Annotated in this window: 31 protein-coding genes; 8 read left to right on the forward strand and 23 right to left on the reverse strand. The window is 70.4% G+C overall.

Annotation, left to right across the window (positions count from 1 at the left end):
• Positions 1-91: 91 nt before the first annotated feature.
• The 14 genes from ABZ348_RS23960 to ABZ348_RS24025 form a co-directional block, all read right to left on the reverse strand.
• A complete protein-coding gene (locus ABZ348_RS23960; protein WP_358936248.1) occupies positions 92-907 on the reverse strand; it encodes an alpha/beta hydrolase in 816 nt (271 codons plus the stop codon).
• Positions 904-5,508 carry an amino acid adenylation domain-containing protein gene (locus ABZ348_RS23965; RefSeq protein WP_358936250.1) on the reverse strand — a complete coding sequence of 1,535 codons (4,605 nt, stop codon included), beginning with the start codon at positions 5,506-5,508 and terminating at the stop codon, positions 904-906. Before ABZ348_RS23965 ends, ABZ348_RS23960 begins: the two co-directional genes overlap by 4 nt.
• A 97-nt stretch (positions 5,509-5,605) precedes the next feature.
• Entirely contained in the window at positions 5,606-5,830 is a 225-nt protein-coding gene (locus tag ABZ348_RS23970) for an MbtH family protein (RefSeq protein ID WP_358936251.1), read from the reverse strand.
• A 68-nt stretch (positions 5,831-5,898) separates the two neighbouring features.
• Positions 5,899-7,635 carry an ABC transporter ATP-binding protein gene (locus ABZ348_RS23975; protein WP_358936253.1) on the reverse strand — a complete coding sequence of 579 codons (1,737 nt, stop codon included), beginning with the start codon at positions 7,633-7,635 and terminating at the stop codon, positions 5,899-5,901.
• Positions 7,632-9,593 (reverse strand): ABC transporter ATP-binding protein, encoded by a 1,962-nt coding sequence (locus tag ABZ348_RS23980; protein ID WP_358936255.1) that lies wholly within the window; start codon positions 9,591-9,593, stop codon positions 7,632-7,634. Before ABZ348_RS23980 ends, ABZ348_RS23975 begins: the two co-directional genes overlap by 4 nt.
• The gene (locus ABZ348_RS23985) at positions 9,590-10,813 is read right to left on the reverse strand and encodes an MFS transporter (RefSeq protein WP_358936257.1); all 1,224 of its coding nucleotides are present in this window, start codon (positions 10,811-10,813) and stop codon (positions 9,590-9,592) included. The genes ABZ348_RS23980 and ABZ348_RS23985 overlap by 4 nt, the downstream gene beginning before the upstream one ends.
• Before the next feature lie 139 nt (positions 10,814-10,952).
• The gene (locus ABZ348_RS23990) at positions 10,953-11,972 is read right to left on the reverse strand and encodes an ABC transporter substrate-binding protein (protein WP_358936259.1); all 1,020 of its coding nucleotides are present in this window, start codon (positions 11,970-11,972) and stop codon (positions 10,953-10,955) included.
• A 34-nt stretch (positions 11,973-12,006) separates the two neighbouring features.
• Positions 12,007-12,843, reverse strand: coding sequence for an SDR family oxidoreductase (locus ABZ348_RS23995; RefSeq protein WP_358936260.1), 837 nt, complete (start codon positions 12,841-12,843; stop codon positions 12,007-12,009).
• Positions 12,830-18,817, reverse strand: coding sequence for an amino acid adenylation domain-containing protein (locus ABZ348_RS24000; protein WP_358936262.1), 5,988 nt, complete (start codon positions 18,815-18,817; stop codon positions 12,830-12,832). Before ABZ348_RS24000 ends, ABZ348_RS23995 begins: the two co-directional genes overlap by 14 nt.
• Positions 18,818-18,860: 43 nt before the next feature.
• Positions 18,861-20,033: an acyl-CoA dehydrogenase family protein gene (locus ABZ348_RS24005; protein WP_358936264.1), complete on the reverse strand. Its 1,173-nt coding sequence runs from the start codon at positions 20,031-20,033 to the stop codon at positions 18,861-18,863.
• On the reverse strand, positions 20,026-26,301 hold the full coding sequence (locus tag ABZ348_RS24010; RefSeq protein ID WP_358936265.1) for a beta-ketoacyl synthase N-terminal-like domain-containing protein: 6,276 nt from the start codon (positions 26,299-26,301) through the stop codon (positions 20,026-20,028). The genes ABZ348_RS24005 and ABZ348_RS24010 overlap by 8 nt, the downstream gene beginning before the upstream one ends.
• A complete protein-coding gene (locus ABZ348_RS24015; protein ID WP_358936266.1) occupies positions 26,298-27,704 on the reverse strand; it encodes a SidA/IucD/PvdA family monooxygenase in 1,407 nt (468 codons plus the stop codon). Before ABZ348_RS24015 ends, ABZ348_RS24010 begins: the two co-directional genes overlap by 4 nt.
• Positions 27,705-27,817: 113 nt before the next feature.
• The gene (locus ABZ348_RS24020; protein ID WP_358936417.1) at positions 27,818-34,474 is read right to left on the reverse strand and encodes an amino acid adenylation domain-containing protein; all 6,657 of its coding nucleotides are present in this window, start codon (positions 34,472-34,474) and stop codon (positions 27,818-27,820) included.
• A 241-nt stretch (positions 34,475-34,715) separates the two neighbouring features.
• A complete protein-coding gene (locus ABZ348_RS24025; RefSeq protein WP_358936268.1) occupies positions 34,716-35,588 on the reverse strand; it encodes an aspartyl/asparaginyl beta-hydroxylase domain-containing protein in 873 nt (290 codons plus the stop codon).
• A 618-nt stretch (positions 35,589-36,206) separates the two neighbouring features.
• Between ABZ348_RS24025 and ABZ348_RS24030 the strand changes: the two genes are divergently transcribed.
• Complete coding sequence (locus ABZ348_RS24030) at positions 36,207-36,842, forward strand: GNAT family N-acetyltransferase (RefSeq protein WP_358936270.1); 636 nt, start codon at positions 36,207-36,209, stop codon at positions 36,840-36,842.
• 232 nt (positions 36,843-37,074) lie between these two features.
• On the opposite strand, the gene ABZ348_RS24035 is transcribed toward ABZ348_RS24030, so the two are convergent.
• The gene (locus tag ABZ348_RS24035; protein WP_358936272.1) at positions 37,075-37,761 is read right to left on the reverse strand and encodes a cellulose binding domain-containing protein; all 687 of its coding nucleotides are present in this window, start codon (positions 37,759-37,761) and stop codon (positions 37,075-37,077) included.
• Between the two features lie 488 nt (positions 37,762-38,249).
• On the opposite strand from ABZ348_RS24035, the gene ABZ348_RS24040 reads away from it, so the two are divergent.
• Both ABZ348_RS24040 and ABZ348_RS24045 read left to right on the forward strand, forming a co-directional pair.
• Positions 38,250-40,028, forward strand: coding sequence for a bifunctional serine/threonine-protein kinase/glutamate ABC transporter substrate-binding protein (locus tag ABZ348_RS24040; protein ID WP_358936419.1), 1,779 nt, complete (start codon positions 38,250-38,252; stop codon positions 40,026-40,028).
• Positions 40,029-40,197: 169 nt separating this feature from the next.
• Entirely contained in the window at positions 40,198-40,974 is a 777-nt protein-coding gene (locus ABZ348_RS24045; RefSeq protein WP_358936274.1) for an alpha/beta fold hydrolase, read from the forward strand.
• A gap of 106 nt (positions 40,975-41,080) precedes the next feature.
• Here ABZ348_RS24045 and ABZ348_RS24050 read toward each other — a convergent pair whose 3' ends face one another.
• From ABZ348_RS24050 to ligA, 4 genes are all read right to left on the reverse strand, one after another.
• Positions 41,081-41,437 (reverse strand): STAS domain-containing protein, encoded by a 357-nt coding sequence (locus ABZ348_RS24050; protein ID WP_358936276.1) that lies wholly within the window; start codon positions 41,435-41,437, stop codon positions 41,081-41,083.
• Positions 41,434-42,696, reverse strand: a complete 1,263-nt coding sequence (locus ABZ348_RS24055) for a SpoIIE family protein phosphatase (protein WP_358936278.1) — start codon at positions 42,694-42,696, stop codon at positions 41,434-41,436. The genes ABZ348_RS24050 and ABZ348_RS24055 overlap by 4 nt, the downstream gene beginning before the upstream one ends.
• Positions 42,696-43,505, reverse strand: coding sequence for an alpha/beta hydrolase (locus ABZ348_RS24060; RefSeq protein ID WP_358936280.1), 810 nt, complete (start codon positions 43,503-43,505; stop codon positions 42,696-42,698). Before ABZ348_RS24060 ends, ABZ348_RS24055 begins: the two co-directional genes overlap by 1 nt.
• A gap of 132 nt (positions 43,506-43,637) precedes the next feature.
• Positions 43,638-45,710: an NAD-dependent DNA ligase LigA gene (gene ligA, locus ABZ348_RS24065; RefSeq protein WP_358936282.1), complete on the reverse strand. Its 2,073-nt coding sequence runs from the start codon at positions 45,708-45,710 to the stop codon at positions 43,638-43,640.
• Positions 45,711-45,956: 246 nt separating this feature from the next.
• Here ligA and ABZ348_RS24070 point away from each other — a divergent pair, with 246 nt between their 5' ends.
• The 4 genes from ABZ348_RS24070 to ABZ348_RS24085 all read left to right on the forward strand — a co-directional run bounded on the left by ABZ348_RS24070 (position 45,957) and on the right by ABZ348_RS24085 (position 52,561).
• Positions 45,957-46,754 (forward strand): SAM-dependent methyltransferase, encoded by a 798-nt coding sequence (locus ABZ348_RS24070; RefSeq protein WP_358936421.1) that lies wholly within the window; start codon positions 45,957-45,959, stop codon positions 46,752-46,754.
• Between the two features lie 272 nt (positions 46,755-47,026).
• Positions 47,027-48,202 carry a DUF418 domain-containing protein gene (locus tag ABZ348_RS24075; protein WP_358936284.1) on the forward strand — a complete coding sequence of 392 codons (1,176 nt, stop codon included), beginning with the start codon at positions 47,027-47,029 and terminating at the stop codon, positions 48,200-48,202.
• 381 nt (positions 48,203-48,583) lie between these two features.
• Positions 48,584-50,713 (forward strand): peptidoglycan-binding protein, encoded by a 2,130-nt coding sequence (locus ABZ348_RS24080; protein ID WP_358936286.1) that lies wholly within the window; start codon positions 48,584-48,586, stop codon positions 50,711-50,713.
• Complete coding sequence (locus ABZ348_RS24085) at positions 50,714-52,561, forward strand: alkaline phosphatase PhoX (RefSeq protein ID WP_358936288.1); 1,848 nt, start codon at positions 50,714-50,716, stop codon at positions 52,559-52,561.
• A 78-nt stretch (positions 52,562-52,639) separates the two neighbouring features.
• On the opposite strand, the gene ABZ348_RS24090 is transcribed toward ABZ348_RS24085, so the two are convergent.
• Positions 52,640-52,969, reverse strand: coding sequence for a DUF427 domain-containing protein (locus tag ABZ348_RS24090; protein WP_358936423.1), 330 nt, complete (start codon positions 52,967-52,969; stop codon positions 52,640-52,642).
• A 367-nt stretch (positions 52,970-53,336) separates the two neighbouring features.
• Between ABZ348_RS24090 and ABZ348_RS24095 the strand changes: the two genes are divergently transcribed.
• Complete coding sequence (locus ABZ348_RS24095; protein WP_358936290.1) at positions 53,337-54,215, forward strand: haloalkane dehalogenase; 879 nt, start codon at positions 53,337-53,339, stop codon at positions 54,213-54,215.
• Positions 54,216-54,235: 20 nt separating this feature from the next.
• Here ABZ348_RS24095 and ABZ348_RS24100 read toward each other — a convergent pair whose 3' ends face one another.
• The 3 genes from ABZ348_RS24100 to ABZ348_RS24110 are packed head-to-tail and all read right to left on the reverse strand — an operon-like array spanning position 54,236 to position 57,401.
• Positions 54,236-55,111 (reverse strand): hypothetical protein, encoded by an 876-nt coding sequence (locus ABZ348_RS24100; RefSeq protein WP_358936292.1) that lies wholly within the window; start codon positions 55,109-55,111, stop codon positions 54,236-54,238.
• Complete coding sequence (locus ABZ348_RS24105; RefSeq protein WP_358936294.1) at positions 55,108-56,958, reverse strand: GMC family oxidoreductase; 1,851 nt, start codon at positions 56,956-56,958, stop codon at positions 55,108-55,110. Before ABZ348_RS24105 ends, ABZ348_RS24100 begins: the two co-directional genes overlap by 4 nt.
• Complete coding sequence (locus ABZ348_RS24110) at positions 56,955-57,401, reverse strand: hypothetical protein (protein ID WP_358936296.1); 447 nt, start codon at positions 57,399-57,401, stop codon at positions 56,955-56,957. The genes ABZ348_RS24105 and ABZ348_RS24110 overlap by 4 nt, the downstream gene beginning before the upstream one ends.
• Positions 57,402-57,671 lie beyond the last annotated feature (270 nt).

Here is a 57,671-nt window from a genome sequence, read left to right on the forward strand (position 1 = left end):
GCGGGCCCGACTCCGTGAACTCGTCGACCGGGCGGCCCAGGGACTGCTTCCTGCCCGAACGGTCTCCCCCAAGCGACCGCAGCCGCAGTTCTCACGGCCCCGTCAAGAATTCCACCAGCAGCCTGTTCACCTCCGCCGGGCGTTCCAGGTAGCCGAAGTGCCCGGTGTCGGCGACCACCTCCAACCGGGCGCCGGGAATGGCCTGCGCCATCTCCTCGCCCAGATGCGGCGGGGACAGCCGATCGTCCGCGAACGAGACCACCAGGGTCGGCGCGGTGATCGCGGCGAACGCGGACACGCTCGGCGGGAACCCCGTGAGCGCCGCGGCGAACTGTGCCCGGACCCCTGCCGAGGGCGTCGCCGGGGCCATGCCCAAGATGGCGAGCCAGTCCTCCGCCTCGATCTCCTCCCGCAGACTCGCCGGTGACAGGTTCGCCAGCGCACCGAGTGCAGCCCGCACCTCCTCGGGCAGGACGACTCCGTGGTCGTGCAGGGCGATCTGGGCGTGCGAGAACGCCGAAAGGGCCGCGTCCGTACGTCCGCGGGTCGCCAGTACGGCCAGCCGCCTGACGAGATCGGGTCGGGTCAGCGCCAGGTGCTGGGACACCCGTGCACCGAGGGAGGTCCCCACCACATGCGCCGGGCCTCCGGCCACCTTCTCCACCAGGCCCGCGAGGTCGTCGGTGAGGTCATCCAGGGTGAAACCCCCGGGGCAGGGCGAGCTGCCGCCCACACCCCGGGCATCGAAGATGATCACCCGCAGTCCCGCGGCGACCAGCGCGGGCACCTGATGCGCGCGCCACACCCGCCCCGGCGACCCCGCCCCCATGACCAGCACGACGGGTTCCCCGCTGCCGAACTCCTCGTACGCCAGGGTGGTTCCACCGAGGTCGATGGTCTGCGTCATGCGCCCGTCCTCTCGTTCTCCGTGACCGCTGCGGCGAGCGCGGTGAGCGCCCCCCGCCACAGGGCGGCCAGATCATGGATGTCCCCCGCGTCACAGATGCCGGGGTCGTACCGCCACAACGCCTCCACCACCGGACCGTCCGGCCCGGGATGGATCGCGCAGATGACCTCCAGCGGATACGGCTGGGCCGCGTCCGGCTCGCTGTCCTGCGGGAAGACCTCCCGCAGTGCATCGTCGACCACCAGCGTCCACGGCCGGTCGTCATCGACGGCCACGACCTGGTCCAACCGGCCCAGATAGCTGAAGAACACCTCGGCCTCCACGGCGACCGCAGCACCTAGCAGACCGTGGTCGAACCCGCCGTGCGGCACGGCCGCCAACTCTCCCGCTACCTTCCGCAACAGCAGCAGTGCGGCCCCACCGTCGGCCTGCGCACCCTCGGAGGTCAGCCGCTGGTTCGCCCCCGCATCCAGGACCACGGGGTGGAACACATTGAACCAACCCACGGTCCGTGAGGTGTCGACGGTGCCGTCGACGAAGGGGCCGACCAGGTCGTCCCGTCGTCCGTGCCCCTCCCGCACCACGGTCAGTCCGCTGTCCACCGGATGCCCGTGGCGCTCCCGCCAACTGGCTTCGGCGAGCGCCACCGCCGTGAGCAGCGCACCTTCGGGAGTGGTGAGCGCCGAACGCAACAGTGCCGCCGTGGTGGTCGCGTCCACCGTCACCCGGTGGGACACCAACCGGCCCCGCGTGTGCACGGATGGATCGGCGGCCCGACGCGCGAGCCTCGGTGCCCGCCCGTGCTCCCGCACCACGCCTTCCCAGTACGCCGACTGGTCGCGCAGTTCGGCTCCGCCGGACCGGGCGGCCAGTGCCCGGGACCACTCCACCATGGAGGTGTGTTCCCGGAGCAGCGGGGCATCGGGGGAGCCGTGGCAGGCCGCGAGGTCCTCCAGCAGGACGTGCCAGGACACGATGTCCACCACCGCATGGTGAACCGCGAGGAACAGGCGCCCCACCCCGGTGTCCGTCTCCCGCAGGAAGGCGCCCACCATCATGGCGCCGCCGTCCGGATCGAGCCGCTCCCACACCCGTTCCGCGCTCTCCAGCACGATCTGCGGCGTCAACTGCCGATGTTCCTCCACCGCCAGTACGGCGGGCACGGCATCCGGCGCGCTGGCGACCAGCGCGAGTCTGCCGTCCGGGTCGTGCACCGTACGCGCCGACAGTTGCGGATGCGCGGTACGCAGACGCTCCAGCACCCGGCTGACCTCGTCCGCGGTGATCCCCGTGGGCAGGGAGATCAGCTGAGACTGGGCGAACCGCCGGTAGGAGCCGAGTCGCTGCATCCAGTCCAGCGCCGGAGTGCGCACCAGCGCGGGCTCGGAGCCCCCGTCGACCGCCGCACTCGCGTCCGCGGCCTGGGCGGTGCTCACGGCCCGTGCGAGTTCGGCGGCGGTGCGGTGCACCGCGATCTGGCGGGGGGTGCAGTGCAATCCGGCCCGTCGCAGTTCGCCCACGAGCGTGATGGTGGCGATGCTGTCCATCCCGCGGTGGAACATGTCGTCGTCGACGCCCAGATGCGGCTCGTCGAGGAGGGCGCGCGCCGCATCGAGCACGGTGCGCTCGGCCTCGGTCGACGGTGCTCGGGAGACGTCCGGGGACTCCCCGCCCCCGCTCGGTCGCGGCAGGGCCCGCAGGTCCACCTTGCTGTTGACCGTCAGCGGGAAGGCGTCCAACTCCACCCAACGGGCCGGCACCATGTAGTGCGGAATGCGCCGGGCGAGATCCTCCCGCAACTCCACGTGATCCAGCCGTACACCAGTGGCCCGGACCTCCTCGGTCGCGACGACATACGCGACCAGGACGCGACCCTGTGCTCCCGACTGCGCCACGACGACTGCCCGGGCCACATCGGGCCGGGTCTCCAAGGCGGCCACGATCTCGGCGAGTTCGATCCGATAGCCGCGGATCTTCACCTGGTCGTCCGCCCGCCCCAGGAACACCAGTCGACCCGCCGCGTTGCGCCGGACCACATCGCCGGTGCGGTAGAGCCGCTCCCCGGTGACCGGGTCCGGTACGAACCGTTCCGCGGTGAGCCCCGGACGGGCCTGGTAGCCGCGCGCCACCTGGAGTCCGCCGAGGTACAACTCACCGCGCACCCCGATCGGAACCGGCCGCAGGTCCGGGCCGAGCACCTGGGCCGACGAGCCCGGTGCGGCGCTGCCGATCTGGGGTTCCTCACCCGCTACGACGCGTGCGTTGACGGCTTCCACGGTGATCTCGGTCGGGCCGTAGAAGTTGTGCACCCGGGTGCCCTTGAGCCCGGCCAACACGTCCCAGACGCTCCGGGGAATGTCCTCGCCGCCCAGGGCCAGGATGGCCAGGGGGCAACGGTCGCCCTCGATCAGTCCCGCCTCCGCCAACCGCCCGAGCATCGAGGGCGAGGTGTCCAGCATGTCCACCCGGTGTTCGCGGATCTTGCCCACCAGCCGATGTGGATCGCGCTGGTCCTCCTCGTCGAGCAGGACCACGGTGTGTCCGCTGAGCAGGGCGAGTTGTGGTTGCCAGCTCGCGTCGAAGGCGAACGACCAGCCGTGCCCGACCCGCAGGATCCGCCCGGTGTCGCCGACGGCCGGTCCGTAGATCTCCTCCCGGTGGGCCTCCAACAGTGCCAACAGCCCCCGGTGGGTGGCGATGACGCCCTTCGGCTCACCCGTGGAACCCGAGGTGAACACGGTGTGCACCGCCTGGTCGGCGGCCGTGGTGCCGGTGAGCCGTTCGGTGCCCGCCGCATCGTCGGCGGGGGCTTCCCGCCCCGTCGAACAGCGCTCGCCCTGCCACCACTCCGCTTCGCCGGGCTCGGCGATGAGCACCCGGGCCCCCGCCAGTTCGACGATGGTGGCATTGCGGTCCTGCGGTGCCGAGAGGTCGAGCGGTACGAGGGTGCCCCCGGCCTTGAGCACACCGAGGAGGGCCACGAAGAACTCCTTGGTCCGCGGCAGCGCCACCGCGACCCGACCCTCCGGCCCGATGCCCAGCGCGCGCAGCCTGTGTGCGACGGCGTTGGACCAGCGGTCCAGCGTTGCGTAGTCGATTTCCCCCGTGGTGTCGATGACGGCCGTACGGCGAGGGTGCCGATCGGCGACCCGTTCGAAGGCGCGGTGCACTCCGTGGTCGGCCGATCGATCCTGCCGGGGTGGTGCGGTGATCCCGCCGGCGAGTGCCCTGAGCTCGGACGCCTCGTGCGGCAGCAGTACGTCCAACTCGCGGTGCGTGCGCCCGGGATGGTGGGCGATCTCCTGCACCAGGTGCAGGAACCGTTCCGCGAGCCGTCCGGCGTCCAGCCCGCCGAGGAGGGCGTCGACGTGGTCGACGTTGACGTACAGACGTCCGTCGAGGAGGAAGGGGACCACCGTCAGCGGATAGTGCGTGTAGCTGTCCATCAGGACCGGTGCCATCTTCACCCCCTCGCCGAGGTCGAGGGTATCCCGCGCCGTTCCCTTCGGTGTGTTGTGGAAGATCATCATGGTGTCGAAGAGATCACCCGCGCCGGCCTCGCGCTGGATCTCGCTCAACCCCACATAGCCGTGCGCCCGCTGTTCCGCGGCGTCCCGCTGAACGCGTCGGCACAGTGCGTCGAGCGGCTCGTCGGGCCGGAGCGAGATCCGTGCCGGGACCGTGTTGATGAAGAGTCCGATGGACGACTCGATGCCCGCGACCTCTTCGGGCCGGCCCGAGACCGTCACACCGAAGGTCGTGTCCTGTCTGCCGGTCAGCCGGTGCAGCAACACCGCCCAGGCCACCTGGGCGACCGTGTTGACCGTGAGGTTGAGCGAGCGCACCCGGGCGAGCAGCGCATCGAGCGCAGGCCCCTCCAGGGAGCGCATGGTCAGCTTCGGCAGCGGAGCCACTCCCGGTGGTGCCGTGCTCGCGACCACCGTCGGTTCGTCCACCCCGGCGAGCATCTCCCGCCATCGACGCAACGAACCCTGCCGGTCCTGCCGTTGCAACCAGCCGATGTACTCGGGGTACGCGGGGGAGGGCACGACGGGCTCACGACCGTCCTCCTCGTACCGGTCCGCGAGCTCCCGCCAGAACAGCGGTACGGACCAGCCGTCGAGCACGATGTGGTGGAAGACGACCAACAGCCGGTGGTGGTCGGGACCGAGCCGGGCCAGGGTGGCCCGCAGTGGCGGCCCCTCCGCCAGGTCGAACGGCTCGTACTGAGCGGTGTGGACATGGGCCTGGAACTCCTGGGCGGTCATCTCCACCTCCCGCCACGGGTAGTCCACGACCCGGGGGACCAGTTGCACCGGATGCGGCAGCCCCTCGTCCCAGAACCGTGCGAGCAGATGCGGATGACGGGCCAGCACTGCGGTGAGGGCGCGCCTCAGCCGTGCGGTGTCCAACGGGCCGTGGAAGTCGGTCAGTACGGCGATGGCGTAGATGTCCGCCGCACCGCCGGTGCCCGGACCCCCGGCGTCGCCGGGAGGCCGCGCCGGTGCGTTGTGGAGCATCCTGTTGAGTGAGTACAGCCCCCGTTGGAGGGGACCGAGTGCCAGGACGTGGACGATGTCCTGCTTGCCGCTGGGGGCCACCGGGTGTTCCTCACCTCTCGCTGACGATCTGTCGTTCATGGTTGGGCGCGTTCAGGGTGAGGGCCGGCCGCGATCCCGTCGCGGCCGGCCCGACACATCAGTGCGCGGCGTCGGCTGCCATGGCCTCACGCAGGCTCAGCGGACGCATGTCGGTCCAGTTCTCCTCGATGTACTGGAGCACCTCCGCGCGTGACGCCTCGCCGAACACCGTCCGCCAGCCGGGCGGCACTTCGCGGAACACGGGCCACAGGGCGTACTGCTCCTCGTCGTTGACCACCGCGAGGAATCGGCCGTTCTCGTCGTCGAAGGGGTTCGTGGACATGGTGGGTTCTCCCTGGGGTGAGTGGTGGAGCGGCGGGCCCTGCCGGGCCACCGCGCGGTGTGACCGGGTCAGTGGGGCGTGAGCTTCCAGGCATCAGCCTGTTCGCGCAGTTCCACGAAGCGACGGTAGGTGCCGTCGTGTGCGAGGAGTTCGGTGTGGGTGCCCGACTCGATGACGCGTCCCTCGTCGAGGACGATGATGTGGTCGGCGCTGCGGACCGTCTGGAGCCGGTGGGCGACCACCAGGACCGTACGGTCCTCGGCGAGTTGGGTGATGGCCTGCTGCACCAGCCGCTCGTTCTCCGCGTCGAGGGAGGAGGTCACCTCGTCGAGGAGGACGACCGGCGCGTCCTTGAGGAGGGCACGGGCGATGGACACCCGCTGCTTCTCGCCCCCGGACAGGGTGGATCCGCCCTCGCCGACCCGGGTCCGCCAGCCGTCGGGCAACCGCTCGACGATCTCGTCGACCCGCGCGAGCCGCGCCACCCGCTCCAACGCGTCCCGGGTCGCACCGGGCTTCGCCAGCAGGATGTTGTTCTCGATGGTGTCCTCGAACAGATAGGGGTCCTGGGACACCAGGGACAGTTGGCGCATCAACGCCTCGGTGCCCAGTTCCCGGATGTCCCGACCGCCCACGAGCACCGTACCGGCACCGGGGTCGAGGTCGTAGAACCGGGCGATCAGGGTGAGGACGGTGGACTTGCCGGCCCCGGAGGGCCCCACCAGGGCGGTCAGTGTGCCCGGAGCGGCGCTGAACGACAGCGAACGCAGGACCGGCCGCTCGGGCTCGTAACCGAAGGTCACCTTACGGAACTCGACCGTCGGCGCGCCCGCCGGAGCGGGGTCCTGCGGCTCGGGCAACGGCTCCAGGGCCAGCACCTCCTGGAACCTGCGCATTCCGACCGCAGCGATCCGCAGTCCGCCCGCGACCTCGGCCACGGCGGTGAGCGGCTCCACGAACCGTACGGCGAGGACCATCACCGCCAACAGGACCGCGATGTCCCCGCCTCCCGTGAGGGCCAGATGCACCACGAGGGCCAGGACGACCGTCAACACGGTCTGGAGGGCGAGGAACAGGGGTGCGCTCGCCGCCGAATTGCCGAGGACCATCCGGCGGGCCTGGGCGTCCTGTTCGGCGAAGGCGGCGCCGAGGGGGCTGCCCTCGTCCAGCGTACGGCCGTAGGCGCGCAGCACCGGCTGCTGCGTGGCGTACTCCAGGACGTGCGCCGAGGCACGGTTGGTGCCCGCTTCCCAATCGTTCTCGACCCGCTCGATCACCCGCAGGTACAGCCGGTACGCGAGGAGGGGCAAGGGTGCACCGAGCAGCAGGGCGAGACCGATCTCCCACCGGATGACGAGGGTGACCGCGATGATCGTCGCCGGAGTGACGAACGCCGTGATGACGGGGGCGATCAGATGCGCGGGTGCGGTGGCCACGTCGATGGCGGTCTTGGTGACGAGCCGGTTGACGCTCGCCGAGCGACCGTTGCCGAACCAGCCGAGGGGAATGGCGGTCAGGGTCTCGCCCAACCGGGTGTGGAGGAGCCGCAGCAGCCGGCTCGACAACTCGCCCGAGCGCAGGTGGTTGCTCAGGATTAGCAGGTGGTGGGTGACGACGAGGGCGGCGAGCACCCCCGTCCAGGTCCAGGTGCTGTCCCAGTCCTCGGTGAACACGGCGCTCAGCAGGGGGATGAGGGTGGCCCCGGCGAGCCCTTGGAGGACGGCCGCAGCGGTGATCCGCACCAGTAGGGCGCGCAGTTGGCGCTGGCCGGCGTCGTCGAGCAGGGAGTGGAGATCACGGATCATCGCGCTGTGGGTCCTTCCCGGCGGTCGCTGCGGTCGTCATGGCCGGTGCTCGGGTCGGTCGCTGTGGACGCGGACTCCTCCGTTGTGCCCGTTGCATCCGTTGCATCCGATGTGTCCGACCCGCTGGGTTCGCCCCCGCTGTGGGCGGCCCACAGCGCCGGGTAGAGGCCGCCGCCCGCCAACAGTTCGTCATGGGTTCCCCGAGCGGCGATCCGACCGCCGTCGAGGACGACGATCGAGTCGGCGTGGCGGATCGTGTGCAACCGGTGCGCCACCACCAACACCGTCTTGTCGGCGGCGAGCGCGTTCAGTGCCTGCTGGATGCTGGCCTCGCTGTCGGGGTCGACGGCGGAGGTCGCCTCGTCGAGGATGAGGACGGGCCGGTCGGCCAGGATCGCCCGGGCGATCGCGATGCGCTGGCACTCGCCGCCCGACAGGGTGGCGTCGGTGCCGACGACGGAGTCCAGCCCCTTGGGCAGCCGTTCGATGACATCGGCGATATGCGCCGAGCGGGCCGCGCGCATCACCTCCTCGTCACTCGCGTCGGGGCGGGCGAGCCGGATGTTGTCCCGCAGGGACACCCGCAGCGGTGTGGTGTCCTGGAAGACGAAACCGACGTGTCCGTACAGGTCGGCGAAGGGCAGCCGGCGCAGGTCGGTGCCGTCGATGGTGACCCGGCCGGCCGCCGGGTCGTGGAAGCGCGCCAGCAGCTTCGCCAGCGTCGACTTGCCGGAGCCGGACGGGCCGACCAGCGCCGTCATCGTGCCGGGTGCGAGCGTGAGGTCGATGTCGCGCAGCGCGGAGGTCTCGCCGTACGAGAAGTCCACCGACTCGAAGTGGACGGTGGAGCCGCCCGCAGGCAGACGCGGACCGTGCGGCACCGAGGGCAACTCCGGTTCGGCCAGGATCTGTCGCACCCGGTCGGCGGCGCCACGGGCGGCCAGCAGTGCGTGGTAGTTGAAGCCCACGGCCAGGACGGGGGCGGGGATCGCCAACCCCAGCACGATGAACGGCAGCAACTCCAACGGACCGTCGAGCCAACCGGCACGCAACAGTGCGGCGCCGGCCGCCGTGGTGGTCAGCAGCAGGGTCATCGGAGAGAGGGCGATCTCCATGAAGGTCGCCCCGGCCGAACTCGACTTCATCCACGCGTAGTGCCTGCCGTCGAAGTCGTCCGCGGCCTCCCGGTACGCCTCGTGGGCCCGCCCGATCGTGCCGAACGACTTCACCTCGGTGATGCCATCGACGAAGCCCACGGTCACCGAGCCCAGCCGGCCCAGCGACCCCGCGTACTCCACCATCTTCTCGGTGGTGCCACGGGTGGCGATCTTCAGCCCGAGCATTCCCGCGGCCACCGGCAGCAGGGTGACGACCGTCATCAGCGGGTCACTCAGCAGCAGGTAGCCGAGGATGGTGGCGGGCACGACGACGGCCGTGGTCAGTTCGGTGACCGAGTGCGCCACCAGGTGGTGGAGCGCCCCGACGTCGTCCTGCACGGCCTTCTTCACCAGACCCGAGTTGCGCTCGGTGAACCAACCCAGCGGCACCCGCCCGAGCCGGCGCACCACCGCCCGGCGCACCGAGGAGCCCAGGCGTACGTCCGCGAGGTGGGAGACGGTCGATGCGGCGAGCATCAGCACCAGACGCAGGGCGAGCGCACCCGCCGCGATCCATGCAGCGGTCCAGGCCGCACCCTCGTCCACGGTGCCGCCGGTCACCTTGGGCAGCAGTACACCGGCCAGTTCCACCAGACAGATCAGCGGTACGACGCCGGCGAAGGCGGCGACGGCCGCGAAGGCCGCGCTGACGCCCAACTGGGTGCGCACTGGGCGCAGCAGCGCCCCCAGGGTCGCGGGGGCGTCGCTGGGCGCGGTGGGGGTAGGTGGATCCTCCGTCACGGGGGCCGTGGAGTCGGGGGCATCGACGGGGGCGTCGACGTCCGTGGTCGTCGGGTTCACTGAGGTGCTCCTTGCTGGTGGTCGGCGCCACGGGGTACGGCGGTGGGGGACGGCTGCCGGAAGGCGAGGGTGATCAGTCCCAGCGCCAGGACGGAGGTCACGGCCGTCGCCACGGGCAGCCAGCCGGCGCCGACCCGGGAGACGATGACCCCGCCGAGCGCCCCGCCGAGGGCGATGCCGAGGTAGCCGAAGCTGGTGTTGAAGGCCAGGGCCTGGGCGGTGAGGTCACCGGCCACCTGGTGCAGTCGGGTCTGGACGGCGGGCGAGCTGAGGTAGGCCAGGGCGCCCCACAGGGCGACCAGGGGCAGGAAGACGACCAGTGAGACCGGTCGGATCCACCACAGCGCGGCCAGGGCGAGCACCACGGCGATGAACAGCCCGAGGCCGAGCCGGATGGTCCTGTCCGCGCCGAGCCGGTCGGTCGCGTATCCGCCGGCGAACACCCCCACCGTGCCGGCGATCCCGAGAACGGAGAAGACCAGGCTCCGCACTCCGTCACCGGCGGTGAGCACCCCTTGGAGATAGGGGACCAGATAGGTCAGCAGCATGATCGAGCCCATGATGGCCAGCCCACCGCCGGTGAGGGCGAGCAGGATCGGGCGGGCGGACAGCGCACGCAACTGCTGCCGCAGCGGCAACGGGACCGACGGCTCGGTGGCGGGCAGGAAGAAGGCGACGAGCAGCAGGCTCACGGCGCCGAGAGCCGCCATCGTTCCGAACGTGGCCTGCCAGTTAAAGGTGGTGCCGATCCAACTGCCCAACGGGACGCCGAAGGCGATGGAGCCGGTGACACCGATCGCCAGGACCGACAGATACCGGCCGCGGCGCTCCGGGGGAGCCAACTCGGCGGTACTGGCGAAGATCAGCGGAGTCGCCCCCGCGGCGGCGAGGGCCGCGACGATCCGCAGCGCCACCATCACCGCGTAGGAGTCGATCGCGGTCGCGACCAGATTGGCGGCGGTGAACACGGCCAGGGAAGTCAGCACGACCGCGCGCCGCGCGACATGGGACAGCAACAGTCCGGCCAGGGGTGTGACGAGTGCGATCGTCAGCGAGAACACCGTGACGAGCTGACCGGCGACGGCCTCGGAGACCGAGAGCCCCGCTGCCAGCTCGGGAAGTATTCCCGCGATGACGTGGTCGTCCGTGTAGAACGTGAATATCGACAGGAACAACGCGATGAGCCACAACGGCGCCGCGGTTCCTTTCCCCTCTGCCACCACTTCTCCTGACCGGTACGGATGTTGTCGGAACAATGTCTGAACAAATGTCGGAACGGTTGTCGGAAACTGTTGTTGGAACTGCCGGGGTGGATCGTGGTGCCCCGGCCCCACGCCGGGGCACCACGAGGAACGGGATCTACTTCTTGGTCTCCGACAGGTACGTCTGCCAGACCTTCTGGACGTTCGCCTGCGAGGTGAGCTCACCCTGTCCGGAGGCGAGGTTGTTCAGGTCGTACGCCGAGGCGTAGAAGGCGAATCCGGACATGCCGTACCAGATGTCGGCGTCCGGGATGACGACCTTCCCCTTGAGCTTGGCGAAGGTCGGCTTCTTCTGGAGCGCCGCCGGGTCGTAGTAGGCGCCCTTGGGGATCACGATCAGTTCGGCGTCCTGCTCGGGCAGGAACTCCGACGACAGCGGCACCGAGTAGCCCTTGACCTCGCGCTGCTGGAAGGTCGGCCGGGTGAAGCCGGCTTCCGCGATGAGGGTGGAGATGGGGACGTGCGGAGGCATGGTGAAGTCGTTCTGCCCGAAGGAGTTGCCGAGCAGGGAGAGGGTCTCGTCACCCGCGGCGGCCTTGTTGGCGTCCGCCGGCTTCTTGAGCAGCGCCTCGGTCGCGGCGACCTGCTTCTTCCCGACTTCCTCCTGACCGAAGTAGCCCGCGGTCTTGGTGACGATGTCGCGCCAGGTGCCCTCGATGGGGAGGACAACCGTGGGCGCCAGCTTGATGAGCTTCTGGTAGCCGACACCCGTAGGCCCGGCCGCACCGGTGCCCACGAGCAGGTCAGGGGCGTCCGCGGCGAGCTTCTCGACGGAAGGAACGGTTCCCACCGTCACATCACGCAGTTCGACGCCCTCGGCCTTGAGGATCTCCTGGGCACGGGGCTGGGCGCTCGCCTTGTAGACGATCTTGGGCTTGATGCCGAGGGAGACCAGGGTGAGCCCGGCGACCTCGTCCAGTGCGACGACGGACTTCGGCGCGGTGGGCACGGCCAGGGTGCCGACCGCGTGGGTGATGGTGCGGGTCTTCTTCTCAGCGGCGGCCGTGGTACCGCCCTTGTTGCCTTCCTTGCCGTCCTTCTCCGATGACGTTCCGCAGCCGCCGAGGAGCAGCGGTGCCACCAGGGCCGCTGCGACAAGGACACGACGCTTTCTCATGGTTCTTCTTCTTTCGCTGTTTCTTCTTCTTGTCCTACGCTCGCGCGCCGGCGTTTCCGAGCATTCGGTTCACCTGCTGCGCGAGCGCCCTCGGCAACCGGGACACCGCGGCGATGAACACCTTGTTGCGGAACCCGGGAAGCGAGAACGTCCTTCCCCTCGCGATGTCCGCGAGGCAGCGGTCGACCACGTCGTGCGGCTCCAGCCACCACCCGTCGCCGACCGTGTGCACGTCGATGCCCGCCCGTGCGTGGAACTCGGTGCGGACGAACCCCGGGGCGAGGACCACGACCCGGGTGTTCGTCCCCCGCAGGGCATGACTCAAGCCCTGCGAGAAGTACAGGACCCACGCCTTGGAGGCGGCGTAGGTCGATCCCCGACCCGGCACCAGGCCGGTGATGGAGGACAGGTTGACGACCGTTCCACCGTTGCGCTCCAGCATCACGGCGACGGCGGCGTGGGTGAATTCCTGTGTGCTAGAGACGTTGACCGCGAGTTGGTCACCCAACTCGGATCGGTCCACGGACCAGAAGGCACCCGAGAGCCCGAATCCGGCGGCGTTGACCAGGAAGTCCACACCTTCTTCGATGCGTTCGGCGACGGCCCGGCGGTCGACGGCGGACGACAGGTCCGAGGGCAGCACCTCGCAACGGGTGCCGTACCGAGCGGTCACACCGTCGGCGACCGCGGCCAGCCGGTCCTTGTCCCGGGCGACCAGGACGAGGGAGTACCCCCGCCGGGCGAGCCGGTCAGCGAAGGCGGCGCCCAGACCGGAACTCGCCCCGGTGATCAGGGCGCACCGCTCGGTTGCCCCTCCGGTGACCCGCACGTACGGTCCCCGAGCCGGGGCGGGCGGTTCACTGTTCGTCATCGCCCTCGCCCTCCAGATAGGCGTTCAGTTCGTCATCGCTCAATGCGGCGACCTCCCGGTACAGACCGGCGATCTCCTCCAGGCGTTCGCCGTCCGCCTCGGCGCCGCGCAGCAGGGCCGCGAACTCGCCCGCACTGCGGGTGGAGAACACGCCTCCCGGTCTGATCCGGGCACCGGGCAGGATCTCCCTCAGGTCCAGCACCACGCGCGAGACGATCAGCGAGTCGCCGCCGAGGAGGAAGAAGTTGTCGTGCGGCCCGACCTGGTCCACTTCCAGCTGGCGGGCCCATACATCGCACACCAGCCACTCCAGCGCACTGGTGGGTTGGGGAACGGCCTCGTCCGCCCGTTGTGCGAGGTCGCCGTCCGCACCCGCCGAGTGTTCGCTCTCGTACGCACGCAACAGCGCGGCCCGGTCCACCTTGCCGTTGCGGCTGGTGGGCAGGGTGTCGACCACGATCAACCGCTGGGGGCGCAGTGCCGGTGCGAGTCCGTTCAGGGACCGCTCCCGTACGGTGTGCGGATCGATGCCCTCGTCGAGCACCACGAAGGCGACGAGAGCGCGGAAGGTGCCCGGTACGGTTCCCGGGACCGGGAGGACCGCCGAGCGCCGCACTCCGGGAACGCCGTTGAGGAAGGCGGTCACCTCGCCCGGCTCCACCCGGTGCCCGCGGATCTGCACCTGGTCGTCGGCGCGCCCGATGAACTCGATCAGCCCGTCACGGAACCGCCCGAGGTCACCGGTGCGGAAGTACACCTCACCGGTGTCCGGATCGGTGTGGTGGCGCTCCCGGGAGATGCCCGCCGCGGTGAGATAACCCGGGGTGACTCCCACTCCGGCGACGACCAACTCCCCGCTCGCCCAGGCCGGTCGGTCCCGGAAGTCGCCGTCCACCACGCGGTAGTAGGTCCGGGGGATCGGCCTGCCGTAGGGGACCGTCGACCAGGCGGTGCCGACGGAGTCCGGGCCGTCCACCACATGGGCGATGTTCCAGCCGGTGGTTTCCGTGGGTCCGCCGATGCTCACCGGCCGCACCGCGGGAGCGGCCTGCCGCAACCGGTCCAGCAGGGGCAGCGGCACCCAGTCGCCGCCGGTCAAGACCCACCGCAGCGACGGCAGCCCCGAAGCACCGGCGCCGCCGACCCCGTCGAGCAGCATCTCCACCACCGCCGGCGCGGCACACAGCGCGGTGACCGCGTGCCGCTCGACCGTACGGGCCCACTCCTGGGCGTCGGCGGCACAACCGCGTCCGGCCAGGACGACGGTCCCGCCGGCCCCGAGCACCACGAACAGGTCGAACAGCGAGAGGTCGTGGTGGAGGGATGCCACTGCGAGCGAGGTGTCGCCCGCGGTGAGTCCGAAGTGGTCGATGGTGTGTTCCACACAGTTGGCGAGGCCGTCGAGGGTGATCGGCACGCCCTTGGGCTCACCGGTGGAACCCGAGGTGAACAACACGTACGCCCAGGACGAGCCGTCCCGGTCCTGCGGTGCACCGGGCCACGGCTCCCGCCAGGGCAGTCCGGCCGCACCCGGCACGAGCGGCGAGACGTCCACGCAGGTCACGCCGGGCCAGCCGCCTTCCGGAGCGAGCGTGCGGGTGTGCGAGTCCGTCACCACCACCCGTACCGCCGCCTGCCGCAACACGGTGGCGATCCGCTCGGGCGGCAACTCGGCGTCGATCGGCAGGTATGCCCGGCCGGCTTCCAGCACACCGAGGCAGGACGCGTACTGTCGCCAGCCGCGCTCCACCAGGACCGCCACCGGTTCATCGGTGGTCCTCGTGCTGTCGGCGAGCGCGTCGGCCACGGCCAGCGCCACCGTACGCCCGGCAGCCGCCAGCTCACCGCGGGTCAGGGCGGTGTCGCCGTCGACCATCGCGGGGGCGTCGGCGTCGCGCAGGGCGTGGTCCCGGATCACCGCGTGCGGCCAGATCCCCCGTGCGGTGCGTGCGGGGCCCTCGCCCCGCTCCCGGGCCACGGTCTCGGTGACCGCGGCCACCGGGGCATCGGTCCAGGAGGCCGCGGAGTCGCCGAGGGCCTCCAACTGGGCCACCAACACCCGGAACACCCCGTTCACCACGGCCGGCGGGAACAACTCCTCCACCACGTCCCAGTTGAGGACCAGGGCCCCGTCCCGTTCGCGCAGCAGCAGGTCCATCCACACCTGTGGGGTCTGGCTGAGCGCGTACGTCTCCCGCAGCCGACCGTCGAAGATCGCGTCCACACCGTCGCCGACACCGAGTTCGCTCGTCATCACCACGGGCGCGAGGGCCTCCGTGACACCGCCGTTGCGGCGGATGAGCTCACGGGTGACGTCCATCCCGCTGAAGTGGCGGTGCTCCAGATCACTGAGCAAACGCCGCTGGACGCGCGCAGCCAACGCGTCGAAGGTGTCGACCGCGCCCGTGTCGACCTCCAGCAGGGTGAAGGACGCGCACTCCCCGACGACGTCGTCGATGTCGGGGTGGACTGGATGACGGCTCATGCTCGGCACGTTCAGCAGGAACCGCGGTTCGTCCGACCACTGGGCGAGCGCCCATGCGTAGGCGCTGAGCACGACCGCGGTCGGGGTGAGCCCCCGATGGGCCGCATCCGCGCAGATCCGCGCCCATCGCTCGGGGGCGAGGAGATGGCGCCGGTTGACGAAGACCGGTGAGGCGACGGCGGACGGCTCCCGCACCAGCGGCAGCCGCGGCCCGCCCGGCAGGCTGTCGACCCTCTCCCGCCAGTAGTCGGCCGCGCGGTGGAACTCGGGCTGCTCGCGCAACCGGGCCACCGCTGCCACGTAGTCCCGGAAGGTGGGCGCGTCGGGGGCGGGGGCCAACTGCCCGCGCAGCGCCGCTGACCAGTCGTCGAAGATCACCTGGATGCCGCGGGCGTCCGCCAACAGGGCGTCGATGCTGACGCACATCCGCAGTCCGCGCCCCGGCAGCCTCACGAACACCACGTTGAAGAGGGGGAAGACACCCGGTGGCCGGCTCTCGTGGGACAGCCGGTCCCGTACCGCGGCGGCGGCGCCCGGATCGCCCACGGCGTCGACCACCTCGCAGACGTACGGCGGCACCTCCTCGACCGGCAGCACGCGCTGGGTCATCGTCCGGTCGTCGAAGACCGTCCGGAGCATGTCGTGCCGCGCGATCAACTGCCGCAGTGCGTCCTGAACCGCGGCGATCGAGACGCCGGAGCCGTCGCGGTCCGCAGGGACCGCGCCCGGGGCCGCCTCCACGCCCTCGTACTCCAGGTAGAGGTGGCAGGCCACACCGCCGCCCTCGATGTCGCCGCCGCGCCCGATCAGATACGCCTGCTGCTGGTCGAGGAGGTCGAAGGGTTCGTACCGCTCCTGGGGCCGCGGCCGTAGGGCGGGCTCCTCGCCCGAGGAGACCGGGACGGCGACCCGGGAGGCGACCAGCGCGGCGAGCGCGTCGAAGCGGGAGTGCTCGGCGACATCGGGCACGTTCAACCGGATGCCCAACCTCTGCCGCACCGCGGACACGACCTTGATCGCGGTGAGGGAGCTCCCCCCGACCTGGAAGAAGTCGTCCTCGTCTGCGACCTCGGCGACACCGAGGACCTCCGCCCAGACGGCGGCCAACTCGGCATGGGCACCCACCCGGTGATCGTCGGGTGCCGCTGGGGACACCGCGGTGTGATCGGGCAGCGCCGCCTTGTCCACCTTGCCGCTGGGTGTCAGCGGCAGGGCGGTCAGCAGGACCACGGCCGACGGCACCATGTAATCGGGCAGCTTCTCGCCGAGCCGTTGCCGCAGACGGCCGGCGAGACCGTCCTCGGCGGTGCCGCGCGGTACGACGTATGCCACCAGGACGTTGACGCCGGACGCGTCGCGTCGGGTGACCGTGGCCGCGTTGGCGACCTCCACCTGGTCCAGGAGCCGCGCCGTGACCTCGTCCGGCTCGACCCGATGGCCGCGGATCTTCGTCTGGGCGTCGGCGCGCGTCACATAGGTGAGCGAACCGTCCGGCGACAGGCTCACCAGATCGCCCGTCCGGTACATCCGGGCGCCAGGCGCACCGAAGGGGTCGGCGACGAACCGTTCGGCGGTCAGCCCGGGCCGGCGCAGATAGCCCCGGGACAACTGCGTCGCCGCCGCGTACAGTTCGCCGACCGTGCCCGGCTCGACCGGGTGCAGCTGCGGGTCGAGGACGTACGCACGGCAGGTGTCCAGCAGCGGACCGAGCGCGACCGGGCCCTTCGCGTGCCCACGGCCGCGCTGGGGGAGCGGATAGGCCGTGATGACATGGGTCTCGGTCGGACCGTAGTGGTTGTGCAGGGTGGCGCGCGGGTGTGCGTCGAGGAAGCGGCCGATCCAGTCGTTCATCACCAGTGGCTCGCCCGACTGGTAGACGTGGCGTAGCGCCGGCAGCGACGTTCCCGTCTCACCCGCGGCCCGACACATCTCCTGGAGCATCACCTGCGGACAGAAGAATTCGGTTACCTGTTGGCGGGCCATCAGCGCCACGAGCGCCTCGGGGTCCGTGCGCTCCTGGTCGCGCGGCAGCACCAGGCACTTGCCGGCGGCCAGCGCGGTCAGGATCTCCTGGCTCGCCACATCGAAGTTCAGACTCGCGAACTGGAGGATGCGCGGCTCGGCCTCCGCCGTGGCGGTACGGGTGTGCCAGTCCACCAGATTGCCGATGGCACCGACCGTGTGCACCACGGCCTTGGGCGTGCCGGTGGAGCCGGAGGTGTAGAGGACGTACAACGCGTCGTCGGCACGGGTGTCGGCCCACTCCGGGTCGCCCGAGAGCCCGTCGGCACCGGCGATGTCGATCGCCTCGGTGTTCGGTGCATCCGTGTAGGGGGCGAGGGTCGTCCCGTTGCCGATCACCGTGTCCACACGCGAGTCCGCGGCCATGAACGCCAGCCGCTGCCGCGGATAGGCCACGTCGAGGGGCAGATAGGCCCCGCCCAAGCGGACCACCGCGACGATCGCAGCGATCGCGTCGAGGGACCGCGGCAGGGCGATGCCGACCGTGCTGCCCCGGCCGCAGCCGTGCTTGCGCAGCAGCCGGGCGACCGCGGCCGACCGCTCGTCCAGCGCCCGGTAGTCGACCACGACGTCCCCGGCGAGCACCGCGGGAGCATCCGGGGTACGGGCGAACTGCCGGGCGATGCGCGCGGTCAGGGTGATGGCCTCGGGCGCGGGCGCGCGCTCACCGCGGACCAATCGGTCCACGAAGCGATCGACGTCCGCCGGAGCGACGGACCGCAGATCGTGGTCGACCACGATCACACCGTCCGCGCGCCGCTCGACCGCCAACGGATAGGAGTGCCGCGGGTCCTCGCTGTGTTCGACGATCCGCACCTCGGCCGTCGGGCCGGCCGCGTCCACCGGAAGGCCCCACACCCACGGCCGGTCGAGCAGCAGCGAGCCGCCCGAGGCGTCCGGTGTTTCCACCACCGTGAGCTCGGAGACCGGTGCGGTACGCACCTCACCCGGGCTCACCGCTGGCATCAACTCCCGCAGCCAGGTGTATACTTCGGCCCCGTCCACCGCGGCCGACGGCGTCACCTCGATGCTCCGCCGCCGTGGATAGCGGGCGGCCACGGCGTCGGGACGGCCCGAGGTTGTGGGGGAGGGGCGATCGACTGCCGCAGCCCCGCCCGGGAGCCCCACGCGAGCGCACAACTCACGAGCGACCCCGTACGGGACCGCAGCACTGCCCGGGGTGCGCGGGGCCGCCACCGAGACGAGGTGCAGCGCGCCCCGACCGTCCCCGGGCGCGGGCAGTGCCACCACGCGCAACGTCCAACCGCCGTCCCCGGCAAGGACGCCGTGCCACTGAGCGGCCTGCACCTCACGGAACGCGGCGAGCGCCGCCGCCTCGCCGAGGCCGGTGAGATCCACCACCTCGGCCGTGCCGGGCGAAGCGTCCGGACCGGCCGCGTCCACCCACCGGTGTGCGGGCACGGCACCGCGCACCCGTAGCACGACATGGGCCATCGGTGTCCCCATGGTCAGACCGCCTCCGTACGATGACGTGACACGAACGTGCTCCTCAGAAGATCGAGAGATCGAGCGGGGCGCCGGCGAATCGCCCACCGAGCGACTCGGCACTGGAAACCCCCCGCGGTGGGTGGAACGCCAACGCCCGTGAGGCGGAGATCAGATACGCCACCTCCGGGCCGGTGACGAAGGCCAGTCCGCCGAGCAACCGGGCCAGCCGGGCGCACAGATCGGGCAGCCGCTCCTCGACGAACAGCCGGGCGAGCAGCGCCTGGGTCATGGCGTCCTCAGCGGCGCCGCCCGCATCGAACGTGGCCGCCGCGCGCTCACAGGCGCTGCGACACGCGAACAACTCGGCGGCCAGTTCGCCCAGCGCGCGCCGCTCCACCCGCGGTGCGTGTGCCGCCCGGTCGAACAGCGACTGGGCCGTCCCCAGATAGGTGCCGCAGGCCAGTACCTCGAACCAGGTCCAGGCCCGCACCTGCAACTCGTCCATGCCCCGCTCGGGCCGTCCCCCCGGCACCACCATCTCGGCCGGTACGTGCACCTGGTCGAGGACGACCTCCTCGCTCTCCGCCGCGGCCAGGACCGGACTGCGCCAGAACGGGCGTACCGCGACCCCTTCGATGGCCGCCGGGATGACCGCGAGGGCCACCGTGCCGTCCCGCTCGTCATCGGACCTCACCAGCACGCTGCTGGTGAGGATGTCCATCGAACGCGCCAGGCTGCACGGCTTCTTGGAGCCGCTCAACACATAGCCGCCGTCCTCCTGGACGGTGGCCGTGGTCCGGGGGATCAGCGCGTCGGAACCCCTCCTCGCCTCGGACGAGGCCGAAGCGAGGAGGTGGTCGCGCCGCGCCACGGACGCCAGCAGCGCCCACTGGGGAGCGTCGTCACCGACGTGGACGCGCAGGTACTCCACGAATGACACCACCGCGAGGTGGTGCATCATCGTGCCCACACCCAGGGACGGCGAGAGCGTCGCCAGCGCCGACTGGACCCGCAGCGCATCGCGACAGTCCAGCCCATGACCGCCGTGGCGCGCCGGGATGAGCAGGCCCGGCCCTTTCGCCTTGCGGAACAGATCGAGGACCGGACTGCCCTCGCCCTCCAGCTCCATCAGCCCGTATCCGTCGAGCTCTGTCACCAGGCCCGGCAGCAGGGCGTCGGTGAAGGCTGCATCGGCCTCGGTGAAGGCGCTCCAGCGCCGACCCTGTTCACCCATTGCCGTACTCCTCGCTGCTCGCGGCTACCGCCGTTGCGAACCCGGTCGTCGGGGGTTTCGCCGGCTCGCCGTGGTGTGGTGTGTTCATCGGGGGCGGTGGGACCGCCCCCATCAGGGTTCGCTGCACCCACTGCGCCAGTGACGAGGGGGTGTTGTGCGTCCCGAAGACCTGGACCGGGACCGTCACACCGAGCGCGTCCCGCAACCGTCGCCGCAGGTCGACCGTGGTCAACGAATCGAGGCCCAACTCGGTGAACGTGTGGTGACTGCGCTCCTCGGTGTCCGTGGGGGACAGATGCAACACCCGCGCCACCTCGCTGAGCACCGCAGCAGTTGGGACCAGTCGGGCCGGCTCCGTGAGAGCGCCGTCCGGGGCTGTCCGATCTGGAGTGGTCGGGTCGGGGGCCAGGGACGCGTCCTCGGGCCGGGTCGGCGGTACCGGTGCTGCCACCGACGGCTTGATCCAGAACGGTCGGTGTGCGAACGGGGTCGGTGGCAGATCGACGGGCCCATCGACGGGCGCGCCGAACATGTCCGCCGTCCAACCGACCGGCACGCCCCGCGTCCAGGCCAGCGAGAGGGAGGAGAGGAAGTCACCGTGGGAACCGCGGTCGCGCCGCAGACTGCCCAACACGATCGTGTCCGCGCCGCCGTCCAACCCGTCCAGGGTGGCCGTGATCGGTGTGGTCAGCACCTCGTGCGGGCTGACCTCGATGAACGCGGTCCGCCGGGAACCCGCCACGGCCGCAACCGACCGAGCGAAGTGCACCTCGCCCCGCAGGTTCTCGTACCAGTACGCCGCATCCAGCTCGGTGCCGTCCACGTAGGCGGCCCGGGTGGTGGAGAAGAACGGCGTACGGGCCCTGAGCGGGGAGATGCCGGCCAGAGCGGCCTTCAACTCGGCCTCGACCGGTTCGACCATCGCAGAGTGGGACGCATAGTCCACGGCCACCGTCGCGGTGCGCACACCGGCCGCGGCCAGCCGCTCGACGAGGGCTCCGACGGCTTCCACCGGTCCCGACACCACCGTGCTGCCCGGACCGTTGACGGCCGCGACCTCCACCCGAGCACCGACCGCCGTCGACTTCGCGAGTTCCTCGCGCGCCTGCGGCTCGTCCAGTCCGATGACCGCCATGGCACCGCTGCCCGACAGCCGGGACAGCAGCCGGGCCCTGATCGCAACCACCCGGGCCGCGTCCTGGAGATCGAGTGCGCCCGCCGCATAGGCGGCGGCGACCTCGCCCTGGGAGTGCCCCAGCACCAGGTCCGGCGTCACCCCCGCGGCGCGCCACAGATCCACCAGGCCGGCCATCGTCACGAACAGCGACACCTGGATGCCTTCGAGGCTCCGGGCGCGTCCCGAGTCGTCCGCACCGCTCAACAGGTGCGGGACGGAGAAGTCGACGTACGGGGCGAACGCATCGGCGCAGGCAGCGACGGTGTCCGCGAACACCCTCGACTCGCGCAGCAACCCCCTCGCCATTCCGGCCCACTGCGAGCCCTGCCCCGGGAAGACGAACGCCACCGCACAGTCCCCGCGCGCCTCGCCGAGTGCCACCCGGTCCGTGACCTCACCGCGCAGGGCGGCATCGAGGCCCGCGAGCAGCCCGGCCCGGTCACCGGCGACGACGGACGCCCGGTGCGGCAGAGCGGCCCTGCGCGTCGCCAGCGTCAGTGCGGCGGCCGGCAGCGAAGACCCGGCAACGGCCCTGTCGTCCGCCAGCGCCTCCCGCAACCGCCCCAACTGGTTCCGCAAGGTGCTGCGGTCGCCGGCCGACACGATGAACGGCAGTGCGGGAGAGCCGCCTTCCTGGCCGTGGTCGTCCCGGTCGATGGACCGTCCGCGCGGTGCGCCGACCGCCTCCTCGACGATGAGATGGGCGTTGGTGCCGCTCATGCCGAACGAGGAGATCGCCGCCCGACGTGTCCGAGAGCCCCGCGGCCAGGCCACCGACCGCTCCAACAGCCGCACGCTCGCGGGCCATTCGACCTTGGGAGTCGGGGACTCCGCGTATCGGGTCGCCGGCAGCCGCTCCTCGTGGAACGCGGTGACCATCGCGATCAGACCGCCCACGCCCGCCGCGGCCTGGGTGTGACCGATGACCGACTTCAGCGAACGCAGCAGCACCGGATCGGCATCGGCGTCGCGCACCCCATAGGTGTCGATGACAGCCTGTGCCTCCACCGAGTCGCCGAGGACCGTACCGGTGCCGTGTGCCTCCACCACATCCACGTCCTCGACGTGCAGTCCCGCATCGGCCAACGCCCGGGCGATCACCTGGCGCTGGGCACTGCCGTTCGGGGCGGTCAGCCCGTTGCTCGCGCCATCCTGGTTGACGGCGCTGCCCCGGACGGTCGCGAGGACTCGGAGTCCGCGGCGGTGCGCCTCGGAACGGCGGGCCACCACGACGACGCCCGCACCCTCGCTCCACACCGTTCCGTCCGCGGCGGCGGAGAACGCTCGACAGCGGCCGTCCGCGGCCAGCCCTCCCAGCCGTTGGAACTCCTGGAACATCTTCGGCGTCGACATGACCGTCACCCCGCCGGCCAACGCCAGCTCGCATTCGCCCCTGAGCAGTGAGTTCGCGGCCAGATGGACCGCGACCAGCGACGATGAGCAGGCGGTGTCCACGGTCAGCGCGGGCCCGGTGAGCCCCAGCTGGTAGGAGACCCGTCCGGAGAGGACCGCGTTCGAGGCCCCGGTCAACTCGTGCCCGCCGAGGTCGTCGCCCGCATCCCGGGCGGCCGTCGCGTAGTCCCCGGCCATGGCGCCGAGGAAGACGCCCACGCTCTGCCCGCGCAGGGACTGCGGATCGCAGCCGGCCCGCTCCAACGCCTCCCAACACAGCTCCAGCACGATGCGCTGCTGCGGGTCCATGGCGCGTGCCTCGCGCGGGGAGATCCCGAAGTGGGCCGCGTCGAACCCGGCGACATCGGTGAGGAACCCACCGTGCCGGGGATGGGGTCCGGGCACAGACCAGGCAGGACCACGGTCATCGGGGAAGCCGCCCAGGACCTCCCGGTCGGAGACGGCCAACTCCCACAGCTTCTGGGGTGAGGTGACCCCACCCGGGTAGCGGCAGGCCATGGCGGCGATCACGATCGGATCGCTGCCCTGGCCGCTCTCGCCGTGGGTGTGGGGTGCGGGCGTCACCCGTACGGGAGAAGGCGCTGATCCCGACCGGTGCGTGTCGCGGCCCGCCGATGAGTCGGCGGATGCGGCTGCCGACCGCTCCGCCTGCGGACCGGCCAGATAGGCGGCGAGCGCGGCCGGGGTGGGATGGTCGTAGACGAGTGAGGTCGGCAGTTCGCGCCCGGTGCGCGCGGCGAGTTCCGCCCGGAGCTCCAACCCGAGCAACGACGTCATCCCCAGGTCGGCGAGGGTGTCACCGGCGTTCACGGCATGGGCGGGTCGCACCCCGAGCACCTCGGCGACCGTGCCCAGCACGAGTCCGATGGGATCGCCGCCGGACGCGACCGGGGCTGCCGGCGGTGCCGTGGAGCCGGCGGGTACGGCAGGGGTGCCGTCCGAGCCGGGCCAGTACCGCCCGCCCGTGAACCGGTGCGTGGGCAGCGCGGCCCAGTCACCGTGACCGAGCCCTGGCAGTTCGGCCCAGTCGACGTCCTGGCCCTGGACGTGCGCCAGTACCAACGACTCCAGGAACGCCCCGTATTCGTCGGAACCGTCCCCGAGCAGCGAACCCGCGGCAGGCGCAGTGGCGACGCCCTGGTTCACGGTCCCGGCGGCGCCGCGCACCATGGCCGTGAGGGTCGCACCGGGACCGAGTTCGAGGAAGAGCGAGGTCCCGGCAGCGGTTAGCTCGCCCAGGCAGTCCCCGAAGCGGACGGTGTGCCGGATGTGGTTCACCCAGTACTCCGCGGTGCGCAGCTCGTCGCCGTCGGCGAGTCGGCCGGTCACATTGGACACCACCGGGAGGGTGGGCGTGCCGTAGTCGACATGCGCAGCCACGGCGCGGAACTCCGCCAGGACCGCGTCCATGTGGTGGGAGTGGAAGGCATGGGCCACCTTCAGCACCCGGGTGCGATGACCGCGGTCGCGCAGCACCCCGGCGCAGGCGAGGGTCGCCCCGCGGTCCCCGGAGATCACGGTGCCCGCCGGACCGTTCACTGCGGCGACGCCCGCACCCGGATGGTCGGCGAGCACCGCGCGGACCTCCTCCTCGGACGCCTCCACGGCCACCATGACCCCGTCCGGGTCGGCCTTGGCCATCGCCGCACCGCGCGCGAGGACGAGCCGGACCGCATCGGCCAGGGGCAGGACGCCGGCGGCGTGCGCGGCGGCCAGCTCTCCCACGGAGTGCCCGCCCACGGCGTCCGGCACCACGCCCACCTCGATGAGGCTGTTGTGGAGGGCTACGCCCACCGCGAACAGGGCGATCTGGGTGTACCGCGTGGCGTGTACGAGTGCCTCGGCGCCGGCTGCACTGGCGGTGTCAGCGGTGTCGTTCGCGGATGGGGACGGATCGAGCACCACCTGGTGCAGGGGCACGTCCATCAACGGGTCGGCGACAGCGGCGATCGCATCGAAGTGCCGGGCGAAGGACGGCAGACGACGGTACAGCTCCGCCCCCATGCCGGGGCGCTGACTGCCCTGACCGGGGAAGAGGAACGCGGTACGGGCCCTGGGGCCGGCGCCGTGCCGGATCGCACGGTCCCGCTCGCCGTCCGCGATCGTCCGCAGTCGCTCGCGCAGCTCCTCGGCGCTGCGGACGGTGAATCCGCAGCGCTGCGGCAGCCGGGCCCGCCGCGTTGCGAGCGTACGGGCCACGGCTACCAGCCCTGCCGCGTGCCCGCGGCCGTCCGGCGCCGCGGCCCACTCCGCGAGCGCCGCCGCCCCCAGTCGGAGGGACTCCTGGCTTCCCGCGGAGAGCACCACCGGTACGGGCACCACCGCCGTACCGGTGTCCTCGCCGCCCGGGCCGCCCGGCTCCGGAGTCGATGCGTCCACTGGGTACGCGGCCAGCACCACATGGCAGTTGGTGCCGCCCATGCCCACGGAGCTGACGCCCACCGGTGCACCCGCGCGCAACGGAACCGGCTGTGCCGGAACCGCGATGCCCGCCTCGGCCAGCCGCCGCACCAACGCCCCGCCGAGATGTCCGGCGGTGCCCGGCACGACACCGTGCCGGGCGACCAGCACCGCCTTCACCAGCCCGAGCAGACCGGCCGCCCCTTCCAGATGGCCCGTGCTCGTCTTGAGGGAACCCACCAGCAGGCGGCGTCGCTCCGGGCCGTGCACCGGCCCCTTCGAGCCCAGGCCGAACACCCTCAGCAGGGCGCCCGCCTCCACCGAGTCCCCGACCGGAGTCCCGGTGCCGTGGAGCTCCACGAACCCGAGGTCGCCCGGCTCCAGCGCCGCGACGGCCAAGGCCCGGCGCATCGCCCGGGCCTGCCCCTCGGCGGTCGGGACGACGAGCCCTTCCCCACCGCCGTTGTTGGTGACGGCGGAGCCCTTGATGACCGCATGGACCCGATCGCCCGCCCGCACGGCGTCAGCCAAGGGGCGCAGGACGACCGCGGCCCCGCCCTCGCCGCGGACGTAGCCGTCCGCGGAGTCCTCGAACAGGGTGGCCCGTCCGGAGGGGGACTGACCGCCGAAGGAAGCCGTCGCCGTGGCCGCTTCGGTGGAGAGGTTCAGATTGACCCCCACCACCAGCGCCCCCGTGCAGTCACCCGCCCGCAGGGCGAGCACCGCCTGGTGGACGGCGACCAGCGACGAGGACTGTCCCGAGTCCACGACCACGCTCGGTCCGCACAGACCGAACACATGGCTGATCCGGTTCGCCATGACCGACGGCGCCCAACCCGCCAGGGACGACGGACCGATCGGTGCCAGCCGGCCGGCCGCGTGCTCCATCGCCCAGTCCGCGCCCATCGAACCGACGAACACGCCGAACTCCGCGTCACGCGGGGCACCCGGCACCTCCCCGGCGTCCTCCAGGGCCGCCCAGCCGAGCTCCAGGGCCCACCGCTGGTGCGGGTCCATGACGGTCGCCTCACGTGCGGACACACCGAACACCTCGGCGTCGAACCGGGCCACGTCGTCGACGTAGGAACCCTGTTCGGACTGGTGCAGCAGACCCGTGGGGATGGCGGTCCGGTCGAAGCGACCGTCCGGCGCCCGCCCATCGGCGCGCCGGCCGTCCAGCAGGAGTCGCCAGAGCTCCTCGGGCGTCTGTGCGCCCGGCACCCGGCAGGCGAGACCGACGACGGCTATGTCGTCGTCCCACGTCCTGCGGTCGCTCATGCCTCACCACCGCGGTGCACCGCTGCGGAGACGGCCCGGCCCCGACCGTCGAAGGCTGCCGGCTCCAGACGGTCGGCGGATCCCGAACCGGCCGCGACCGCCCTCCCGCCGTGCGTCGACCCCAGCACCCGGTCGGAGAGCAGCCCCAGCGAGCTGAGGTTGGCGAACCCCGGACCCTGCTCGTATCCCGCGAGCGTCGGCAGCAGCAGTCGGGGGCTGACGCCGGTCAGGGCGAGGTCGGGACCGATGCGCCGCTCCAGCGCCCGCACCCCGTCGCTCGCATCGCCGATCGACCGGTACACCGCCTTGCGCGCCGCCGTTCCGAGCAGGTCCAAGAACCAGTCGGGGCGTGCGCCGGTGGCATCGATGACGACGTCGTACCGCAACACGCGGTCCGTGCGGCCCGGGTTGCTGAGGACCAACTCGGTCTGACCGTCCACGCGGCGCAGCGAGACCACGGTGCCCTGCTGGTGCTCCACTCCCGCATCGGTGGTGATCGCCCCGATGGCGCGGGGCGAGAACACCCCGCGGTCGGTGCGTGCGATGACGTCCCTGCGGTCCTGCTCCGACAGTTCGCGCCAGCGCTCGGGGCTGGAGTACAGGGCGTTCTCGAAGTAGCCCTCACCCCGGCTGTAGACCACCGGCTGCGGGCTGATCACTGTCGTCGGCCCCGCGTGCTGGTGCATCAGGTACTCGACGATCGCCGCGGCCGTCTCCCCGCCGCCGACCACCGCGACGCTCGGCTCGGCCACGCCCGTGTCCAGGCCCAGCCGCCAGAACTCCTCCACGCTGCACGTGGCGTCACCGGCCAGCAGACCGTCATGCGGACCGGGCCCGCTGATCATCACCTGGTCGAGGTGGAGCGTCGCCTCACCGCCCTCGGCACCTTCGACGGTCACTTCCCACCGTCCGTCGGACATCTCCAGGGCGCATACCGAGCCGCGCACCAGGGGGAAGTCCATCTGGTCGGCCGCCCACCGCAGATAGGCGGCCCAGGTGGAGTGACGGGGACTGGGGCGACCGCTGTCCACCCAGGTGGCGTACTCGCCCCGGGAGACCAGATAGCCGGCCCAGCTGAACTGCTGCATCCGGGTGTTGATCTCGGTCGTCAGCGGACCGTACACATCGGACGCGTAGGGGAATCCGAGGTCCTTCTCGGGACTCGTGGACAGCCGGGGGCGACCGTTGGTGCGCCCGCCCACCGCCGTCCAGTTGGCCCCCACGCCGTGGGGTTCCACCACCACCACGCGGGGCACCGGAACGCCCAGTTCGCGCAGGACCTGACTCTTGGCGGCCGTTGCCAGTGCCTTCGGTCCGGCACCCACGACACCGAGCAACCCGTGTGGGTCGCGGTGGCCGGTGCCGAAGCGACGTCGGGCTTCCTCCAGGGAGAGCGGCTCCATCGACTCAGTGCTCCAGCTTTCTCTCGGGTGTGCTTCGGGTGGGGTGTGAGGGGGGCGCGGTGGTCCGCGCCGAGGGCATGGGCCGGGGCGACGGCCTGCGTACGCGAGGCACGTCAGTCACGCCCCCAACTGCCCAGCAGGGCCGCAAGGGTGTCCTTGTCGAGCCCTGATGCGTCGGTCGTCGACACGGGCTCGTCCGCAGGTCGGGCGTCCGCCCGGGCCGCGTCGGCCGTCGCCCGGTCGCAGGCCGCGGCCAACTCGCCGACAGTCGGGTGCTCGAACACCATCTGCGCGGTCAACGGCAACCCCCGGGACCTGGCCCGGCTCGCGAGTTGGACCGAGATGATGCTGTCGCCGCCGAGGGCGAAGAAGCCGTCGGAGCGACCCACCTCCTTGGCGTCCAACACGTCCTCGAACAGTGCGGCGACCGTCCGTTCGGTCTCGCTCCGCAAGGGCTCGTGCGCACCCTCGGTGCGCACCTGCGGTTCGGGCAGCGCGGGCCGGTTCAGCTTCCCCGAGCCCGTCAACGGCATCGCGTCCAGCACCGTGATCACCGCTGGATGCAGATACGACGGCAACTCCTGCGCGAGGCGTTCGCGCACCGACGCCACCACGGCGTCACGGTCGGCCGTCGGATCGACGAGGGTGATGTAGCCGGCGAGCGTGGTCGACCCGTGGACCTCGTGGGTACGGGCCGCAGCCGCTGCTACCTCGGGCACGGCGCGCAACGCCGTCTCGATCTCACCGAGTTCGACCCGGATGCCCCGCAGCTTCACCTGGTGGTCGGTGCGCCCGCCGAACACCAACCGTCCGTCGGCGCTCCACATCGCCCGGTCCCCGGTGCGGTACAGGAGCTCCCCAGGACGCGAGGCGTACGGGTTGGGCAGGAAGCGTGCCGCGGTCAGCCCGGGTTGGCGCCAGTAGCCGCGCGCCACCTGGTGGCCCGCCGCGTACACCTCCCCGGGTACGCCCACCGGGCACGGATTGAGCCGTGCGTCGAGCACCAGGACCCGGGACCCGTCGACGGGCGTGCCGAGGTGCAGTCCCTCCTCGTGCAACCGGCCGCGCACCACGCCACCGCTCAGCTCGGTGGCACCGTAGTTGTTGATGATCTCGCTGTCCGGGGCTGCGGCCCGCAGCCGTTCCAGCAGCGCGCCCGTCATGGGCTCACCGCTGGTCACCCAGCGCGGCACCGAACGCACCGCCTCGGGCGACACCCCCAACAAGGCGTTGATCGCCGTGGGAACGGCCGTGACCTGGCCGATCGGATTCCCCTCGATCAGCCGCACCAGACTGCCCACGTCCCGGGCCTCGTGCTCGTCCGCGAGGAGGAGCTCGGCGCCCGCGATCAGACCCGCGAGGATCTCGCACCCGCCGTCGTGGAAGCTCAGCCAGCCCTGGCACAGACGGACGTCGGGCGCGGCGATCGGATAGCGCACCGGCTGCCAGGTCAACCGTGCCGCATAGGCGCGATGGGTGCCGATGACGCCCTTGGGCACGCCCGTCGAGCCCGATGTGTAGAGGAAGTACGCGATGTTCTCCCCGCGGGCCCGCCGGGACACCTCCATCGGCAGCCGCTCGGCGGACTGCGCGGCGAGCGCCGCGATCACCTCCGGTGCGTCCAGCACCAACCGCGGTGAGGCGGCCGAGTCGGGCAGTTCCACCGGGGCGTCCGACCGGGTCACCACGGCCACCGGTGCTGCGTCCGAGATCATGAAGTCGAGCCGGTCCGCGGGCAGCCGCATGTCCAGGGGCAGATAGGCCGCACCCGTCTTCACCACCGCGAGGAGCGCCACCACCATGTCCACCGACCGCGGTACGGCGATGGCCACGAACCGCTCCGGGCCCGCGCCGTGCTCGATGAGGAGCCTGGCCAGCCGGTCGCTGCGCTCGTGCAGCCGTCCGTAGTCGATGGTCTCGCCCGCGCAGTCCACCGCGGTCCGTGCGGCGGCGCCCGGCTCGTCGAACAGACTGCGACTGCGTTCGATCAGCTCCGAGAGCGTTTCGGCCCGCTCGGGCACGGCCTGCGGGCCATGGCTCCACCCATCGAGGACCAACTCCCGCTCCTGCGCCGGGACCAGGTCCAGTTCGTGGAGTCGGACCCCGGGATCGTCGACGACGGCACGCAGCACCAGACCCAGACCCTCGACCAACCGGGCCACCGCGTCCTCGTCGTAGAGGTCACGGCGGTAGATCATCTCCCCGCCCCAGCCGCCGGTGCCCGAATCGGGCTGGAAGTTCACCGACAGGTCGTACTTGGCCGTCGCGGTGTACTGCGGCACCAGCCGCCAGTCCAACTCCTCGGTGATGTGCTGCACCAACTCTTCGTCGCGCAGTTGCACCAGGACCTGGAAGAGCGGATTGACACTCAGCGAGCGCTCCACCCCGACCGCGTCCACGACCTGCTCGAACGGCAACTCCGCGTGCGCGTAGGCGTCCACCGCGCGCTGCTTGGCCCGGGTGACGACCTCCTCCACGGTGGGGTCGCCCGAGAGGTCGTTGCGCACCACGAGGAGGTTGACGAAGAGTCCCACCACCTCGTCGAGCGCTTCGTCCGGACGGTTGGCCACCGGAGTGCCGAGCGGAACGTCCTCTCCCGCACCCCAGAGTCCGAGCAGTACGGCGACGGCGCTCTGGAGCACGATGAAGGGCGTGGCGCCGGTCCGCTCCGCCAGACGCTCCACCCCGGCGCGCACCGACCGGTCGAACGTGAAGGGGGCGATCCCTCCGGCGCTGTCGGGCTGGGCCGGCCTGGCCCTGCCGAGCAGGACGGACGTGTCCTGGGGCAGGTCCGCCAGATAGGTGCGCCAGAACGCGCGGAGCGCCTCCGGGTCCTGCTGCCCGTCGATGTCCGTCGGATCCGTACCGGCGAGTCGCTTGCTCTGCCACACGGCGTAGTCGGCGTACCCCACGGCCAGCGGCGCGAGCACCGGTGTGCCGTCCGCTCCCGCACCCTGGCGCAGCGCCTCGTAGGCCCGGGTCACATCGGCCACCAACACCCCGGCCGACACCTCGTCGCAGATGATGTGGTGCACCAGCAGCGACAGGACGTGCCGCTCGGGAGCCACGCGCAGCAAAGCAGCCCTGAACGGGCGCTCGGTCGCCAGGTCGAAGGGGTGTTCGGCGGCCCGGGCGAGGGCGCCCGCCACCTCGTCCTCGGTCACCGCGGTCACGGGCAGTTCGACCCCATGGTCCGGCAGGACGCGCTGATGGCTGATGCCCTCCCGGTCGGGGAAGACCGTCCGCAGGGCCTCGTGCCGCCGCAGGACCTCCTCCAGCGCTCGGCGCAACAGTGCGGAGTCCAACGGTCCGTCGATCTCCAGCGCGACGGGGACGTTGTAGGTGGTGCTGGACTCCTCGATGCGGTCGACGAACCAGATGCGCTGCTGGGCGGGGGAGAGCGGCGGCTCGGCGGGGCGCGGACCGAAGGTCAGGGCGCGCTGCTCCACGGCGGGCGCACCCGATGTGACCAGTCGGGCGAGTGCCGCCGGCGTGGCCTGGGTGAAGGCGTCACGGACGCCGATGTGCACCCCGAGATCGCGGCGGATGCGCGAGATCAGTCGGGTCAACAGCAGCGAGTGGCCGCCCAGTTCGAAGAACGAGGTGTCCGCGCCGATCCGCCTGCCTCCGACCGAGGGCGTCTCATGGGCGGGGGCTCCGGACGGGTCGGTGCCCTGTCCGAGGAGTTCGGCGAACAGCAGTGCGATCTGCAGCTCGGCGCCTTCGCGCACCGGCCGGAAGGCAGTGGACTCTGCGGCGGGCGGCTCGGGCAGCGCCCGGCGGTCGGTCTTGCCGGCTGGGGTCAGCGGGAGTTCGTCGAGGACGACGAAGGCACTGGGCACCATGTGCGCCGGCACCGTGGCCGCAAGGCGCTCCTTGACGGCTTCGGCGTCGAGTTCCCCGCCGCCCTCCGGAGTGAGGTAGGCGACCAGTCGACTGCCCGTGTGGGCGTCCTCGCGGGCCACGACCACGGCCTGGCCGACCTGTTCGTCCGCGCGCAGCACGGCTTCGATCTCACCTGGCTCCACCCGGAAGCCGCGGATCTTGACCTGGTCGTCGGCGCGTCCGATGAACTCCAACGCGCCGCTGTCGGTGAAGCGCGCCAGATCTCCCGTGCGGTAGAGCCGTGCGCCGGGAGTCAGCGGGCTCGGTACGAACCGCTCGGCAGTCAGGGCGGAACGCCCCAGGTAGCCGCGGGCCAGCGAACCGCCCTCGATGTAGAGCTCACCCACCTCGCCGAGCGGCGCGAGCCGTAGGTCGGCGTCGAGGACCAGCGCCACATTGCCCCACTTGGGGGTGCCGATGGGCACGATCCGATGGCCCTGCGGGGCGACGACCGGATAGCCCGTCACGGACTGGGTGGTCTCGGTGGGGCCGTAGAAGTTGGCGAGGGTCACCTCGCTGTGGGCGCTGAAGCGCTCCCTCACCCGGTCGGCGAGTTCCCCGGGGAGGGCCTCGCCGCCCACCGGCAGCCAACGCAGCAGGGGCAGTCGCGCATCGGGTGCAGCGGCGGCCAGGTAGTGGAGGAAGCTCGGCACCGCGTGAACCACGGTCGCATTCAGTTCCGCCAGCTCGACGAAGAGGGCGTCGAGGTCCCGTTCGGCGTCGGGGCGGGCCACGAGGACCTCACCGCCCGCGGCCAGCGGCCCGAAGAGCTCGCCTATGGAGACATCGAACGCGGGGGAGGCGAGCTGGAGCCAGCGCACGTCCTCCAACCGGGCGTGCGTGGCGGCGAAGTGCGAGAGCAGCCACTCCAGATGGTCGCCGAGGGCCGCATGGCTGGTGCCGACGCCCTTGGGGCGTCCCGTGGAGCCCGAGGTGTAGATGATGTACGCGAGGTTGTCCCGCCGCAGCGGGCGCACCCGGTCCCGGTCGGTGAGGTCGCCCGCACCGGCCAGTGCGGAGACCTGTGTGTCGAAAGCCGCCGATGTCACCACCGTGCGGGGCACGGTGCTCGACGGTATCGCCGCATCGGTCGTGGCCGAGGTGAACAGGTGCCGCGGACCGGCGTCGGCCAGCAGCCGCGTCAACCGTTCCTCGGGATGGGCGATGTCCAGGGGGAGGAGGACGGCTCCCGACTTCAGCACGCCGAGGGCGATGCTCACGGCGGTGAACGAGCGCTCCAGCGCATACGCCACCACGTCCTCCGGGCCCATGCCCTGGGCCGCGATCCACCGGGCCACCGCATTGGCCCGGTCGTTGACCTCGCCGTACGTCAGGGTCCCTTCGGCGCCGCGCAGTGCCACCGCGTCGGGGCGCAGCGCGGCCTGTCGCTCGAACCGCTCGACCACACCGGGAGCGGGACCGTCGAGCACGGGGGCCGTGCCGTGGGCGAGGATGACCCCGTACTCCTCGTCGGTGACCAGGCTCTGGTCTCCGAGGGCCACGTGCGGAGCGGCGAGCCCGGCGAGCAGGGTGCGCCGGGTCGACTCGACCAGGGACCGCACGGTCTGTTCGCCCACCGCATCGGGTATGTACTCGAAGCGGATCACCCAGCAGCCGTCGGGCTCCTGACGTGCCATCACCGACAGCGGTGCCTGGGCGATTCCGGTACGGGCCGGGAGGGGCCGCACATCGACTCCCGGCAACGTCAGCGGTACCTCGGCCCCCTCGATGCCGAAACTGATCTCCACCGGCTGGACCCTGCCCGAGGCCCCGAGCAACCGGATCGCCTCGTCGTACTCCAGGTCCTGGTGGTCCAGTGCGTCCACGACGACCCGGCCCACCGAACCCAACGCGTCCTCGAAGCTGCCGCGCGGATCGGTGTCGAGGGCGAGGAGCAGCACATTGCCGAAGTAGCCGAGCGTACGGGCGGTGTGTCCGCTGTCGCGCCGCAACACCGGCGTGCTGATCAGGGACCGTTCGCTGCCCGTGTGCCGGCGCAGCGCGGCGGCGAAGGAGGTGAGGAGGACCGTGAAGGCGGTGGTTCCCGCGGTCCGGGCGAGGGCGTCCAGGGACGCGGACTGCGTCGCATCCAAACCCACTTCCACCGCCTCGGCTTCCGCGGTCTGCTGATCGGCCGCGGTACGACGGTCGAGCCCTGCGGCACCCGAGGCGCGCGTCAGCGTCTTCGCCCAGTGCCGGCGCAGCGCCGGTAGGGAGCCCTTGACCTCGTCCTCCACGGCACGTGACGCCTGGGGGTACCCGGTCGTCGGCGCGGGGTGTCCCCCCTGGTAGACGGCGGCCAGATCCTCGAAGAACACCCGCCAACAGGCGTCGTCCCAGGCGATGTGGTGCACCACCAGCAGCAAGGTGTGCCGGTCGGGGCCCTGCGCGTACACGGTGACCCGCAGGGGGTGGCCGGACTCCAGGTCGAAGGGGGTGCGCAGATCGGTACGGAGCAGGGCCTCGACGTCCGCGTCGCGCGCGTCGACCTCGACCAGCTCCAAGCCGTCGGACAGATCGGGGATCGCGAGCAGTTCGCCGGCCTCGGTGAGCGCGTACCGGGTGCGCAGGACCTCGTGGTGGGCGACGACGGCCCGCAGCGCGGCGGCGAGGGCGGGGAGGTCGAGCGGGCCGTCGAGGCGCAGGGCGGTGCCCACGTTCAGCGCGGCACCCGTGGGGTCGCTCGCGTGCTGCAACCACAGACGCTGCTGGGCCGTGCTGGTTCCCGACGGAGTGTCGGTGTCCGCCGCCCCCTCCGCGGCGGACACAACCGTGTGGTTGTCATTCCCACTGTCCTGGCCGGCCAGTCCACTCGCGGCGATGCGTTTGCGCAGCGCTGCGAGCCGTCTTTCGTGATCGTCCTTGTTCCTGGCCGTGTTGCGCATCCCCACGTGCCCCTCCCTGTCGCTGACCGACCGTTGTGGTCGACCGTCCTCGGTCCGTTCGCGGGGCGGCACAGGACCGCGCGGTGCGCCCCACCGCACCGGCGTGTTCCTTCATGCCGCCCGATTCCCGCAGCCCGCTCGGGCGTTCGTTCACCGTGTTCGCCACGAGCCCGCCGCCCGCCGCCGTCCGCGCGGTGCGCGGTCGAGCGGTGCCGTGGCGGTTGGCGCTCGTGGCCGGAGCTCAGCCCCAGGAGTTCACGGTGAAGCGCTCGCTCAGTGCACGGGCACCGATGGCGTATTCGCGCAGCTCTTTGGCCTTTCCGACGAGGAGTTCGTCGCCCGAGGTGACAGCGATGTCAGCAAGCCATTCGTAGGTCGCCTCTGCGGGCACGTCATAACGGAAGTGGACTTTGGAGAGGAGGAAGAGGAATTCCTTGAAGTTCGAGCGGTCGACGACCTGTCCCAATCCCTTGATGGCGTCGAGCCGGGCCACGGGCAGGGGTGGCCGCTCGATGATCTGGGCATCGGTCGACGGCCGGTAGCGGGAGGCGTCACGGAAGACGTCCGACTCCTCGTAGGCACCGTCGAAGGCGAAGTCCACACAGAGCATCTGCCGGCTGTCCGGCGAGAAGTTGGCCGCCGCGTGCACCGATCCCGCATCGAGGAACCAGATCTCACCCGGCCGCATGTTGATGACCGTGTCGTCATTGGAGTGCAGGGCGGCGGCGTTCTCCTCCAGGAACATCAGCACCCGGAAGTACTGGTCCGCCTCCCGGTCCAGTTCCACGAAGTCCCGGTGGGGAATGACGACCGCGTCCACGAGGTTGCGGGTGCGCACCATCGTGATGTGGTCGGTGTTGAAGGTGCTTTCCACCAGGTCACGCAAGTAGGAACAGTTCTTGCCGTGTTCGGTCAATTGGGCGGGCGAGTCGGTGTCGCGGTAGAGGTCGTCCCCGGAGTCACCGGTGCTGTTCCACAGGGGGAGGTTCTTCCAGTAGCCGTTGCTGAACTCGTCGTAGCCCTCTTCGCCGCGGGGCAGAGAGCTGAGGTATTCGAGGTCCCTGGACAGGAGTGTTTCGTCCAGGTCGATGCGTCCCAGGATGTGTGATCTCAAGACTGACATCACCTTTCCGAATCGTGTTGCGGGCACGGGCCTGGTTGCCTTCGCTCCCGCACTGGTCAAGTGCCGTGGACATGCCTCTTCCGCGGCACACCCCAAGGCCCGCTGCCGGCGGGCGACGTGGTGCCGGTTGCCCCGAGACAGAACGGGGCCCGCGATGTGTTGTGGTGTTGGGGTGCGCCGGGTGCGGCATCCGGGTCGACATCGGCTCCAGTCCGTCGAGCCGACGTGGCCAGACGCTATCCATGACTTGAAAGTTCGGCAAGGCTTACCTAAGTTGATCTCCAATATTACACACAGATCACCCCTCATCGACATCCCGGCGTGACGGGCATCACTCACAACTGGCTCAACAGTGTGACGAGTTGACATAGGGTCGCCGGCGGTGGGGTGATGGTGATCTCCTTGTCGACCCGGTCAGCCGACTGGAACAATCCCGGGGGAGTGTGAGCCCCGAGGGCCGGGGCTCGCCCCGTGTTCGGTGCTGCACCGCCCTCACCGGGCGGGTCATTCCGTCGTGTCCCCATCCCAACGGGGACACACGTGCGCCCCGATCCGGGGTCCGATCCCACCCCCCACCCGACACAGCCGTACCAACCGTGGAGTGTCACGTTGAACCCAACCGAGACCTATCCGGTCCTGCCCCGCTATGTCACGGAAGGGCTGCCCGCGTCCTGGCTCGAAGTGCCCGCACCCCCCGCCGACTTCGTCCGTGGGGACCTCCGGTACCGGCTGGTGCGGGCGGACGGTCCGGACGTGCCGATGATCTGGGAGTGGATGAACCGGCCCCACACCGCCAAGGGCTGGGAGTACGACTGGCCCCTGGAGCGCTGGCAAGCGCACATAGACGCCCAATTCGCTGCCGAGTACTCGCGCCCCATCATCGTGGAGAGCGCCGGGCGGCCCATGGCCTACATGGAGTTCTACCGGATGGCCCAGGACGTCGTCGGGCACCACTACCGGGCGGCGGCACACGACCTGAGCATGCACCTGGCGATCGCCGACCTGGCGGACACCGGTCGCGGCCTCGGCAGCAGGATCATCGGAGAGGTCACCGATGAGTTCTTCCTGCGCGACCCGCTCTGCAATGCGGTCGTCTACGAACCCGACGCGGTGAACGCGGCGTCCCGCAGGATGATCGAGAACAACGACGCCACCTGCCTGGGCGAGGTCCAGGTCCGTCACCGCAAGATCGCCCTCTACGCCAAGGCGAGGGAGGGGCACCCGCTGCCGCGCATCGAACCCTGATCCGGGGCACGGTAGGCGCACATCGCGCCGCTCACACAAAGGGATGCGAGTTCCGCACGACGGAGGTCAACTCCCTCCGGTCCCGGCGCTGCGGCGAGGACGATCCCTCGTCGTGCACGGTGACCGGCCACCCTCCCGCACCGGACGTACGGGGCGCGGCACGGTTCGCCGTACCCGCCCGGACGGTGGTGCGTGATCCGGGCGGGCAGGGGCGAGGTCCGAAAGAAGGACCCTAGGCCAAAACAGGGACGACGGCGGGTGCGCTGTAGGCCGATGTGTTACCGGCTGCGTCCCTGGCGCGGACCCGGAACACATGCGGTGTCGAAGGCTGAAGCCCGGTCATCAGCAGGGAGGTGAGACCCACGGTGCTGCCCGCCGGCAGGCCGTCCCGGGAGATCTCGTACGTCAGAACGGTGTCCCGGTCGTCCGACGATGCGCTCCACGCCAACCGGACCGACGATCCGGTGATGTCGGCGAAGTGCACGCCCATCGGCACGGTGGGCGCCGCGGTGTCGGGCAAGGTGCAGATGCCCTGGTTGAGCGTGCAGGTGCGGGGCTGGGAGGCCCCCTGTGCCACCAGGCCGAAGGTCACGGAGGCGCCCGGGGCGATGGTGCCGTTGTAGCCCTGGTTGCGGAACGAGTACCAGTTTCCGTCGCGGGTGAGCGTCGCGTCCCAGTGGGTGCTGACGGTGGTGTCCGCGGGCAGGGTGATCGAGACCGTCCAACTGGTGAGCGTGAAGCTGCTGACATTGGTGATCGTGAAGGCGCCCTGGTAGCCGCCCTCCCACGATGTGGTCTGCCGGAAGTCGGCCACGGCGGGAGCGGGTGGCATCGCGGTCGCCGGCGGTGCGAACAACAGGGCGATCGCCCCGAGGATCGTGGCGATGGAGAGGACCGAGGACGCTGTTCGTCTTCGCATGAGCTGCTCCTTGGTGTGGGGGGTCCGTACGCCTACCTGACCATCTTTGGTCTATACCAGAGACGGTGGCCTATCACTTATCGACCCCTCTTCGGGGACGTCAAGGGGGAATGCAAGACTCCGTCTCGCGCCACGGTTCACAACCGGGCGAAGAGGGCGAGTCGAACCCCCGGTTCTTCGGCAGTCCGGACCTTCAGGCCCCCCGAGTCCTCTGCCCGAGGCCGAACTCCCTACCCGTTCCTACCGGTTCGGCGCCACTTGTTCCCGGCCGACCGACACCACGACGACGGCGTCCGTTCGACTGTCGATCTCCCTCGCCCGTGTGGGAGAGTCACCCGGGAACATCGGCCCGCGGAGTCCGGGGGACTCCACACACACCTGCGAGGGTGGGCCGCGTCCGGCCGTGCGGCCGGGGTGTCGAGGGGGACTGAGTGGCGCAAGTGATCGACGGCCGCTTCGAGCTGTTGGCACGGCTCGGCGGCGGTGGCATGGGCCTGGTGTGGCGAGCGCGCGACCTGATGCTCCATCGTGAAGTGGCGCTCAAGGAAGTGCGTCCACCGGATCCGGCACTGGCCGAACACGACCCCGAGGGCGCCCGGGCCCTGCGCGCCCGTGTCCTGCGGGAGGCCCGGGCGCTGGCACGCACCGACCACCCCAACGTGGTCACCATCCACCACATCGTGGACATCGGCGAGAACGGCTACCCGTGGCTCGTCATGGAACTGGTCCACGGAGGCTCGTTCCAAGAGCGCCTCGACCGCGACGGCCCCCTCACCCCCGAACAAGCGGCCGAAGTGGGACGCGGAGTGCTGGCCGGGCTGCGGGCCGCACACGCGGTGGGCATCCAACACCGCGATATCAAACCGGCCAACGTCCTGCTGCGCCCGGACGGAAGCCCCGTCCTCACCGACTTCGGCATCGCCGCGGTCCAGGGTTCCACCGCACTCACCGCAACCGGTTCCTTCATCGGCACGCCCGACTACATGGCTCCCGAACGGGTCAGTGGACACGACGGCGGCCCGGCCGCCGACCTCTGGTCGCTGGCCCTGATGATGTACGTGGCCGTGGAGGGACACCACCCGCTGCGCCGCGCCAACACCCTGGCCACCTTGGCCGCGGTCCTCAGCGAGGACGTTCCGCCACCCCGCAGGGCCGGACCGTTGACCGAGGCGCTCATGGCCGTCCTGGTCAGGGACCCGGCCGTGCGCCCGGATGCCCGGACGTTCGACCGCCTGCTGGAAGCGGCGGGCTCGGTACGGGACGAGAGCGCCGCCCCGACCTCGTACCCCCTCGCGCCTCCGGCGGCCCTGACCTCCGACGCCCCGCCTCCCCATGCCCGGCCCGCATCCGCCCCGGCGCCCGCGCGCCGACCACGGCCGAGGTGGACCCGGCGACGTACCCGGGCGTACGTCGCCGCGGCACTCGTCGCCGTGTCGCTCGGCGGCGCACTCCTCTGGTTCCAACTCCAGGGTGACGGTGACGGCTCGAACAAGGCCAAGGCCGGTTCCACCGCCTCACCCGGCGGCCTCGCCCAGGGAGACGGTTCGAGCGGCGACTCCGCAGGCCAGGGACGGATCACCATCGGGGTCAAGTCCGACCAGCCCGGCCTCGGCTTCAAGGCGGTGAACGGCGACTACGAGGGGTTCGACGTGGCCGTGGCGACCTACATCGCGGGCGAACTCGGCCATCGCGCCGAAGACATCGAGTGGCGCGAGGTCCGCAGCACCGAGCGGGAGGACCTGCTGCGCGACTCAAAGGTGGACATCGTCGTGGCCTTGTACGGGATCAGTGAGCGCGCCAAGGAAGTGGTCGACTTCGTCGGTCCCTATCTCGTGGGCCGCCAGGATGTGCTGATGCGGGTGGACGAGACCTCCATCGGTTCCGCCTCGGCACTGAACGGCAAGAAGGTCTGTGCGATCACGGGCTCCAGTTCGGGGACGTATCTGCGCAACCAGGTCGCCCCCCAGGTGCTGCTCGTCGAACAGCCCAGCTACGACCGCTGTCTGACCGCACTGTCCACCGGTGCGGTGGATGCCGTCACGACCGACGACGCCATCCTGGCCGGATATGCCGCGCAGAACCCGGGCAAGTACCGCCTCGGCGGGTTCCGACTGAGCAGTGAGGAGTACGGGATCGGGCTGCCGAAGGGCAGCGTCCTCAAGCCACGCGTCCAGGCGGCACTGGAGAAGATGACCAGGGAAGGAGAGTGGAAGAAGGCAGTCCAGAAGCACCTTCCCCTCTTGCAGCGGGAGACGCCGCAGTCATGAACACCGTTTCGGGGATCCCGCCCACCTCCCGCAGCGATGGGTGTTCCTCCGCTCGGCCGCACCCCCGTCCCACGGGCGGCCGGCCGCCCCGGAGAACGAGCAGGAACCCACCAGCGCGAGAAACGCACCGTGACCCCCGGGCAGTACCCGAAAGGACTTGATCAGCTTGATGACCACCCGCCCCGGCTCAGACGAGAACAGCCTGTGGATACGCCGGTTCCAGCCCCGTCCAGAGGCCGCCGTACGCCTGGTCTGCCTCCCCCACGCGGGCGGTTCCGCCAGCTACTTCGTACCTGTCGCACGCGCCATGCCGGAGTTCGCCGACGTGCTGTGCGTGCAGTACCCGGGCCGTCAGGACCGTCGTACCGAGCCGCTCATCGACAACATCCCCGAACTCGCGGACCACGTCTTCACCGCACTCCTGCCCTGGGCCGACCGACCGATCGCGCTCTTCGGGCACAGCATGGGTGCTTCCCTGGCCTTCGAAGTGGCTCGACGGTTCGAGCGGGAGAAGAACATCATCGCCGCCGCGCTCTTCGCATCCGGACGTCGGGCGCCTTCGGCACTGCGCCGGGAGACCGCCCATCTCAGGGACGATAGGGGCCTGCTCGAAGAGGTCGCCGCGCTGAGCGGCACGGACTCCGACCTGCTGGACGACGAGGAGGTGCGGAAGATGATCCTCCCGGCGCTCCGGGCCGACTACCGAGCGGCGGAGACCTATCTACCAGAACCGGGGGAGCCCGTGCGCTGCCCGGTGCACGTGCTGGTCGGCGACGACGACCCCAAGGTGACGGTCGCGGAGGCCGCTGCCTGGGCGGAGCACACCACAGGACCGTTCACCCTGAAGGTCTTCCCCGGCGGTCACTTCTATCTGGCGGACCATCCGGACGAGGTGATCCGGACCATGACGGACCACATCCGGGCAACAGGTGCCACACCCGTCTGACGCCGTGTCATGCCCGCGGGAGTGGCAACACGTCCCGCGGGCCCGCAAGTCCGGACGTACGAGCCCCGGACCGGGTCGACCGTGAGGACGGAGCCGACCGGGTCGATCAGCCGTCCGCCGGCATCCAGGCGGCTTCGGCCGCCGCGGCGCTGGGGTGCGTGGGGAAGATCTGCTCCAGACCCACGATCCGAAAGATCCTGCTGACCTGGTCGGGCACCGCGGCCAGGGCGATGGAGGCCCCCGCGGCGATCGCGAGATTGCGGGCCGCGATCAGTACGGTGATGCCGCTGGAGTCACAGAAGGTGAGCCCGGCCAGGTCGATCACCAACTGCTGCCCGGATCGCAGAACCAGCCCGGCCAGACGGCCCCGCACCTCGGGCGCGCTGTGATGGTCGAGATCTCCGCCGAGTTCGACGACCTGCCCGGCGGGAATGGTACGGATGTGGATGCTCAGCTGCGTCACGGGGACTCTTCACTCGGGGGAGGGGGAATGCTGATGGCCAGCACGGCGGTGTCGTCGTCCACCCCGCTACCGAGGGTGCCGAGCAACGCGCGGATCGCCGCGAGGGCATCCGGCGCGCTGGTGGGCGCCAGACCACGGGCGAAGTCCAACAGGGCTTCGTCGCCGTACCGGTCACCCGTGAGGGCGCTGTGCGCCTCGGTGAGCCCGTCGGTGTGCAACAACAGGGTGTCGCCGGGATCCAGATGCACCGTGGTGGTGGCGATGTGGGCATCGGGGAGCACACCGATGAGTTGCCCCCCTGGAGTGGGCACATAGGCCGTCTCGCCGTTGGTGCGCATCAGGAGTGCGGGCGGGTGACCGCCGCTCGCCAGCGTCACCCGGAAGCCGCCCCGCTCGCCCTCCGGGGTGAGGAGGCCGAAGATGACGGTGCAAAACCGTGGATCCTGGCCGTTGTACTCGTGGTTGAGGACGGTGTTGAGGTTGCGCAGCACCGCGGCCGGGTCCGGGTCGTAGACCGCGGCGGCCCGGAGCGTGTAGCGGGCCAGGGAGGTGATGGCAGCGGCAGCGGCCCCTTTGCCGCAGACGTCTCCGAGGAACATCCCCCACGTGCCGGAACCGAGGGGGAACAGATCGTAGAAGTCGCCGCCGACCTCGTCCGCCGAAGCGATGTGGTAGTGCGCGGCGACGTCCAGACCGGGCACATTGGCCAGGGTCGGCGGCAACAGGGTCCGCTGGAGTGTGGTGGCGAGCCGCTGGAGGCGCTCGCGTTCCCGCTCCGCCTCTTGCCGTGCACGCAACAACTCCGCCTCGTAGGCGCGACGGTCACGGGCGTCGAAGACCGTGGTGCGGATCAGCAGGGGCTGCCCGTCGCTCCCCGTCTTCACGGTCGAGGTCACCAGCACGGGCAGCCGCGTTCCGTCCGCGGCCTTGAGTTCCAGGGCGATTCCGCTGACCTCGCCCTGCATCCGGAGCAGCGGCGCGTAGTGGGTCTCGTGGTAGAGCCTGCCGCCGACCGTCAGCAGATCGGAGAACTGCCTTCGGCCGACGATCTCACTGCGTTCGTAGCCCAGCCAGCGGAGCAGCGTGGTGTTGATCTTGGCGATCTGTCCGTCGAGCAGCGTGGAGAGATACCCGCAGGGGGCATGTTCGTACAGATCCTCGGCACTGTCTTCCAACAGGGACGAGAAGAGGGCCCGATCGTCCCGCGGCTGCTCGCCCGGGTTGCGGTCGCGGTCGGGATCGCCGCTGGTCGTGCACATCACCGTGGCGCGCCGGCGAATGCAGTGATGGCCGCGGCGGTCTCCTCGGGCGCACTGAGCTGGGGGCAGTGCCCCGTTGCGTTCAGGGTGATCAGCTCGCTGCCCGCTATCTGCTTCTGGACGAACGCGCCCACCTCGGGCGGTGCGATCGCGTCCCGTGAGCACTGGGCCACCAGTGTGGGGACGGCCACCCGGGTCAGGTCGTCCCGGTTGTCGGAGAGGAACGTCACCCGGGCGAACGAGCGGGCGATCGTCGGATCCGTACGACAGAAGCTGTTGGTGAGTTCCTCGCCCAGCTCAGGACGCTCGGGGTTGCCCATGATGACCGGGGCCATCGCTCCGGACCAGCCCAGATAGTTCGCGTCCAAGGACTCCAGGAGCTCCTCGATGTCCGCGGCGCTGAACCCGCCGCGGTAGCCGGTGGCCGGGTCGTCGATGAAACACGGGGACGGGGCGAGCAGGACCAGGCCGGCGAACGCCTCCGGTTCCCGCGCCGCGGCCAGGACCCCCATCATCGCGCTCACGGAGTGCCCGACGAACACCACCGGCCCCAGTGCCAGTTCGCGGCACAGGTCCAGGACGTCCGTCGCATAGCCGTCCAGGGTGGAGTACTGCTGCTCGTTCCACGCGGACAGGTCCGAGCGCCCCGATCCCACATGATCGAAGCGGACCACGGTGAAATCGCGCTCCAGTGCCGGGACCACCAGGCGCCACAGGTTCTGATCGCATCCGAACCCGTGGGAGAGCACCACGACCCGACCATCCGCGCGACCACTGATCGTCACGTGGTGCCTGCTTCGTACATCCATGCGCCTCATCCTTGCAGACGACCCGCCCGGGCCGGCCCCGACCCGGACCTCGGAAATCCTGGGGTCGGGGTCCTCGCATCGATCAGGAAGCGCCACCCGGCCGGGCGCCTCTTCCTGATCGGAGCAGCCGGATCAGACGAGGTGGTCACCCAAGAGCTCCGCGAACTCCTCTTCCGTGAGGACCTTCGTCCCCAGGGCCTCGGCCTTGGCCAGCTTGGACCCGGCGCTCTCACCGGCGACCACGAGGGTCGTCTTCTTCGACACGCTGCCGGAGGAAACCCCGCCCGCCCGCTCGATGAGCTCGTTCATCTCCGTACGGTTGCGACCCGCCAACGGGCCGTTCATTCCGCCGGTGACGACGACGACCTGGCCGGTCAACGGCAGTTCCGGAACTTCGCCGATGGCCTCGGTCTCCGTCTCGGTCTGGACCGGGGCTCCCGGCTCCGTCATGTTCACACCGGCAGCAGCGAGCTTGTCGATGACCGGACCCATGGCGGCGATGTGCGCGGCGATCTTCGGGGCATTGGCGCCGGGCAACTTCGGCACCGCGGACAGCGCCTCGGGGGCAGCGGCGCGGATGGCATCCATCGTGCCGAAGTGACGTGCGATCTGCCGCGACAGCGTACGACCGGTCCGCACGATGCCCAGGGCGCAGAACACCCTGTTCAGAGGCTTGCTCCTGGCCGTCGAGATGTTCGCCAACAGGGTGTCGGCACGCTTTTCGCTGCGTGTCGCCGACACCAGCTGCTCCCGGGTGAGGGTGAACAGATCGGCCACGTCGACCACGGCCCCCTCATCCACCAGCGCCTCGATGTACGTCGTGCCCAGCCCGTCGATGTCGAGTTGGTCGCGACCGACGGCGTATCTCAAGGAGGCGAGCAGACCGCACCCCCCACCGGCCCCGCCGGCACACTCCCAACGCTCTCCGGACGTGTCGATGGCACCGCCGCACTTGGGGCACGCGTCGGGAAACACGATGGGCGTCTCCGCACCCGTACGCACATCGACGACGGGTGCCTCGATGCGCGGAATGATGTCCCCGGCCTTCCACACCGTCACCGTGTCCCCGACCATCATGCCGCTGGCCTGGATGAACGCCGGATTGTGCAGGGTGGCGTACCGCACGATGCTGCCGTCCACCTCGACCGGCTCCAGTACGGCGCGCGGGGCGATGATGCCGGTCCTTCCCACGTTCCACTCGACGGCCAGCAGCGTGGTCCGCCGTTCGACGGCCGGGAGCTTGTACGCGACGGCCCAGTGGGGATGCCGGGTGGCGACCCCGGCCGTCTTCTGCTCCCCGAAGTCATTGACCTTGATCACGGCGCCGTCGATGCCGAACGGCAAGGCGGCCCTCAGCCCGGCGATCTCCTCGACCCGGGCCTGGACCTCCTCCAAGGTCGCACAGACCCGCATCCCCACCGCGGTCGTGGCCGTGGTGTTCACCCCCGCCGCCGCGATCAGGGTCATCACGGCCTCATGGGTGTCACCGGGCAGACCGGGGGCTTCGTCGTCCACTCCGGCCACGCCGTACGCGAAGAACGTGGTCTCGATCGTGTACGGCCGGTCCTTCGCCCGCAAGGTGCCCGCGGTGCCGTTGCGCGGATTGGAGAACACCTTCGCCCCGTGCGCCTGGCGCACGACGTTCGCCTCTTCGAACTGCGCGTGGGTCATCAGGACCTCACCGCGCAGCTCAACCGTGAGCTCGGTGTCCAGTCTTTCGGGGAGGCCGACGATGCTGCCGATCGCATGGGAGACGTCCTCGCCGTGGATGCCGTCACCACGGGTGACCAACTGCACCAGTCTGCCGTTGCGGTACCGCGCGGCGATCGCCGCCCCGTCCAACTTCGGCTCCACGGCGAACCCACCGCCCACGGGCGCACTCAGCCGCCGGGCCACCGATGCGCCCCACTTGGTCAGCGATTCGGCGTCGAAGACATTGTCCAGCGAGAGCATCGAAACCGTATGGGCGACGTCTCCGACCGGAGCCGCACCGCCCGCGACCTTCCCGGTCGGGGAGTCGGAGCGCACGTGGTCCGGGTGTTCCTCTTCGTGGGCCGCGATCCGGCGGGCGAGCAGGTCGTACGTCGCGTCGTCGAGCGGAGTGCTGCCGTCCCCGTAGTAGGCGGCGGAAGCGGCCAGGGCCGTGTCCACCGCGGTGCGGTACTCCTCGCGGCCGGCGAACGCAGTGGCGGTAGTGATCGTCATGGCGGCGATACTGCCCCAAGGGTCTGACAGTGAGGCCCGGGCGTGCCACCGTCACCGATGCCCGCATGGCCGGGGCCGGGCTCGGATGACTTGCGGGAAGTGCTCCGACACATGTGCTCGCCGTGCTGAGATGTCGGTGGGACGGCCGGCGCTCCGCTTCGCAGAAGCCGACGCCCGTCCGCCCGTGAGCCCCGGCACCGTGCCGGCACGGCTCGTGAAGACTCGTACGAGAGCGACGGAGAAGGAATCACCGTGAGCGAAGACCCCCAACAGCGCATCGACACGTCGGTGCCGCACTCCGCCCGGGTCTGGAACTACTGGTTGGGTGGGAAGGACCACTACCTGGCTGACCAGGTCGCCGGCGACGCCTATCGGGAAGCCTTCCCCCTGATCGAGGTCATGGCGAAGGAATCCCGCGCGTTCCTCAGACGTACCGTCACCCATCTGGCGGCCGAAGCCGGGATGCGACAGTTCCTCGACCTGGGAGCGGGGTTACCGACGACCGACAACACCCACGAGGTCGCCCAGCGCATCGCACCGGACGCCCGTGTCGTCTACGTGGACCACGACCCCTTGGTCCTGCTCCATGTCCAGGCGCTGTTGACCAGCACCCCGCAGGGCGTCACCGCGTACATCGAGGCGGACATGCGAGACACGGCGAAGGTGCTCGCCGGGGCGGCCGAAACACTGGACTTGAACCAACCCGTCGCTCTGGTCATCTCCGATGTGCTGGGTCACATCGTGGACTTCGACGAGGCGTTGGCCCTGGTCGCCCGGATCGTCGCCGCGTTGCCGTCCGGGAGCCACCTCGCGCTCAGCCACTCCAACGCTGACAGTCCCGCCCAAGCCGCGGCCCAGGACGCCTACAACTCCAGCGGCGCCATCCCCTACATCTTCCGCACCCCCGAGCAGATCGCCCGCTTCTTCGACGGTCTGGAGCTGGTGGAGCCAGGGTTGGTCTCCTGGCCGAACTGGCGGCCCGACGCCACCACCGGCACGGCCACCGAACGAGCCGGATGGGGAGCCGTCGCGCGCATTCCCTAGTCCCCGCGGTCCAGTTGGGTCCGGTCGGGCCGGGTGCGTGGTGGACGCACCCGGTGACCTGCCGTCCGGACCCAACGCGAGGCCCCGCTACGGACCTGAATCCGCGTCGTCGAGCGCGGCCGGGGCGGTCTCGCAGCCGTGCGCCTCCCACCGTCGTACGGCGCACCCATCGAGCACACGACCCCACCGTCCGGCCGGTACACCTTTCGGTGTACCTCCTCTTCGTCCTTGGTCATGAGGGTGCGCGGTCTGCACATCGAGACGATGGAAGCATGACCAATTTAACGACCACTCCGGTCGCCGCCTCGGGTGCCAGTACCCGCCTCGCACTGCTCGATGTGTTGAGGGGAGTGGCGATCCTCGGCACGCTGCTGACCAATGTGTGGATCTTCACGGGTCCTGGGGCCGAGTGGGGCGTGTTCGTCGGCGGCACCGCCGAGTTCTCCCTGTCGTCCTTTCCGGTTGCGGTGGAGAACGTCCTGCGTCTCCTGGCGAACGGGAGGTTCCTGGCGCTGTTGACGATCCTCTTCGGTGTGGGCCTCGCCATCCAGTACCGTTCGGCGGAGCGGCGCGGCCAACCGTGGCCCGGACGCTATCGGTGGCGGGCCCTCTTCCTGTTCGCCGAGGGCACGGTCCACTTCGTCCTCGTCTTCGCCTGGGACGTGCTGATGGGGTACGCGGTCACGGCGCTGTTGGTGGCCTGGCTGCTCACCCGTTCCGCCACTGCCCAGAGCCGGGTGATGTGGTGGGCGGCGGGTGTCCACGTCTTCCTGATGGTGCTGCTGACGGCGGGCATCGTCATCGGGGGATCCGGAGCAGGCGAGCCGGTCTCCCGCGAGGTCAAGGACCTCTATGCCCACGGCAGTTATCTGGAGCAGGTGGTGTTCCGGCTGGAGCACGCACTGCCCTTGCGGCTCGAACCCGTACTGTCGTTCTGTCTGCTGGTCTTCCTGTTCCTGCTGGGCGTACGGCTCTTCCGGGCCGGTGCCTTCGGCGCGGACGAGACCGGCCGTCGCATCCGTTCCCGGCTCCTGCTGTGGGGCCTGGGGATCGGCCTCCCCCTGAGCGTGGCGTCCTCACTGGCGGGAGGTGACTACTTCCTGGTGGACCGCTATGTCGCCGGCCCGCTGTCGGCGCTCGGGTACATCGGGTTGATCGGCCTGCTGACCGACCGGGTACGACGTACGGGGCCGGTACTGCACAGCCTCATCTGCGTGGGCAGGACGGCTCTGTCCGGCTATGTCCTCCAGAACGTGCTGTGCATGTTCCTCGCGTACGGCATCGGCCTGGGGTTGGCGCACCGGTTCGGCGAGACCTGGCGGCCGTGGTGGGTGATCGGTCTCTGGGCCGGGGTGTGCCTCGTGCTGATGGTGGGCTCGGCGCTGTGGCTACGGCGCTTCGACACCGGACCGTTGGAGTCACTGCAGAAGCGCGTCCTCCGCCGCTGACGCACGTTGCCGTGAGGGAACCACCCCCGGTGGGAGGCGGCAGCAACCTCCCACCGGCCATCACCTCCGCAACGAAGGCGTGACCGTAAGTCAAGTGCGCGGTGAGACATTCCGTTTGCCGACTGCCTCGCCCTCGCTGGCTTCGCAGACTTCGCGTACGGGATATTTCCCTGCTCGATGGGGCGATCGCTCCATCTCATTCCTGACACTCATCACATTTCGCCTCCTGGTGGCAGTGGTGAGGGAGTAGGTGTCGGGTTGCTGATTCTTGTCGTCGGTCGACAACTCCGTTCCAGGGAAACGACTTTCCTTGCCTTTGAATGGTCCAGACCTTTACTGTCCCCACCTGACGGCCGACGGCCGACAGGAGGCTCGCTTTAGATGGCGATAGACATAAAACCGCGCTCTGCGTGGGCGGAGCGCGCCGCGTACACGGGGCGCGGACAGATCATGGCGGCCGAGTTGACCTGGACACTGGGCTGGGACGTCCGTACCGCGATGGAGGTGGTGCGGAACCAGATCGCCGCCACCCCCGATCCGGTCCAGGGGCGCGAGTGGGCCCCGTGGAAGGGTGGAGTGTTCATCCACCACGCCGGCCCCCGGAGCTTCGCGCCCGACTCCGAGGCGGACTGCATTCAGCACATAGCCGATATCTGGCACGATCACAAACCCAAGTACGGCGACATCGCCTACAACTTCCTGGTGTGCCCCCACGGATTGATCTACACCGGTCGAGGATTGGTACGGGGCGAGGCGAACGGCGGAGACGCACCCCCCACCGCACTCACCAAGCGTGGCGAAGTGTGGGTATCCGGAGTGGGAGCCGTCGGCCGCAACGCCGGCTTCTACTCCGTCCTCGGTCTGATCCGATCCGCGAATCAGCCGACGTCCGCCATGTTGGGGTCGATCAAGAATCTGATCCGACACCTCCAGAACAACGTCAGCTCCGAGGTGAGAGCGGGGGACAACATCTTCCCGCATTCGCATGGAGACAACACCGAATGCCCCGGGAACCTCACCCCGTACGCGCAGTTGGGCTCGGCGATCGACCCGGGCCGACCGACCGTACGGCCCGCAGCTCCGGTCATCCCGCGCGTCGCCTGGGGTGCCCGTCCGCCGCGAGCCGAGTCCCCGGTCCCCCTCTCCCAACGCACCGGATTCGCCGTGCACTACTCGGCGGGCCCGCCCACCCAGTCGCTGCGTTCCATCCAGAACTTCCACATGGACGGGCGGGGTTGGCCCGACATCGGCTACAACTTCCTGGTCGACCGCAGCGGACGCATCTACGAGGGCCGCGGCTGGCTCAGCATCGGTGCCCACGCCACCGGTTACAACACCACGCACATCGGCGTGTGCTTCATCGGCAGCGACGGCGACGCCACTCCGGCGGCCAAGAACGCCATCCGCGCCCTCTACTACGCGGCCAACAAGAACGCCGGACGGGTTCTCACGGCCACCTACCACGGGGCCATCGGATCGACCTCCTGCCCGGGCGCCGACCTGCGCAACTGGGTGATCGCCGGGCTGGGCGGGGACGACGTTCCCATCGAGGGCGGCGGCGTACCGGGTGCAGGCTCGGGCATCACCACCGTTCGCTCGGTCTCCGCACAGCAGCAGGCCGTGAACCTCCTCGGACACCGACCGATGCTCTCGGTGGACGGCTCGTTCGGTCCACTCACGGCCGCGGGCGTGCGGTGGTTGCAGACCAGGGTCGGTGTGACGGCCGACGCCAACTGGGGCCCGCTCACCGAGGCCGCGTACATCGCCTACATCAGCGAGGGCGGCGGTGGCGGCGGGATCACCCTCTACCGGTCCGTCATGGCCCAGCAGTACGCGGTGAACGCGCTCGGCTATGTGCCGCCCCTGGTGCAGGACGCCAGCTTCGGTCCGCTGACCGCCGCGGGTGTGCGGTGGCTCCAGACGAAGATCGGCGTGGTGGCCGACGGCAACTGGGGACCGGCCACCGAGAAGGCGTACCGCACCCACACGGGTGGAAACGTCGACGGCATCGGTGGGATCTCCACGATCCGCTCCGTCGCGGCGCAGCAGAACGCGGTCAACGGCCTGGGATACACCCCGGCCCTGGACGTCGACGGCTCGTTCGGTCCGCTCACGGCCACGGGTGTGCGGTGGTTGCAGACCAGGGTCGGTGTGACGGCCGACGGCAACTGGGGACCGGCCACCGAGGCCGCCTACGGCAGCTACACGGACGGTGAACGGCTCGTCATCGACGGCAGCTTCGGCCCGATCACCATCGCAGCGACCCAGCGCGCCATCGGGGTCGTACCGGACGGCAGTTGGGGCCCGGCGTCCAAGCGCGCGCTCCAACGGCACCTCAACACCTGGTCTGACGCCGGACTGGTCGTCGACGGCGTCACCGGCATCGGGACCGTCCAGGCCCTGCAACGCCACCTCAACAAGATGATCGGCGCCGGGCTCACGGTCGACGGTTCCTGGGGACCGGGCACCAATCGCGCCCTGCAGACCGCACTCAATCTGGAGAAGTTCTGAATGGGACAGCACATGGACCTGCCCGGGGACAGCTCTCCCCGACCCTCGACGGACCAGCCGACCGAAGCCTCCCGTAGAACCGTCCTGGTCTCCGGAGCACTGGTGGCGGCGGGCCTCGTGGCCGCGAGCGCTCCAGGCGCCTCTGCGGCCAGCGGGCTCCTCGCCCGGGCCGACGGCACGGCCGGTCTTCCCACCTTCGCCGCCGTTCCCGCCGACGGGACCGACGCACTCGTGGTCCCCGACGGCTTCCGCGCCGAGACCCTTGCGCGCTGGGGTGACCCACTGACCCCATCAGCACCGGGGTGGCGGCCCGGACGGGTGGCCACCGCGGACGAACAGGAATTCCAGATCGGCAGCCACCACCACGGCGTGCAGTTCCTGCCGTTCGACCACGGCAACGGCCCAAGACCGCACGGACTGCTGGTCCTGGCCCATGAGTCCGTCGACGCCGCGCTTACGGAGGGCGCGGCGCGGACGGCCATGGCGGCCCAGGGCGTGACCGTGGTGGCGGTGGCCGCAGCAAAGGCTGCCGACGGTGGCTGGCGCACGGTCGACTCCCGGTACAACCGGCGCATCACCGCCCGGACCCCGGTCCGATTCACTGGCCCGGCCGCCGGCAAGGGGGCATCCTCGGGTGTGTTGGCACCCAGTGCGGTGAGCGTCACCCCGTGGGGGACGGTGCTCGTCGCCGAGGAGAACGCCAACGCCTTCTTCGGCACGGACGATCCCTCCTGGCGCCGTACCGAGAGCCATGTCCGCTACCGGCTCTCGGCCGGCGGCTTCGGGCACGCCTGGCACCGGGAGGACCCGCGATTCGACCTGGCCGATCGACGGGCACGACCCGAGCACTTCGGCTGGATCGTCGAGATCGACGCCCGCGACCCCGCATCGGAACCCGTCAAGCGCACCGCGCTGGGCCGGTTCGCCCACGGAAGTGTGACGGTCTCCGAAGCGGACGGCCGAGTGGTCATCCACACCACCGATGCCGAAGACGGCGAGTACCTGTACAAGTTCATCGGGTCGGCACCCTGGCGCGAACTACGGGCCCGCGGCAAGGACCCACTGGACCACGGCACCCTCCATGTGGCCCGCACCTCCGGTGACGGCACGGGCCGCTGGCTCCCGCTGGCCCATGGACAGGGCCCGCTGACCGTGGAGAACGGCTGGAAGGACCAGGCGGACGTACTGGTCCGTGCGCGTCTGGCAGCGGACGCCCTCGGAGCGACCCCCCTCGCCCGGCCGGAGCGCGTGGCCGTGAGCCGGAACGCCGACGTCTACCTTGCGTTGGCGGGCGGCACCGGAGGTGCCGGGTGCGGCGGGGGAACTGCCGAATGCGGCCCCGGAGCAGGGCCGTACGGAAGCATCATCCGCTGGCGCGGTGAGGGGGGCGACGCCACCGCGGTGACCTTCCGCTGGGAACACTTCCTTGCAGGAGGCGATCCGGAAGCGCCGGCCGATGGCGCGTTCGCCCATCCCAAGGGAGTGTGGTGCGACTCAGCGGGGCGGCTGTGGATCTCCACCGGCATCCCGGGGCACTCGCTCAACGGCCCCGAAGGGCCGTTCCCGCGGCTCGGCAACAATGCCCTGCTCGTCGCTGACCCGGAAACGGGCATGGTTCGCCGATTCCTGACGGCACCGCGCGGTGCCGAGGTGGCGGGAGTCACGGCGACCGCCGACGGCAGGACCATGTTCGTCAACATCCAGCATCCCGGGCAGCGCACCGCCGCCTGGGGAGCACCAGGCAAGGACGCCACGGGAAAGGTCAGCACCTGGCCGGAACACGATCGCGGCTCCTACCCGCGCTCGGCGACGGTGGTGATCCACCCCGTCAGGGCCCGCACCCGATGAGATGAAGCGGAAGCGCAGGCCCACCCGCGCGGACTCCCTCGACGCAGGACGACGGCGGGCGGGTCGGCGCTTCCGCGGTCAGCCGAGCTCGGTGTCGTAGAAGCAGAAGTGATCCTTGATCTCCGCCACCCCGGGCTTGGGGTCGGGATAGGCCCACACCAGATCGGCGGCGCCCGGAACCGACCAATAGGCGGCATCGCCCTTGAAGGGACAGTGCGTGCTGGTCTGCGAACGGGTCAGCAACTCGACCCGTACGTCCTCGGGCGGCAGGTAGTAGCGGACCGGGCAACCCGTCTCGCGCAGGATGACCGGCCTGGTGCTCTCGGCCAGCACCTGTCCGTCCCGTACGACCCGTACGCGCTCGCTGCCCTGTTCGATGGTGATGCGGTGTCCAGAAGTCATGTTCAGTTCAGCGCCCGGCGTTACAGGCTTGTTCCCCTCCTGGGCAGGTGTCGCCCGGTCGACGCAAAGGCGACCGGAAGTCGTCACCGCCCGCCGGGCAGGTCTCAGGTGTTGGGCAAGATCGGTGCCGCCCGCACATGCCGGATCACATGCGGTGGCGGGTCGGGCGGCCGACTTCCGGAACGCTGGCGGGCGATACCGAGCTCCGATGGCCGGTACGGTCGTCGGGCGTTCCCACCGTGCTGTGCCCGGACGCCCCGCACAGATCGCTGGTCCGAACGCCGGTCATCAGTGACCGAGCGTGCTGGGCGAACCCTGGGCGAACCTGGGGGAACCCTGAGAACCCTGAGAACCCTGAGAACAAGGAGCAGGAATGATCTCGTCAGAGAGCCACTACGAGAAGCACCGGATCCAGGTCGGTGGCCTTGACATGGCGTACGTCGACGAAGGAGAAGGCGACCCGATCGTCTTCCTGCACGGGAACCCGACGTCGTCCTACATCTGGCGCAATGTGATCCCGCACGTGGTGGACCAAGGGCGCTGCATCGCCCCGGATCTGATCGGAATGGGTGATTCGGACAAGCTCCCCGACAGCGGCCCGGACTCCTACCGCTTCGTCGAACACCGCAGGTACCTGGACGAACTCCTCCAGGCCCTCGGCGTGCGCGAACGGGTGACCCTGGTGGTGCAGGACTGGGGATCGGCCCTGGGCTTCGACTGGGCCTGTCGGCACCCTGCCGCGGTCCGGGGCATCGCCTACATGGAGGCCTTTGTGGCCACGATTCCCTCCTGGGACGACCTGCCCGACCAAGGAGCCGCGTTCCTACAGGCGATCCGCTCCGCCGCCGGGGACGAAATGGTCCTCGACCGGAACCTCTTCGTCGAGGACGTTCTCCCCCATCAGGTACTGCGAGGGCTGTCGGAAGAGGAACTGGCCGTCTACCGGCGCCCCTACACCGAACCGGGTGAATCCCGCAGGCCCACCCTGTCCTGGCCACGCCAAGTCCCCATCGCGGGCGAACCCGAGGACGTCCACGACACCATCACCCGCTATGCAGACTGGCTCGCCACCTCCACGATTCCCAAGCTGTTCATCGAATCGGTCCCCGGCGTCATGTTCGAAGCGCACCGCGCCATCGCCCGGTCCTGGCCGAATCAGACCCATCTCACGGTCACAGGCAGCCATATGCTCCAGGAAGACGCACCCGACGACATCGGAATGGCTCTCGCCTCCTGGCTGCGGAACCTGTAGCCCCGTTCGGCGCTGACGGGTCACTTCGCACGCGTCCCCTGCCCGGTGCGGCTCCGCGGCACGTAGTAGGGACGGTTGTGAGCCGCGACCGGCGGCGACTGATAGGTCCATGCCCCGCGCGCGGAGGCGTCGCCGATCAGCGCGACCACGTCGACACCGACCGGCGAGCCGCTGGCATGGACCGCCAGTCGAACCCGCTCGGACCCGGTCCCGGTCAGCGATGCGTACTGGTAGGGCTGATAGACGTTCATCGGCCCGGCCAGCGGTCGGCCGGCGTCATCGGTGCCATAACCGGTGATGGGCGTGTTGTTCACCGCGATCCTGGGGAGCCCCGTGAGATCGGCCCACAGCGACAACAGCGCCGGCCCCTCGGGTGCGGTCCCATCCTGCGTGGGGGACGCGGGCTCTCGACAGACGACGTGCCAACGATCCGCCACCGGGCCGTTTGGCGACGGCAACGTCACCTCGAAAGCGCCCGGATACTTCGGCTCTCCGTACAGCGCAGTGCCCGCGGCGATGGCGAGGGGGTTGTCGCACAGGACGTGGAGTCGGGCGATCCCCAACAACTTCGTCTGGTCGTACCCGCGGGCGAACTCGTCGTACGACAACCGGGCGAGACGATCGGCACTCGCGGTCGGGTAGGCGATGACGCTGTACTCGATCTCCTGGGTGATGCCGCCGCCGTTCGGGTACTGGGCGAAGTACAACTGGTAGTTGAGCGTGACGCAGGCCCGGCCGTCGAAATCGGCCGCGCTCAGATCGGGATGGCGTTCGGCCAGCAGCGCGCGCACCGGTGCCGGGTCGACCAGGAAGTCGACGCCGATGTTGTGCAGCGCCCCGTAGTGGAAGGGCAGCAGATAGGGCGCGACGACGGGTGGCAGGGCGAGATCGCTCATGGGCTGTTGTTCTCCTTGCCGGTACGGGGACGTCGATCTGGGGCGCGAGCAGAGATCCGGATCGGAGCACGGAGCGCGGAGAGGTCCCGGTGGATCCGTTCGGCGCTGCGCAGCGTGATCGCGGCCATGGTGAGGGTCGGGTTGGACGTGCCCAGGGACGGCATGCTGCCGCAGCCCACGGCGAAGAGATTGGGGTGGTCCCAGCAGCGCTGCCACGAGTCGACGACGGAGGTGGTGGGGGAGCTCCCCATGATGTGGGTCCCCGCTCCGTGCCCTGCGCCCCGGTAGGCGTAACACCCGTCCTCGTACGCGAACCAACCCGGCTGGGAGGGCCCCGGCTCGTAACGGCTGTGGTCCTCGGCGCCGAGCAGGGCGAAGATCTGGTCCGACACGGACTTGGCGGCCACGATCCCCGCCTTCACATGGTCGGACAGGTCATAGGTCAGCAGGGGGCGGGGATTGCCCAACGGATCGAACTGCCCCGTGGCGAGGGTCACCCGGTTCGAGGGGTCGGCGCCCTGCTCCATCTCGAACTGCAACGCGAACTGTCGTCCGATCCGATGTCCCGCGGCCCGTCGTAACGCAGCACCGAACAGACCGCGCCCGCCGCCCCCGTTCGGGGTCGCTTGCAGGAGCGCCCTGACCTCGACGTCCGGTGCGCCGACGGCCCAGTTCCACCCCCAGTTGCCGATCTCGATCCGAAAGGGAGCACGTTCGCCCCGTACCGGACCGAACCGGAAGCCCTCCAGCCCGGAAGTCGAACCCGGACCCCGGTACGGGCCGGTCGGCTCCGGCAACAACCCCCAGGTCAGCAGAACGGGATGGTCCATTAGATTCCGGCCCACCTGATCGCTGGAGTTGGCCAGGCCGGAGGCGAGGAGGAGTCGTGCGTTTTCGATGGCATGGGCCGCGAGGACGACGGTGTCGGCACGAACCGTGCACCGGACGGTGCCGGCCGGAGAGGCCGCATCGGTGTAGCGCTGGTACTCGACACCGCAGACGCGTCCTCCGGCGTCCGCGACGAGCCGCCCCACCACCGCCCTGGTGACCAACGCCACCGAAGGGCTCCAACGCGCCTGGGTGCGGAGCGGTGTGTACTTCGCTCCGGTGGGGCACACCGGGATGCAACTCGCGCTGCCCTCACAGACAGGCCCGTGCTCCGCCGTTTCCGTGGTGTTGCGCGCCTGGGGCGTACCCACCACCCGGAGCTCCGTAGGACGGACGGCGAACGGGTCCCGTGCCCGGTGCCCGTCCAGCCGCCCGGCCACCACCCGGTCGAGATGGCTGGCGGGAACGGGGGAGTGGGGGAAGTCGTACCCCTCGGGCAGGGGCAGTCCGACGAGGTCCCGCTGTTCCCGTGCATCCGCCGCCACACCGAACTCCTGCTCGGCCGCGCGATAGTAGGGCTCCAACACGGCATAGTCGATGGGCCAGTTGCGCCCGTACCCGAAGTCCTCGGTACGGAAGTCCTCCGGGTGCATCCGGGGTGTGAGACCGGTCCACGCCGTACCGGTACCGCCGTTGACGCGGAGATAGCCGCTGGCGTAGGGCAGCGGGCCGTTCTGGAGCAGGTACCCGCTGGCGCGGAAGCCGCCCTCCGGATCGCCGCTGAGATCGAGCACGTCGGGCGAGGGTGCCGGGGCGTTGGGGGCGATGGCCGCGCTCGGTACCTTGATCAGCGCCGAACGGAAGCGCTCCACGTCCACGGCGGGAGCACCGGAGGCATCGCCCCGCCCCGCCTCCAACACCAGGACGCGCCAGCCCCGGTCGCCGAGGCTCCGGGCGATGAGGGAGCCGGCGACACCGGCCCCGACCACGATCACATCGAAGTGTTCCGTCGCGGTCAACGCTCGTCACCCCGGGCGATCTCGACCGGCGGCGCTGCCCACGATCCGTGTCCGGGAGCACCTGCCCCCGGTGCGTGAGTGCCGAAGGTGCGCCATACCAAGCCGTGTGCGTAAGCGCGTCCTGCGACCACGGTGGGAGCCGTCGGTGGCCCGTGCACGCCGGATGCCGGCCACACTCCCAGGTACCAGAGGTGGCAGATCGACCGTGCCAGCTCCCGTACGGGGCCCTCGTCGAGTGCGCAGACCCCGTCGGTCGATGCGCTGATCAGCTCGGCATAGAGCTCCGGGTCCACCTGTCGGCCCACCCATGCACGGTAGGTCGCCGCCATACCTGTGCGTGTGAGTTCGACGGCGTTGAACCCGGTCAGGGCGACCGAGAGCTCGACGAACCGTTCAAGTCCCCCTGCTCGGGCGCCGGACGAGGAGTCATCGTCGTCATCCACGGGGACGTTCACCCGGCGCCCTGCCGGCCGCGTCGGCGCCGGATTCTCCAACCCGCCAACCCATCGTCTGGAACCCCTCTCTGGCCGTGCGCCCCACCCCTGGCACATCAGCCGACATCCCTACCTCAGGGGGCATGGATTCATGCGGGGCCATGTGCCTGGTGGTGAACGTTCGAACACGCTTGGTGCTCAACGGGAGGTTTGAAGTCGTCGGGGCTTGCGTGCGACCCGCGAGGATGGAGCGAAATCGTTGAGTAGGGGGCGGTTCGC

The organism is Streptomyces sp. NPDC005963 (assembly GCF_040638655.1).
Taxonomy (GTDB): Bacteria; Actinomycetota; Actinomycetes; order Streptomycetales; family Streptomycetaceae; genus Streptomyces.

Bases quoted from the DNA above. Each gene is read 5' to 3' on its own strand.
- ABZ348_RS23960 (WP_358936248.1), bottom strand. From the start codon at position 907: ATGACGCAGACCATCGACCTCGGTGGAACCACCCTGGCGTACGAGGAG.
- ABZ348_RS23970 (WP_358936251.1), bottom strand. From the start codon at position 5,830: ATGTCCACGAACCCCTTCGACGACGAGAACGGCCGATTCCTCGCGGTG.
- ABZ348_RS23975 (WP_358936253.1), bottom strand. From the start codon at position 7,635: ATGATCCGTGATCTCCACTCCCTGCTCGACGACGCCGGCCAGCGCCAA.
- ABZ348_RS23990 (WP_358936259.1), bottom strand. From the start codon at position 11,972: ATGAGAAAGCGTCGTGTCCTTGTCGCAGCGGCCCTGGTGGCACCGCTG.
- ABZ348_RS23995 (WP_358936260.1), bottom strand. From the start codon at position 12,843: ATGACGAACAGTGAACCGCCCGCCCCGGCTCGGGGACCGTACGTGCGG.
- ABZ348_RS24000 (WP_358936262.1), bottom strand. From the start codon at position 18,817: ATGGGGACACCGATGGCCCATGTCGTGCTACGGGTGCGCGGTGCCGTG.
- ABZ348_RS24005 (WP_358936264.1), bottom strand. From the start codon at position 20,033: ATGGGTGAACAGGGTCGGCGCTGGAGCGCCTTCACCGAGGCCGATGCA.
- ABZ348_RS24010 (WP_358936265.1), bottom strand. From the start codon at position 26,301: ATGAGCGACCGCAGGACGTGGGACGACGACATAGCCGTCGTCGGTCTC.
- ABZ348_RS24015 (WP_358936266.1), bottom strand. From the start codon at position 27,704: ATGGAGCCGCTCTCCCTGGAGGAAGCCCGACGTCGCTTCGGCACCGGC.
- ABZ348_RS24020 (WP_358936417.1), bottom strand. From the start codon at position 34,474: ATGCGCAACACGGCCAGGAACAAGGACGATCACGAAAGACGGCTCGCA.
- ABZ348_RS24035 (WP_358936272.1), bottom strand. From the start codon at position 37,761: ATGCGAAGACGAACAGCGTCCTCGGTCCTCTCCATCGCCACGATCCTC.
- ABZ348_RS24040 (WP_358936419.1), top strand. From the start codon at position 38,250: ATGGGCCTGGTGTGGCGAGCGCGCGACCTGATGCTCCATCGTGAAGTG.
- ABZ348_RS24045 (WP_358936274.1), top strand. From the start codon at position 40,198: ATGACCACCCGCCCCGGCTCAGACGAGAACAGCCTGTGGATACGCCGG.
- ABZ348_RS24055 (WP_358936278.1), bottom strand. From the start codon at position 42,696: ATGTGCACGACCAGCGGCGATCCCGACCGCGACCGCAACCCGGGCGAG.
- ABZ348_RS24060 (WP_358936280.1), bottom strand. From the start codon at position 43,505: ATGGATGTACGAAGCAGGCACCACGTGACGATCAGTGGTCGCGCGGAT.
- ligA (WP_358936282.1), bottom strand. From the start codon at position 45,710: ATGACGATCACTACCGCCACTGCGTTCGCCGGCCGCGAGGAGTACCGC.
- ABZ348_RS24075 (WP_358936284.1), top strand. From the start codon at position 47,027: ATGACCAATTTAACGACCACTCCGGTCGCCGCCTCGGGTGCCAGTACC.
- ABZ348_RS24080 (WP_358936286.1), top strand. From the start codon at position 48,584: ATGGCGATAGACATAAAACCGCGCTCTGCGTGGGCGGAGCGCGCCGCG.
- ABZ348_RS24085 (WP_358936288.1), top strand. From the start codon at position 50,714: ATGGGACAGCACATGGACCTGCCCGGGGACAGCTCTCCCCGACCCTCG.
- ABZ348_RS24095 (WP_358936290.1), top strand. From the start codon at position 53,337: ATGATCTCGTCAGAGAGCCACTACGAGAAGCACCGGATCCAGGTCGGT.
- ABZ348_RS24100 (WP_358936292.1), bottom strand. From the start codon at position 55,111: ATGAGCGATCTCGCCCTGCCACCCGTCGTCGCGCCCTATCTGCTGCCC.